This is a genomic window from Rhodopseudomonas infernalis (assembly GCF_022271405.1).
In the GTDB taxonomy this organism is placed as follows: Bacteria; Pseudomonadota; Alphaproteobacteria; order Rhizobiales; family Xanthobacteraceae; genus Rhodopseudomonas; species Rhodopseudomonas infernalis.
On the sequence record NZ_JAJNAL010000029.1, the window covers coordinates 1 to 56136 of the forward strand.

Here is a 56136-nt window from a genome sequence, read left to right on the forward strand (position 1 = left end):
GGGCGTGACGCTTGCTTCAAACAAAACGGCCGCGGATTGCTCCGCGGCCGTTCGGTTATCCGGGTAGTCCCGCGCGCGCGGCGCCGGACCGCTCGACATCAGGTCTTGCTGATGTCGACGTCCTTGGTCTCGGGCAGGAAGATCAGGCCGATCACAACGGTGATCGACGCGAAGATGATCGGGTACCAGAGGCCTGCGTAGATATCGCCGGTCGATGCCACGATCGCGAAGGCGGTCGCCGGCAACAGGCCGCCGAACCAGCCGTTGCCGATGTGGTAGGGCAGCGACATCGAGGTGTAGCGGATGCGGGTCGGGAACAGTTCGACCAGCATCGCCGCGATCGGCCCGTAGACCATCGTCACGAACAGCACCAGGATGAACAGCAGCCCGATCGTCGCCGCGGTGCGCGTCTGGAAGACGTCGAACGGATGCGCCATCTTGATGATCTCGGCGTTGCCGGCCTTCGGATAACCCGCCGCCTGAATCGCCGCCAGCACCGCCGGATTGGAGGTCTTGGCGTCGGTGTAGGGCACTTCGGTGCCGTTCACCGTCACCTTGACGCCGGAGCCGGCCGGAGCCTTCGAGGTCGTGTACTTGACCGACGATTGCGACAGATAAGCGCGCGCGGTGTCGCAAGGCGCGGTGAACACGCGGGTGCCGACCGGGTTGAACAAGTCGCCGCACAGCGCCGGATCCGACACCACCTCGACCTTGACGGTTTCGATAGCGCGTTCCAGCGCCGGGTTGGCGTTGGTGGTGATCGCCTTGAAGATCGGGAAGAACGACAGAGCGGCGATCGCGCAGCCGGTTAGGATGATCGGCTTGCGGCCGATCTTGTCCGACAGCCAGCCGAAGAAGATGAAGAAGAAGGTGCCGAGCAGCAGCGACCAGGCGATCAGCAGGTTCGATGTGTAACCGTCGACCTTCAGGATCGATTGCAGGAAGAACAGCGCGTAGAACTGGCCGGTGTACCAGACCACGCCCTGGCCCATCACGGCGCCGAGTAGCGCGATCAGCACGATCTTGGCGTTGCCCCAGTTGGCGAAGGCTTCGGTCAAGGGCGCCTTCGAGCTCTTGCCCTCGTCCTTCATCTTCTGGAACACAGGGGATTCGTTCAGCCGCAGCCGGATCCAGACCGAGACGCCGAGCAGCACGACCGAAACCAGGAACGGAATGCGCCAGCCCCAATCCGCGAACACGGGTTCGCCCAGCACCGTGCGGGTGACCAGGATCACGATCAGCGACAGGAACAGTCCGAGCGTGGCCGTGGTCTGGATGAACGACGTGTAGTAGCCGCGTTTGCCGGGCGGCGCGTGTTCGGCCACATAGGTGGCGGCGCCGCCGTACTCGCCGCCGAGCGCGAGACCCTGCAGCAGGCGCAGACAGATCAGGATGATCGGCGCCGCGATGCCGATGGTGGCGGCATTGGGCAGCAGGCCGACGATGAAGGTCGACAGGCCCATGATCAGGATGGTGACCAGGAAGGTGTATTTACGGCCGACGATGTCGCCGATTCGGCCGAACACGATGGCGCCGAACGGGCGGACCAGGAACCCGGCCGCGAAAGCCAGCAGGGCGAAAATGTCGCGTGTCGCAGGCGGATAAGCGCTGAAAAATTGCGCGCCAATAATGGCGGCGAGCGACCCGTAAAGATAAAAATCGTACCACTCGAAGACAGTACCAAGCGACGATGCGACAATGACGAAACGTTCGTCTTTTGTCATTCCGCCAGAACGCACCTGCGTCGCGGCATGAGTCGACATTACCGAAGTCCTCCCTCTGACAATGAAAAATGTTGTTGTTTCTTGCCGCACCGCAGCAGCGGGCACAGTACGCTAGGTGACAAGGTAACATCGTCGAGATTGTCAGGCATTACGACTTTCGATCGGTGTTCCGTCTCCGTTCTTGCGCTTGCTCAATGTTTTGCGTCGCAAGTGAGGGCAGGATGGTACGTAGAGGCAGCCGAACGCCTTGCCAGCCGCCGACCTTTAGGGCGACACTTCATCTGACCTGCGCGCGCGCGGGGCTGAAATGCGAAACTGTTGATTATCGCTTGCGCACAAGGGACATCATGAGCACGCTCGCCAGCACGCATTTGATCATTGCCGACGATCACCCGCTATTCCGCGACGCCCTGCGGCTCGCCGTCTCCAGCGTAGTTCCCGGCGCGAAGATTGGCGAAGTCGGTTCGTTCGAGGACCTCACCGCACTGCTCGAGCGCGATGGCGACGTCGATCTCGTGTTGCTCGATCTCAAGATGCCCGGCATCAGCGGGTTCTCTGGGCTGATCTATCTGCGCGCCCAATATCCGGCGATCCCGGTGGTCGTGGTGTCGGCCAGCGACGATGTCGAAACCATCCGCCGCTCGCTGGATTTCGGCGCCTCGGGCTTCGTGCCGAAGCGGTTCGGCGTCGAGAAGCTCGGCGACGCGATCCTGCGGGTGCTGGACGGCGACGTCTGGGTTCCGCCGGATGTCGATCTATCGGCCGCCGCCGACCCCGAGACCAGCAAGCTGCGCGACCGCCTGGTGACGCTGACGCCCCAGCAGGTCCGGGTGCTGATGATGCTGTCCGAGGGACTGCTCAACAAGCAGATCGCCTACGAACTCGGCGTCTCCGAAGCCACCATCAAGGCTCACGTTTCGGCGATCCTGCAAAAGCTCGGCGTCGAAAGCCGCACCCAGGCCGTCATCGCCGCCGCCAAGATCTCCGGCAACCAATGGCGCCACGACGAGCCGGTGGCTTGAGGGCCTGACCGGCTCCGGCCGATCAAGTTACGTCTCTGATTCTCGACTCGTCATGGCCGGGCTCGTCCCGGCCGTCCACGTCTTTGCAGCTTCAGAGCCGAAGATCGCGCGCCGGCGCCCTGGGCTGGATTGCTTCGTCGCTGCGCTCCTCGCACTGACGCGTATAGTTTCCGATCGGCGTTTCCCTATTCCGCCGCCGCTATCGTCTGCTGCGCGTGCCATTGGCTGAGCAGCGCGCGCAGCGAGGCCGCTTTCACCGGCTTGTTCAGCACCGCGATCTCCTCCTGCCGGGCGGCGGCGCGGACGCCGGGGCTGCGGTCGGCGGTGATCAGGATCGCCGGCATCTGTGCGCCGAAGCGGGCGCGGATATCGCGGATCGCCGCGATGCCGTTGCCGCGATCGAGGTGATAATCGACGAGCAGACCGGTGATGCGTCGGTCGGCTGCCTCGATCGCCTTGATGGCGGCATCCGGATCGGCGACCGCGATGACGCTGGCGTCCCAGGTGGTCAGCAGCGTCTTCATGCCGTCCAGGATGGCAGGATCGTTCTCGATGCAGACCACCAGGCTGCCGCTCATCGAGGCGCGCGACAATGGCGTGGCGCTGGTCACTGCCGTGGTGTGGTTGACCATCGCGGCGACCGGCACCGTGACCGAGAAGCACGAACCGCCGCCGCGATTGGCGTCGAGCGCAATGCCGTGATTCAGCACCCGTGCCAGCCGCTCGACGATCGATAGGCCGAGCCCGAGGCCGCGGGCGATCCGCGCGCCCTGTTCGAGCCGGTGAAATTCCTTGAAGATCTCGCCCCGCTTGAGGATCGGCACGCCGACGCCAGTGTCGTAGATGCCGATCCGGAGCGACTGTCCCTGCCGCCGGCAGCCCACCAGGACGCGGCCCTGCGGGGTGTATTTGATCGCGTTGGAGATCAGGTTCTGCATCAGCCGGCGCAGCATCAACCGATCCGACTGCACCGGCAGCGAGCACGGCACGAAGGTCAGTTGCAGCCCCTTGGCACGCGCCGCCGGGGCGAATTCGATCTCGAGCGAGCGCATCAGATCGCCGATGACGAAGCTCGACAGCGACGGCGTCATCGCGCCGGCGTCGAGCCGCGAGATGTCGAGCAGCGCGCCGATGATCTCCTCGATCGCCTCCAGCGATTCGTCGATGTTCTCCACCAGCCGCGAATCCTCGCCGCCGTTCTGACGCTCGACCAGGCTGGTGGCGTAGAGCCGTGCCGCGTTGAGCGGCTGCAGGATGTCGTGGCTCGCGGCGGCGAGGAACCGAGTCTTGGAGATGTTGGCTTCCTCGGCGGTGCTCTTGGCGAGGGCCAATTGCGAATTGAGCCGGGTCAGCTCCTCGGTGCGCTCGCGGACCCGGCGCTCGAGTGTGGCGTTGGCGCGCTCCAGCGCCTCGGCCGCCTCGAAGCTCGGCGTCACATCCGAGAAGGTGATCACCAATCCGCCGTCCGGCATGCGATTGGCGCGCACTTCGATCACCAGATGCCGGTCGTGCAGCCGCTCCAGGAACGGCTCGCCCTCGGTGGTGTAGGAGGCGAGCCGCATCTGGGTCTGCGCCTCGGCGTCGGCTCCCGCGCCGGCGGTGCTGGAGAGGAATTCGAGGATCTCGATCAGCGGCACGCCGATCTGCACGATATGGGGCGGCAGCCCGAGCAGTTCACCGAATTGCCGGTTGGAGCAGATCAGCTGCAGGCCGGGGTTGAACACCGCGATGCCTTGGCGAACGTGGTTCAGCGCCGTCTGCAGAATTTCGCGGTTGAAATGCAGCGCCGCATGGGAATCGTCCAGCAGTTTCAGCGCGGCTTCGGCCGATACCGTGCGCTTGCGCAGCAGCAGCGACAGCACCAGCCGCGACGACGCCGCGCCGATCGACGAGGCGATCAGGTGCTCGGCGTGTTTCAAGAGTTCGAAATCCGCCGGAGCGTTGGGGTCGAGCATCAGGCCGCGGCCGATCGCGAACGCCCGAAACGACTCCCGCGCGCGCTCCGGCCCAAGATACTGGCCCACCGCGCCGACGATATCCTGCACCGTGACGGTGGTGCGCCAGCGCCGGAAAGCCGGGGTCATGGGCGTCAGCGTGTCGGGTACGAACACTTCGGCCTGCAGCCGGTCGATCGACGACGGCTGGCTCAGCAGCGACAGCGCCACATAGGCCAGCAGATTGAGCGACAGGCTCCACACCACGCCGTGCACCAGCGGCGGCAGGTCGGCGCCGAACAGCGCCTGCGGGCGCAGCGCCTCGATGTCCCACGGCCCGTGCTGCAACAGCAGCAGCCCGGTGGTGCTGCTTTCCATGAAGCTCGGAATGAACAGGGTGTAGGCCCACACCACGAAGCCGATCACCATGCCGCCGATCGCGCCGCGCGCGGTGGCGCGCCGCCACACCAGGCCGCCGAAGAAGGCCGGCGCGAATTGCGCGATCGCCGCGAACGACAACAGTCCGATGGCGGCGAGCTGGGTATTGCCGAGCGCGCGGTAGTAAAAGTACGCGAGAATCAGGATGACGAAGATCGCGACGCGGCGCACCGTCAGCAGGAAGCTGCCGAAGCTGCGCTGGTCGTTGCGCGGCGCGCCGTGCCGCTTCAGGACCAGCGGCATCACCAGATCGTTCGACACCATTACGGCCAGCGCGACGCATTCGACGATGACCATCGCGGTCGCGGCCGACAGGCCGCCGATGAACACCCCGAGGCTGAGCAGCGGTGCGTTGGCGTCGATCGGCAGCGCCAGCACGAACATGTCGCTGTCGACCGCACCGAACGGAAACCGCACCAGGCCCGCCAGCGCGATCGGGATGACGAACAGATTGATCAGCACCAGATACAGCGGAAACAGCCAGCGTGCGCGGCTGACCTCGGCGTCGTTGGTGTTCTCGACCACGCCGACGTAAAACTGCCGGGGCAGCATCAGGAAGGCGCAGAACGACAGCACCGTCATGGTCACGAAGGTGGCGGGCGAGGGCGTGGATTCCAGTGCGCGCATCGCCTCCGGCATTTTCATCGCGCGCTCGATCAGCTCGGTCGGGCTGAACATCCAGAAGGTGACGAAGATGCCGGCGGCGAGGAACGCCACCAGCTTGACGATCGATTCGGTTGCGATCGCCAGCATCAGGCCGTGCTGATGCTCGGTGGCGCTGGCCCGCCGGGTGCCGAACAGCACCGCAAACAGCGCCATCGCCAGCGCCACGATCAGCGCAATGTCGCCGACGATCGGGATGTCGGCGATGTTGTGGTCGTCGCCCAGGATGGTCTGCAGCGACGACGCCACCGCCTTGAGCTGCAACGCGATGTAAGGCACCGACCCGATGATGGCGATCAGCGCCACGGTGGCGGCGACCCGCTGGCTCTTGCCGTAGCGCGCCGCGATGAAGTCGGCGATCGAGGTGATGTTCTGCGACTTCGCCAGCCGGATCACGCGCCGCAGCAATGGCGTCGCGACCGCGATCAGCAGGATCGGGCCGACATAGATCGCGAGGAAGTCGGCGCTGGTGCGGCTGGCGAAGCCGACCGAGCCGAAGAAGGTCCAGGACGTACAGTAGATCGCCAGCGACAGCGGATAGATCAGGCCGCCGGCGCGTTCGCGCTGCTGCTGCGACAGCCGGTCGCCGATGCTGGCGACGTAGAACAGGAACCCGATATAGGCGAGCGCCGCTGCGATCACGCCCCAATCGTGCAGCATCCGGTGGTGCTCCCTCGCATCAGGCGATTAGTCGGACGCTCCTCGCTGATCGGATACCGGTCTGCCGGGAGCGGTTAGCAGTGTACTCGAGCTTGGAGCTCGAATGAAACAGAACCTGCGAAACACCATATGAGCCGTCATGGCCGGGCTTGTCCCGGCTATCCACGCCTTTGCTACCGTCGGCTCAGTAAGGTGTGGATGCCCCGCACAAGGCCGGGCATGACGGGGAGGGGCGTACCTTTCAATCGTATGAGCCCGTGCTATTCGAAACCAGCGATCCATGTAGAAAGGGCGCCCGCGGCAGGTTTATCCCGTCGCGAGCGCCCCGTTGAATCTAGGCCGCGCAGTTACGCGAAAATTACTCCGCCGCGATCGCCTTGGCGCCGAGCGGCAGCCCGAGTTCTCCCCAGACCTGCACCAGCGCTTCGGCCAGCGCGTCGATCAGCTTGTCGTCGTGATACGGCGACGGCGTGATCCGCAGCCGCTCGAGGCCGCGCGCGACGGTCGGGTAGTTGATCGGCTGAATGTAGATGCCGTGCTGCTCGAGCAGCAGGTCGGACGCCTTCTTGCACTTCTCGGCGTCGCCGACGAACACCGGCACGATGTGAGTGTCGGTCGGCATCACCGGGATGCCGGCGTTGTTGAGCACGGCCTTGACGCGCGCGGCGCGGTCCTGGTGGCGCTCGCGCTCCCAGGTCGAGGCGCGCAGATGCTTGATCGCGGCGGTCGCAGCGGCGCAGATCGGCGGCGGCAGCGACGTGGTGAAGATGAAGCCCGGCGCATAGGAGCGCACCGCGTCGATCACGTCGGCCCGGCCGGTGATGTAACCGCCGAGGCAGCCGAACGCCTTGGCGAGCGTCGCCTCGATGATATCGATCCGCTCCATCACGCCGTCGCGCTCGGCGACGCCGGCACCGTGTGGGCCGTACATGCCGACTGCGTGAACTTCATCGCAGTAGGTCATCGCGTTGTACTTCTCGGCGAGATCGCAGATCTTCGCCAGCGGCGCGGTGTCGCCGTCCATCGAGTACAGGCTCTCGAACGCGATCAGCTTCGGTCGGTCGGGGCCGGCAGCGATCAGCAGTTCTTCGAGATGCGCGGTGTCGTTGTGGCGCCACACCACGCGCTCGCAGCCGGACTGACGGATGCCTTCGATCATCGAATTGTGGTTGAGGGCGTCGGACAGGATCAGGCAGTTGGGGATCAGCTTGCCGAGAGTCGACAGGCCGGTCTGGTTGGAGACGTAGCCCGAGGTGAACAGCAGCGCCGCTTCCTTGCCGTGCAGCGAGGCGATTTCCTGCTCGAGCTGGACCAGCGGATGATGCGTGCCGGCGATGTTGCGGGTGCCGCCGGCACCGGTGCCGATCCGGGTCGCGACTTCGACCATCGCGCCGATGACCTTGGGGTGCTGGCCCATGCCGAGGTAATCGTTCGAGCACCAGATCACGACATCGCGAGGTCCGGAATTGGAATGCCATACGGCCTGCGGGAACCGGCCTGCGATGCGTTCGAGATCGGCGAACACGCGGTAGCGACGCTCGTCATGCAGGCGGGTGAGAGCATCCTGAAAGAACTGATTGTACTGCATCGCGATGACCCAATTGGAACGGACAGAGGCTGACTACGAAGGCGGAGAGGCACCAAACAGCAGCGTCAAACATCGATACGCAGCTGCTTAATTAGAACCCTTCCATCCACGATGTCGAGGCGCAAGTGGACGATTTGTCTGCGCCTGCAGGCACCTATACTGCGCTTTACGCGGGTCAAAGGTTGATGAAGATCAATGAATTGCGGCCAGGTTCCGATTTGTCCGGGATCACTCGGACAAGTCGTCAGCTTGCGTTGAAGCGCAGCACGCCGTCGCTCTGCTGCACGACGCTGAGGCGTCCTTCAGACAGCATGTAGTTGACATGCGCAATCAGTTCGCCGGCGGCAAACCCGGTCTGATGCGGATCGAGCACGTGTTTGTGAAACACCACCGGCACCAGCTCGGCCGACGTTTTCGGCGTGTCGCGGCAGGCGTCCTCGATCACGTCGCAGCGGTCCTGATGATGGTCGGCGAGCTGCTTGATGCGGGTCTTGACGCCGTAGAACGGCAGCCCGTGGCCGGGAAGTACCAGCACGTCGTCCGGCAATGCGGCCGACAGCGCGGCGAGCGACTTCAAATAGGAGCCGAGCGCATTCTCGTCGGGCTCGTGCGCCCAGACGCTGACATTCGGCGAGATCTTGCTGAGCACCTGATCGGCGGACAGAAACAGCTTTTCGGCGGCGCAATACAACATCACCTGATCGGGCGAATGGCCGGCGCCGGTGAAGATTCGGAAGGTGCGCGGACCGATCTGAAGCTCGTCGCCCGCGCTGAGCCGGCGATAGGCGGCGGGTAGTGGCACCGTCTTCTTCAGATAGTCCTGGCCGCGGCCGAGCAACTGGGCGGTGATCGCCTCGTCCATGCCATGGCGCTGGAAGAACTCGCGCGAATTGACGAGGCGCTCTTCGGTGCGGCGGTTCTGATGATAGACGCCCTGCAGATATTCGATCTGCGACATATAGAATGGACAATGGAAGCGCTGCACGATCCATCCGGCCATGCCGACATGGTCCGGATGCGCATGGGTGACGATCACGCGGCTGATGGCAAAGCCCTTGAGCGCGCCGGCGAACAGCGTCTCCCACGCCTCGATGGTGGCGTCGTTGCCGAAGCCGGTGTCGACCATCGCCCAGCCGTCGCCGTCGGCGAGCAGATAGATGTTCACGTGATTGAGCCGGAACGGCAGCTTCAACCGCAGCCAGAGCACCCCGGGAGCGACCTCGACAACCTGGTCGGGGCCGGGATGGCTTTCGAGCGGAAAGCGCAAATCATGATGCGAATGGTCGAGGGCGTCGGTTTTCTTATGCATTTGGCGCAAGCTCCCACATCCGGCATAGCGGGACAAGACCGGCCGCACCAGCCGAAAAACCGCCGGAGCCGCCCGCGCCGGCCGCCTGCCGCCACATGAAAAAAGGCCGGCGGCCTCGCAGCCTCCGGCACATTATATATTCGTCTGGATGCGGGTCCGCGACGATCAGGCGGCGCGGATGCTCGCCAGGAAGGTGTCGATCTCGCCGCGCAGCATCTCGGCTTCGTCGCGCAGGGCGCCCGAAGCCGCCAGGACCTCGGAGGCGGCCGAGCCGGCCTGGCTCGAGGCGGCGCTGACGCCGACGATGTTGCCGGATACCTCGGTGGTGCCGCCGGCAGCCTGCTGAATGTTGCGGGCGATTTCCCGGGTTGCGGCACCTTGTTCCTCGACCGCCGCGGTGATGGCGGTGGTCACCTCGTTGATCGACGTGATGGTCTGGCCGATGTTGCGGATCGCCCCCACCGCCGAATTGGTAACGCCCTGCATGGCGGCGATCTGCGACCGGATCTCCTCGGTCGCCTTGGCGGTCTGGCTGGCCAGATTCTTGACCTCGGCGGCCACCACGGCGAAGCCGCGGCCGGCGTCGCCGGCGCGGGCCGCCTCAATGGTGGCGTTCAGGGCCAGCAGGTTGGTTTGCGAGGCGATGCTCTGGATCAGGTCGATCACCGCGCTGATTCGCTCGGCATTTTCGGCCAGGCCCTGCATTGTGGTGTCGGTCGCGCCGGCTTCCTGGACGGCGCGGTTGGCGATTTCGGCCGATGTCGTCACCTGACGGCTGATCTCGTTGATCGAGGACGACAACTGGTCGGTGCCGGACGCGACGGTCTGGACGTTGACGGAAGTCTCCTCGGCGGCCGAGGCTACGGCGGTTATCATCGCGCTGGAGCGCTCGGCCGTGGTCGCCATGCTCTGCGCGGTGTCCTGCATCGCATTGGTCGAGGCCTGCAGCCTGGCCATTGCGGCCCGCACTGTCGCCTCGAATTCGGCGATTCGCGTTTCAATTCGCGCGGTGCGCTCGGCCTTGGCGGCGCGGTCCTTGTCCTGCTCGTCACTCAGCGCCCGCGCCTTGATCATGTTGTCGCGGAACACTTCGAGCGATTCGGCCATCACGGCGATCTCGTCGCGGCGGCTGCCGCGATCGATCTCGGTATCCAGATTGCCGGCCGACAGCGACTGCATCGAGCGCTGCAGGCCGCCGATTCGGCGCAGAATGCTGCGGCCGACATAGAGCCAGACGAACAACGCCGAGCCGATCAGCGTCAGCGCGCCGAGGCCGATCATGATCTGGGTCGACAGCGCGATCTGATGCTGGGCTTCGGCCGCGGCCGCCGTCGTATCGTTGCGGACGCTGTCGACGAGCTGCTTGACGCTGATGCCGAGGCCGACATTGAGTTTTCGGGTTTCGTCGAGGATCAGGTCGCTATAGTCGTTGGCGTCGATTTCCTTCTGCCGCATCTTGAAGATGCTGGTCTTGCCGTCGCCGAGTGCGAGCAGCTTCTGGGCTGCCGCTTTGATGGCGGCGGTCGTTTCGCCGGCCGGAAGTGCCTCGAGATTGGCGATGACCTGCTGTCTGGCCTGCTTGAACGAGGTTTCCACCGGCTCGAGCGCATCGGCATCCCGCGCCGACAGCGCCGCCATCAGATTGGAAGCGGCGAGGTTGCTGAGCGCGATGACGTTGCCGAGCTGATCGATTCGGCGTCCGGCTTCGGTGGCGTCGTCCTGCGACAGGTTGGCCGACGACAGCACCGCATTCATCTGGGTCTGCGCGTTCAGCATCGCCGGATTGGCAACCGCGATGAACTCGTCATGCGACTGGCGCAGCGAATCGTAGACCTTGTTGTGAGCCTGGGCGAGATCGAGCCGCTCCTGCGCGGCCGCACCGAGGCTTCGGATGGTGTCGGAGATGTTGCGGAGCGTCTCCGACATCGCCGCGACCACGGTTTTGTCCGAGCCATAGCTGGTGAGGTCGGTGAGCTTGTCGCTGGCGGAGGCTTGCGCCTGCTGCATCTGCGCCGAGCGCTGTTTGAGCTGGTCGGACGTGGCCGACACCAGCAGCATCGGCGCCAGGCTGGCGAGACGCTCGCTTTCAGTCGCCAGTTGCAGGCTCGCGGTCAGTTTGGGGATGTCGCGGCTGCTCAGCTCGGTCATCTTGAGGCCGAGGCCCCGCAGGCTGACACCCGCGCCGACGCTGATCAGGATCGCCATGCCGGCGATCACCGCAAAGGCCGCGAACAGACTGCCGCGAAGCCCGAATTGCGGCCTGCGAACGCGCTGCCGCGCGCCCTTTCCCTGTCGTCCAAACATTCCCGCCCCCAACACGCTTTCACTCTGCATTGTCTTGGCCGTGACCAAGCAGAGTGCACTATTGGGCTCGGGGGGTTAACAATTGTGCGATTTTAGACGTGTCGTTTTGAACAGCCTTGCTGAAGATTTAAGCCCGCAGAGCAGTTGGCGCGGCGGGCGATCGAGCGGGCAAATCGATTGGTGCAGACAAACAAAAAGGGCCGGCGCGAGGCCGGCCCTTTTCTCCCCGAGGGGAAGATCTCGTGAGAGATCAGGAGCTTAGAGCTCAGTACTTGGCGACAACCGGGCCACCCCAGTTGAAGCGGTAGTTCAGGCCGGCCTTGACAACGTGCTCGTCGTTCTTGGCGGTGAAGCCCGGAGCGAGGGTGACGTTGCCGAAGTCGTAGTACTGATACTCGATCTTGCCCGACCAGTTCGGAGCGAACAGGTATTCGAGACCGCCACCAACGGTGTAACCGTCGGTCTTGCTGTCCACCGCGACGCCGACGCCATTGAAGGTCAGGCTCGAGGTGTAGTCGGCGTAGGCCCAACCGCCCTTAACGTAGAGCAGCGCCGGACCCCAGGTGTAGCCGAGACGGCCGGTGACCGAAGCCAGACCACGCTGGTTGTCGGCGAACACGAACACCGCACCCGGGGCACCGAAGGCGACCGACTGGTTGGTGCCGCTCAGCCAGGAGTACTGGCCTTCAACACCGAGCACCCAGTTCGGGGCGAACTGCCAGTCGTAACCAGCCTGCACACCGCCGAGGAACTTGCCGTCGTTGCTGGCGGTCACGCCAGTGCCGATCGAGTTGTCGCCCGAGAAGGCGCCGCCGATGTGACCACCGATGTAGAAACCGGTCCAGTTGTAGATCGGCATCGGGGGGGCGTAGGCCGGAGCCTTGGTGTAGGGACGCGCCGCGAGGTCGGCGGCGAGGGCCGGAGCCGCGCCGAGGGCGATCAGCGCGACAGTGCCGAGAAGGATTTTCTTCATTGTGGTTCTCCAGGAGTCTTCAACAGAGGCGACGTGATGTCGTCACCATCTGCCACAGGATTAGCGCGGTCCTGCGTAAAAAGCTGTCACCTGGAGGCAACACTGAGGTTGGAACTAAACGCATGAGTTTCAACAATTTTTCTTGCTTAATGGAACCTAAAAGAAACCTTAAATTGGCCTTAATCGGGTTCCTTTCGAAATTGCCTAGATCGTGTGCATTTCCAGCAATTTTGACCGACTTGCCTATGCCGAAAGCATAGGGAACTAATCCAATACCGTATTCAATATCGTCAAAGCGTCCAACGGTTGATGGCGAGGCTATTTTTGCTGTTATAGTGTAACAGAGGTCGCCCCGGTCTCTTCTTCAAGCGGTCAAGATGGACGCTTCCCACACCAGTTTTTCTCGTCCCGGTGAGGCCAGTTCGGTCCACCTCCCTCGGCCCGGCCATGTGCATGGCGTCGACTCGCCGCACCCGGTGCAGCCGCCGCCATGGTCGATCCTGCGTATGACTGTGGGCGCACGTGTGCTCGCGGCAGGGGCTATCAGTGTGGTTCTTTGGGCGATCGTCCTGCTGGCGATGAGGTGACCTGTGGCCGCGCAGCTTCGGTTTGATAATGTCACCTTGGGCTATGACCGCCATCCGGCCGTCCATCATCTGAGCGGGGATGTCGTGGCGGGCGCATTGCTAGCGGTGGTCGGCCCCAACGGCGCCGGCAAATCGACCTTGTTCAGAGGCATCGTCGGCATCCTCAAGCCGCTGTCCGGGGCGATCGACCGCGGCGGCCTCGATGTTCGCGACATCGCCTATCTGCCGCAAACCGCCGACATCGACCGCACCTTCCCGATCTCGGTGTTCGATTTCGTCGGCACCGGCCTGTGGCGGACCAGCGGCTCGTTCGGCGGCCTCGGCAAAGCGGCGCGGGCCAGGATCGTGCAGGCGCTGGGCGCCGTCGGCCTGTCCGGTTTCGAGAATCGCAACATCGGCACGCTGTCGGGCGGCCAGACCCAGCGGATGCTGTTCGCCCGGGTGCTGCTGCAGGATGCCCGTGTGATCGTGCTGGACGAGCCGTTCAACGCCGTCGACGCCCGCACCATCGACGATCTGGTGGCGCTGATCGGCCGCTGGCACGCCGAGGGCCGCACCGTGATCGCCGCTTTGCACGACATGGACCTGGTCCGCGCCAGTTTTCCCGAGGTGCTGCTGCTGGCCCGTACGGCTGTCGCCTGGGGCCCGACCGACGAGGTGCTGACCGCCGCCAACCAGGCCGAGGCGCGACGGATGTGCGAGGCGTTCGACGACGGCGCCGCCGCCTGCACGGCCGATGTGCCTCCGTCACGGGCCGCATAGTCCATGCTGATTTATCAGGCGTTGATTGAGCCGTTCACCGAATTCGAATTCATGCGCCGGGCGCTCGCCGGCGTGATCGCTCTGTCGCTCGGCGGCGCGCCGATCGGCGTGTTTCTGATGCTGCGGCGGATGAGTCTGGTCGGCGACGCGATGGCGCATGCGATCCTGCCCGGCGCCGCGATCGGCTTCCTGCTGTCGGGGCTGAATCTGTTCGCGATGACGTTCGGCGGACTGATCGCCGGCTTCGCGGTGGCAATCCTGGCCGGCGTGGTGTCGCGCGTCACCGAGCTGAAGGAGGACGCCTCGCTGGCGGCGTTCTATCTGGTGTCGCTGGCGCTCGGCGTCACGATCGTCTCCATGAAGGGCACCAATATCGACCTGCTGCACGTGCTGTTCGGCAACATCCTGGCGATGGACGACCGCACCCTGCTGGTGATCGCCTTCAATGCCACGCTGACGCTGCTGGTGCTCGCCGTGATCTATCGGCCGCTGGTGATCGAATGCGTCGATCCGCTGTTCCTGCGCACCGTGAGCCGCGCCGGTGCGCCGGCACATCTGGCCTTCATGGCGCTGGTGGTGATCAACCTCGTCAACGGCTTTCATGCGCTGGGCACGCTGCTCGCAGTCGGACTGATGATCCTGCCCGCCGGCATCGCCAAATTCTGGGCCCGCGACATCACCGGCATGATGATGGTGGCGGTCGGCAGCGCCATGCTGTCCGGCTATGCCGGGCTGGTGCTGTCTTTCGTCACCCGCGTGCCTTCTGGGCCTGCGATCATCCTGATCGCGGCGGTGCTGTATCTCGCCTCGCTGCTGTTCGGCCGGAACGGCGGCGTCGTGCACAAGCTGTTCACCGGCCGTCATCTCGAGGCGTGAGACCATGATCCGGATTGCTGTCATCGTTCTGTCGCTGCTGGCCGCTGCGCTGCCCGCGCGCGCCCAGGAGCGCATCGGCGTAGTCGCCAGCTTCTCGATCCTCGGCGACTTCGTCCGCAGCGTCGGCGGCGACCGTGTCGCGGTGACCACGCTGGTCGGGCCGACCGGCGACGTCCACGTCTACACGCCGTCCCCGCGCGACGCCAAACAGATCGCCGACGCCAGGCTGGTCGTCATCAACGGACTCGGGCTCGAAGGATGGCTGCCACGGCTGGTGCAGTCGTCGGGCGGCAAAGCCACGATCGTCACCTTGACCAAGGGCATCAAGACCCGCGATGCGGACAAGGACGGCGACGCCCACGGCCACGGCCACGGCCACAGCCACGGCGAGGACGAACACACCGACCCGCACGCCTGGCAGTCGGTGCCGAATGCCAAGATCTACGTGGCCAATATTCGCGACGCGCTGATCGCAGCCGATCCGGCCGGCGCCGCGACCTATCGGGCCAACGCCGAGGCCTATCTGGCCAAGCTCGATGCGCTCGACCGCGAGGTGCGCGAGCAGGTGGCGAAAATTCCGCCCGCCGGCCGCAAGGTGATCTCAACCCACGACGCGTTCGGCTACTTCGCCGACGCCTATGGGGTCAGTTTCATCGCGCCGCTGGGCGTCTCGACCGAGTCCGAAGTCAGCGCCCGCGACGTCGCCCGCATCATCAAGCAGATCCGCGCCGCCAAGATCCCCGCCGTGTTTCTGGAGAACATCAGCGACCCGCGGCTGATCCAGCGGATCGCCGCCGAGACCGGCGCCAAGATTGGCGGCACGCTGTATTCGGACAGCCTGACGGCCGAAAACGGCGACGCCCCCACTTACATTGACATGGTCAGGCACAATATAAGGACGCTGACGAGCGCGCTGGGCCATTAGCGGCACCTGCCGCGCCTATCCCGAGGAGCCCGCCGCCAGGCGGGCTTTCGACGGATCAACCACATTTCACCCGCATCCCCCGAGACACGCGGCGCGCGTGCTCCGCGGGATCGGGGTTTGTTCGGAGCACCTGCCTGATGACGACCGCCGCGACCTCGAAGATCCCCGTCACCGTGCTCACCGGCTATCTCGGCGCGGGCAAGACGACGCTGCTCAACCGCATCCTGTCGGAGAACCACGGCAAGAAGTACGCGGTGATCGTCAACGAGTTCGGCGAGATCGGCATCGACAACGACCTGATCATCGGCGCCGACGAGGAAGTGTTCGAGATGAACAACGGCTGCGTCTGCTGCACGGTGCGCGGCGACCTGGTCCGCATCCTCGGCGGCCTGATGAAGCGCAAGGGCAAGTTCGACGCGATCATCGTCGAGACCACCGGCCTCGCAGATCCGGCGCCGGTGGCGCAGACCTTCTTCGTCGATGAGGACGTGATGGCGAATTCGCGGCTCGATGCGGTGGTGACGGTCGCCGACGCCAAATGGCTGAGCGACCGCCTCAAGGACGCGCCGGAAGCCAAGAACCAGATCGCGTTCGCGGACGTCATCGTGCTCAACAAGACCGACCTCGTCACCCCGGCCGAGCTCGCCGAGGTCGAAGCCCGGATCCGCGCGATCAATCCCTACGCCAAGCTGCATCGCACCGAGCGCTGCCAGGTCGCGCTCGCCGACGTGCTGGAGCGCGGCGCGTTCGATCTCGATCGCATTCTCGAAATCGAGCCGGAATTCCTCGAAGCCGACGATCACGATCATCATGATCACGACCACGGCCACCACCACGACCATGGTCACGGCCTGAGGCACTATCACGACGAGGACATGCAATCGCTGTCGCTGAAGAGCGACAAGCCGCTCGATCCGTCGAAATTCATGCCCTGGCTGCAGCAGCTGGTGCAGACCGATGGCGGCAAGATCCTGCGCTCCAAGGGCATTCTGGCGTTCGCCGGCGACGACGACCGCTACGTATTCCAGGGCGTGCACATGATGCTGGAAGGCGATCACCAGCGGCCCTGGAAGGACGACGAGCCGCGGCAGAGCCGCGTCGTGTTCATCGGTCGCGAGTTGCCCGAGCAGGCGATCCGCGACGGCTTCGCCAAGTGCATCCTGCCATGAGCGCCTTCGACGCTGCGGGCGAGGCCGCTTCGATCGCCTCGGTCACCGATCGCGTCGTCGCGATCGCCACCGGCGGCGCCGTGACGGCGGTGCATTTCCTCGGCGACACCGCAGTGTTCGTCGGCGCCGAGGAGAACGCCGTGCTGGCGACGCTGGATGGCGAGAGCTCGACGGTGGCGCTGCACGGCGGCGCGGTCCTCAGCGCGGTGACCGATGGCAAGCGTCTGGTCACCGGCGGCGACGACGGCAAGGTGGTGCAGCTCGACGCGTCGGGCAAAACCGACGTGCTGGCGACCGACGCCAAGCGACGCTGGGTCGACAATGTCGCGCTGCATCCGGACGGCGCGGTGGCGTGGTCGGTCGGCAAGATCGCCTATGTGCGCGCGCCGAAGGCCGAGGAAAAATTCTTCGAGGTGCCGTCGACGGTCGGCGGCCTCGCCTTCGCGCCGAAGGGGATGCGGCTGGCGATCGCGCATTACAACGGCGTGACGCTGTGGTTTCCCAACATGGCGGCCAATGCCGAATTCCTCGAATGGGCTGGCTCGCATCTCGGCGTGATGTTCTCGCCGGACAACCGCTTCCTGGTCACCGCGATGCACGAGCCCGCGCTGCACGGCTGGCGGCTCGCCGATTCGCGGCACATGCGGATGACCGGCTATCCGGGCCGGGTGCGGTCGATGGGCTGGACGACGGGCGGCAAGGGCCTCGCGACGGCAGGCGCCGACGCGGTGATCATCTGGCCGTTCGCCAGCAAGGACGGGCCGATGGGCAAGGAGCCGGCGATGCTGGCGCCGCTGCAGGCCCGCGTCAGCATGGTGGCGTGTCATCCGAAGAACGACATTCTGGCCAGCGGCTACACCGACGGCACCGTGTTGATGGTGCGGCTGACCGATGGCGCCGAGATCCTCGTTCGCCGCAACGGCGCTGCGCCGATCTCGGCTTTGGCCTGGAACGCAAAGGGCACGCTGCTGGCTTTTGCCGACGAGGAGGGTGCAGCGGGATTGCTTCCGCTGTAAGAGAAAGCCGTTTCCGAGCCCGGCGGTTCTCATGCGCTTCCTTGCGACCTTCCAGACGACCGACTTCTTCGACACGCTGTTCAGCCTCGGCGTCGCCTTCGTGCTCGGCATGCTGATCGGTGCTGAGCGGCAGTACCGGACGCGCGCCGCGGGGCTGCGTACCAACGTGCTGGTGGCGGTCGGCGCCGCCGCCTTCGTCGATCTGGCGATGCATCTGGCCGGTGCCGACGGCGCGGTCCGGGTGATCGCCTATGTGGTGTCGGGCATCGGCTTTCTCGGCGCCGGCGTCATCATGAAAGAGGGCATGAACGTCCGCGGCCTCAACACCGCCGCGACGTTGTGGAGTTCGGCCGCTGTCGGTTGCTGCGCCGGCGCCGATCTCGCCGCGCAGGCGGTGGCGCTGACGGTGTTCGTGATCGCCGGCAACACTCTGCTGCGGCCGCTGGTGAATGCCATCAACCGTATCCCGTTCGATGAGCGTACCTCGGAGGCGACCTATTCGGTCCGGCTCACTGCCGGCAGCGCCGCAGCCGACAAGCTGCGCGACGAACTCGAGGAGCGGCTCGAACAGGCCGATTATCCGGTCGCGGAGGTCGAGGTCGAAGCCGTGGAGCATGGCGACGACAAGGTCGAGATCATCGCCACGCTGGTGTCCACCTCGGTCGAGCCCGACGAACTCGATGCCGTCGTGGCGGATCTCGAACGGCGCCCTGGGGTCGATCACGCTAGCTGGGAAACCAGCACCAAAGATTGATTCACTTTATCGATAAATCCGCAGCTTCGGTCGCGGGTGCGACGTTGGAACCCGGAACGATGGTCGGGCAGGCCTGTTGTCCCCCCGTGCAAGGGATGAGGACAATGACCGAGATCGCGAAACAAAACGGCTTCACGCGGGATCTGCTGCTGGCTGGCTTCCTGATCGTGGCCGGCGTCGGAGTTTCCGGCATTGCGCTGACCCAGGTCGACAGCAGCGGCCGAATGCAGTTTGCGCAGGCAACCCAGCCGACGCAGTCCACGCCCGGCGCCGAGAACAAGCCGACGTCGCCGCCGGCCGATGCCAACAAGTCCGATGCCCGGCCGCACGACATTCCGCCGCAGCCCGCTCGCCCGGACGCCGATGCGGTGCAGTCCGGCGCCAAGCCGGCCCTGCCGCCGGCCCCCGCCGAAAAAGTCGGCGACCCGATTCAACCGAAAGGCGGCTAATCACCGCCGCCAATAAACGAGCGACAATCACCTTCCCGGGCTCGCAATTTGCGGGCCCGTTTTTTTGCCGGTGGTGAGTTGTATGACGCAATCTCGCGCTCCGCGCACGGCGCACCTCTCCCGCCTGCGGGAGAGGTCGACGCGCGAAGCGCGGCGGGTGAGGGCACTCCTATCAACGAGTCGCTGAGTCAGTGCCCGCGTCGCCCTCACCCTAGCCCTCTCCCGCAAGCGGGAGAGGGAGCGCGTAGCGGTCGGGGAGGCGCCTCAGCGCACCAGCACGTTGCGGAACTGCCACGGATCGCTGGTGTCGATATCCTCCGGGAACAGGCCGGGGCGGTCGGTCAGCGGGGTCCAGTCGGTGTAGTAACCCTTCACCGGGCCGAGATACGGCTTCTGCACTTCGAGGCAGCGCTTGTAGTCCATCTCGTCGGCCTCGACGATGCCGGCTTCCGGATTTTCCAACGCCCAGACCATGCCGGCCAGCACCGCCGACGACACCTGCATGCCGGTGGCGTTCTGATACGGGCAGACGTCGCGGGTCTCTTCGATCGAGAGCTGAGAGCCGTACCAATAGGCGTTCTTGGCGTGGCCGTAGACCAGGACGCCGAGTTCGTCGATGCCGTCGGCGATCTCGTTCTCGTCCAGGATGTGCCACTTCGGCTGCATCTTGCCTTCCGCGCCGAACATTTCGTGCAGCGACAGCACGGCGTCATTGGCCGGGTGATAGGCGTAGTGGCAGGTCGGGCGATACACCACGTTCTGGCCGTCGCGCACCGTCAAATAGTCGGCGATCGAGATCGACTCGTTGTGGGTGACGAGGAAGCCGTATTGCGCGCCGGGCGTCGGGCACCACGAGCGAACGCGGGTGTTGGCGCCGGGCTGCAACAGATAGATCGCCGCGCCGCAGCCTTCGGTGTGGGTGCGGCCGTTGTCCGGCATCCAGGTCTCGTGCGTGCCCCAGCCGAGTTCGGCCGGCTGCAGGCCTTCGGAGACGAAGCCTTCGACCGACCAGGTGTTGACGAACACGTTCATCGGCTTCGGGTTCTTGGCGCGCTGGGTGTCGCGCTCGGCGATGTGGATACCCTTGACGCCGAGCTTGTGGGCGAGCTGCGCCCAGCCGTCGCGGCTCTTCGGCTCGTTGTATTCGGTGCCGGTGTCGCGCGCGATGTCGACCAGCGCCTGCTTGACGAACCACGACACCATGCCGGGGTTGGCGCCGCAGGTGGAGACCGCGGTGGTGCCGCCCGGCTGCTTCGCCTTGGCGGTGAGCAGCGTCTCGCGTAGCGCGTAGTTCGAACGCTTCTCCGGGCCGGCGCTCTTGTCGAAGTAGAAGCCGAGCCAGGGTTCGACGACGGTGTCGATATAGAGCGCGCCGATCTCACGGCACATCGTCATGATGTCGACCGAGCCGGTGTCGACCGAGAGGTTGACGCAGAAGCCCTGGCCGCCGCCTTCGGTGAGCAGCGGGATCAGCAACTCGCGGTAGTTGTCCTTGGTGACAGCCTGCTGGATGAAGCGCACGCCGTGCTTCTTGGCGAGTTCGCCGTCCTCGTGCGGATCGATGATCACGAACCGCTTCTTGTCATACTCGAAGTGCCGCTCGATCAGAGGCAGCGTGCCTTTGCCGATCGAGCCGAAGCCGATCATCACGATGGGGCCGGTGATGCGTGCGTGGACGGGATGTGCGGTCAAGATGGAAACTCCGGGAGTGACGAGGTCGTGCTGCCGCGAAGGACTACGGCAACTTCAGGCCCGCGGCAACGATGCTTTGCCGCGGGGATTTTCATAAAACGTCCACAAATGGGCTCAGTTGAGCGCCTCGCGGGGCGGATAGGCCCGCACGACGGTCAACGACCGCCAGCGTCCGCCGGGCGTCTGGAATTCGATCGTCTGGCCCACCGACAGGCCGATCAGCGCGGCGCCGATCGGCGTGAGGATCGAGATCTTGCCATCCTCCACATCGGCCGCCTCCGGATACACCAGTGTCACACAGCGTTCCTGATGACTGATGTCGTCGCGGAACGTGACTTCGGAGCCCATCACGATCAGCCCGGGCACGACCCGGGAATCCGCCAGGATCTCCGCGCGATCGATCTCGCGCGCCAGGAAGTCGGCGGTCTGCGGATACTTCTCTGATGCAGCCTCGGCGAGGTTGCGTAGTCGTTCGACGTCGCACATGCGAAGCGAAATCGGAGGTAATTCGGATTGCAAGGAGCTAACCATTTCGTTCACCATCATGCTGCCGTTGGACCGGTGCCGTTCGGATGATTGTCGTCGGGCCGCGCGGCGCGCGCGGAGCGCCGTTGGGTCAGCGAAATCACCCCGTCGGGCGGCTCGAGACTTTCCACCGTGACGACGTGCTGCACGCCGTCGATGCCGCTATAGGGCATGCGGTCGCCGGGCCGCAGGCCGACCAGCGCGGCACCGACCGGCGACAGCACCGACAGATGCAGAGCGCAGCGGCGCGGCTGTCCGGGCAGAACCAGGATGCGGCTTTCGAGCGGCTGATCGTCGTCGACCCGGAAGGTGACCCAATCGTCGAGACGGACCACCGGGATTGCCGGCACGTCGATCACCGTCGCCCGCTCCAGCTCGGAGAACAGGAAGCGGCCGACCGGATCACGGCTGAAGAGTGCCTGAACGGCGATCTGTCTCAGACGGCCGAAGTCTGTCGATGCGATGCTGACCGGGGGATTCATGCCAGGACCCTCACGCGCCCGCGATGCGGTGCGCGGCACGTACTGTGCGATGAGTTGTGATGATGGAATTAGGAGAGGATGGAGAACGGTACTCTACCCGGCACGGCGCAACGCGCGTCCGTCCGGGTCACCTTCCGGTCTGGAGGCGACCTGCGCGCAGCAGCAAGTAGATATGTCCGACGTTCAACATCATGGTCTCATCGTACGGCAGGCGCACACAAAGTCAACGCGTCGCCTGCGACATGTTGGCTCGATTACGAGCCAACATGCGGAGTAATAGCATCGAGTCTCAGGCGCTGCGGCGCTTGGCGGTGACTTCGATCTCGATCTTCATCTCGGGCTTGTACAGCCCGGCGACCGCCACGATCGTCGCCGCCGGACGGATCTCCGCCAGATTCTCGCCGCACACCGCGAACACAGCATCGGCGTCCTTCGGATCGGTGATGTAATAGGTGGCGCGCACGATGTCGTCCATCGCGAACCCTGCCTCCTTCAGCGCCGCACCGATGGTCTTGAAGCAGTTGCGGGTCTGCGACGTCACATCCTCGGGTAGCGTCATGGTGGTGTAATCGTAGCCGGTGGTGCCGGAGACGAAGACGAAATCGCCATCGACCACGGCGCGGCTGTAGCCCGCGGTCTTTTCGAACGGCGATCCGGTAGAAATCAGGCGACGCGACATCGAAGCATCCTGGAACAGAGAAAAGATCGGGAGCCAATGCCGCGTCCGGGTGGGTAAATCAAGGCTGGTGGATGACCTCTCCGGCCTGCGGGAGGTCGATCGCGCCGCCTCCTGGAGAGGGCGCTCCTCTTCGCGAGCGTCCGGATCGACACGTTCGGCTTTGACGCGCTGATGATCCTCGCCGCCGCTGCGGGCCTCACCGTCGAGTGGCGCTTGCCGAGGCTGGCGGCCGAGGCGAGGTGCGATAAGGCCTTGCCACAATCACATTAAACTTGGTGCGGCTTCCGTGCCGGAGCGAGCGGGAGGCGGACGGTGAAGGTTGTACCCTGGCCGAGCGTGGAGCGGACCTCGATCGATCCGCAATGCGCTTCGACGATCGAGCGGCAGATCGCGAGGCCGACGCCCATGCCGGCCTGTTTGGTCGTGAAGAACGGCTCGAAGATACGCGCCTGCACGGCGTCCGACATGCCACGGCCGCGATCTTCGACGGTGAGCCGTGCCCAGCCGTCCGGAGAGACAGCGCTCCGGATCACCAGGCGGCGCTCCGCCAAGACGGTCTCGGCCATGGCGTGGACCGCGTTGGTCATCAGATTGAGTACCACCTGCTGCAACTGGATGCGATCGGCGCGGACAGGGGCGGTCGCGCAAAGATGCGTAACGACCTGAATGCGATGACTGCAAAGATCGTCCGCGACCGACCGTAGCGCATCATGCACGATTTCATCCAACCGGACCGGGAGCAGCGTGGCGCGCTTGTGCTGGACCAAGCCGCGCAGCGACTGGATGATCGCGGCGGCCCGGCGCGCCGCTTCGCGGATGTTGAGCAGACCGGCTCGAGCCTCGCCGACATTCGGCTGGTCTCGTTCCAGCCAGCGCAGGCTGGCATCGGCGTGGGTCATGATCCCGGCCAGCGGCTGATTGATCTCGTGCACGACTGCGGCGGCGAAGCTACTGGCGTTCGAGGCCGGTAGGGTCGTCGCGGTCTGCGCGTCGACGGTCGAGGACAGGACACGGCGCTCGAGCAGGGCGGCCTTGCCGGTGGCGCCCCAAGCCCGATAGCAGGCCACCGCGGCGTGAAAGCAGCCCAGCGCCGGCGTCAGCAGCCCCGCCTCCATATAGGCATAGCCGGCGAGTTCGTGGGCGAGCGCGCGTTCGTGCGGCATGCCGGCCTGACCGGCGGCCTCAGCGGCGCGTTCGTACAAGCTCAGCGCGCGCGCCGTGTCGCCGAGCAGCCGGGCCGCCTCGGCCTCGAGCAACAGATGCTTGCTGCGGAAATTGGCTGGATCGAGCCTGGCCGAGGCCTCGAACCGATCCCGCGCCGACCGGATATGGGCCGCGCCCCGCGGCGGTAGCGAGCCGCGAGCGGTGGGCCGGGAATAAGCCAGCGCCAGGAAGTAGCAGAAATTCGCCCGGTCGAGATGGGACGCCGTAAGCTCGGCGAAATCACCGCTACGGTCGAGCTGGCGGGCGGCTTCGAGGTGGTCGGCGGCGCGGCCGTCCTGATCGAACAGGAACGCCGACATGCCCGCATAGTAATGCAGCCAGAACTGCGTTGCCGCCGAGGCTGTCGGATCGGCGAGCAGCGCGGTGGTCTGGTGGTCGCCGGACAGCAGAGCGTCGACCAACGCCAATTGAGCCGCCGAGATTCGCTCGCGGTCGCCAGGCGCGCCTGTGCTGGCTTTGCCTTGGCCTGCCGCCAGGGCGGCGCGGACATCCTGGAGCGGCCGACCGCTCATCAGCGGCGGTACGACCGATGGTTCGTCGCCCGGGGCCTGCAAGGCTGGGGCCGGGGCCGGGTTGGGGGACGCGGCCGCGCGCGCGGCGGCCAGCAGATCTTCGCACCAGCCGATCCGGCGCATCGCTTCGGCGCCCGCCCGCGGGTCGCGATAACGGCGCGGGATCGACAGCACCGGTGCTGCCTGGTCGGGGCGGGATCGGCTCTGTTCGGTGGCCAAGCGAATGCCTCACGCTGCCATTGAAGTCCTCATCGTGGATCGGCGGGCGGCCGCCGTCTTTGCCGAAACAGGCATCGTCTTGATCGAGATTGATATCCTTGATCCCGGTACCGCCTCGGCTAAGTTGTGGGATGGCCTTCGCTGCAGCGCGGCAGCCGGCACGGAGCGACGATATGACGGTCTTGCAGGACTTCGGGGATCGCAAGTTTCCCACCGCCGAGCTGCTGCTGACGTCCGCCGGCCGGGATTGGACCGGGGCTACGGCGCAGCTCCGCAACCACCCGGCCTGCGATGTGCCGGCCCCGACGCCCGATCAGATGGAAGTCACTCTGGCGATGTCGACGTCACCCGGACGGGTCGAACGCCGCGCCGCCGGGCAGTTTCAGGACACGGCGGTGCGGAGCGGGACGCTGTGGTTCTGCCCGATCGGCGTCCGCGAGGAATCGATCCGGATCACGTCGCCGCTCACGAACATTCTGCACGTGTTTCTCGAGCGGTCGCAGTTCGAAGGCTTCGCCGAACTCAGTTCACGGACGCCATCGCCCGCCAATGTCGCTTATCTGGCGAATGTCGACGACGAACTGGTTCGCCAGCTCTGCCTGCGGATCCACCGCGAGCTGAGCGAAGAGACCAGCGGCGGCAAGCTGCTGATCGAATGCCTGACGCAGACGCTGGTGGCGCATCTAATCAGTTCCTATTCGAGTGATACGAAGCCGGGCCTCGATCTGCAGCAAGCCGGCGTCAAACTCGATCAAGCGCGGCTGCGGCGCGTGCTCGACTACATCCATGACAATCTTGAGGCCGATCTGACGCTGGCGAAGCTGTCCGACGTCGCCTGCCTGAGTAAGCATCATTTCGCCCGGGCGTTCCGCGAAGCCACCGGCGCGCCGCCGCATCGCTTCATCAGCGCGCGCCGGCTCGATCATGCGGTCAGCCTGCTGAAGAGGAGCACCGAGATCAGCCTGGCGGAGATCGCCTTCGTGTGCCGGTTTTCATCGCAAGCCACCTTCACCCGCGCCTTCCGCCGCCAGGTCGGCGTTTCCCCCGGCGAATTCCGCCGCCGCTCGGGGAACTGACGGGGCGGCTGGCTCTGGAACGGCCGAATCCAGGCAGCCGAGCGGCAACCCCGCGCCTGTTCAAGTCTCTGAACTTGCTGGTTGAATGGTGCTGCCGGGGAGGATCGAACTCACGACCTCTCCCTTACCAAGGGAGTGCTCTACCACTGAGCTACGGCAGCATGGGCTGGCGCGGGAATCAGCCTCGAAGGCTTCCCGTGCGGCGGGGCGATCCTTGCCACAGGGCTTGGCCCGGCGCAAGCGGATCGCGCCCGGGGCAGGGGAAAAAACCCGGATCAGGCAAAAAGTCGGCCCGGCAGGCAATCCGTCAGGAATCACAACACGCCGAGGCCCGCGGAGGCTTCGGATTGTGCTGCCACGGGCGTCTGCAGATGTCGTCCCGAACGTCGATCCCAGGAGGTCGATCCCGAGACCTGGCTTCATCCGCCTTGAGGCGAATTAGACGTTGCCCGGGCTGGCTTTCAGCTTGAGCTCGAGCATCCTCGGCGCGACGCGGTTGCCGACGGCATCAGCGACCGCGGACAGCGACCTCAGCGGCCGCATCATCACTTCGAATTCTCGGATCCGGCCGTCGGCATCGAAACGCATCAGATTGATGCCGTTGAGCGGCAGCTTGCCGATTTCGGCGCTGAACTCGAGCGCGGCCTCGCACGGACCACCGGCCAAGATGCGCCGATAGCGGATGTTCTGCAGCACCTCGGCCACCGTGCGCAGCACCAGCAGGGTAGCCTCACGGCCGCGGATCGGCGATTGTACCGTTGGCGAAAAGAAGGTCACATCCTCGGTCAGCAGCGCCGTCAGCGCCGGGACGTCGGCGGCGGGAAGCGCCCGATGCCAGGCCGCGATGGTCTGTTGCGATGCGGCCGCCAACGCATAAGTGTCGTCGGACATTCGACTCTCCATCCGATCTGGACCCTCAATGCAGACCAAGCTTTGTGCCCTGACAACCGCGACCATCGCCGTAGGCGGGGACGTGTCATGACGACGGAGCCGCCGCCCTCCGCCAAGGATCCGACCGGTCGGCAGGCGCGACTTCGCGATGCGCTGCGCGATAATTTGAAACGGCGCAAATTGCAGGCCCGGGGCCGCGCCGGTCAGCCCCGGGGGCAGGGGGATGATGACAGCGAAAACGTTCAAGACAGCCGGCGCGCCGCCGCCGATGACCTGACCGAAAGAACTGCGCCGAACGTCGAAGGAGAGCGTCGATGAGCATCGATGAGACGGAGCGCGCGAGCGCAGCGGCCGCCGGCAAGCGCAACGATCGCTACGACCAGACCTTCCCGGTGCTGACGCCGGCCGAGATCGCGCGCATCCGCCGGTTCGGCGAGATCCGGCGCTATGCCGACCACGAACTGCTGTTCGAAACCGGCAAGCCGGGGCCGGGCATGTTCGTGGTGCTGGCCGGCAACGTCGCGGTGACCCAGCGCGACGGGCTCGGCCGCGTCACACCGGTCGCCGAGCAGGGCCCGGGGCAGTTTCTCGGCGAGATCAGCCAGCTGTCGGGCCGCGTCTCGCTGGTGGACGGCTGCGCCGAAGGCGAGGTCGAATGCCTGCTGGTGCCGCCGGAGCGGTTGCGCGCCCTGATGGTCGCCGAGGCCGATCTCGGCGAGCGGATCATGCGGGCGCTGATCTTGCGCCGGGTCAATCTGCTGCAGGGCGGCGTCGGCGGACCGGTGCTGATCGGTTCGTCAACGTCCTCGGATGTCGTGCGGCTGATGGGCTTCCTCACCCGTAACGGCCTGCCGCATCATCTGCTCGATCCCGCGCTCGATCGCGACGCCGGTGATCTCGTGGCGCGCTACTCGCCTTCGCCCGGCGATCTGCCGCTGGTGGTGACGCCGGACGGCACTGTGCTGCGCAACCCGCGCGAATCCGAACTCGCCCGCGCTGTCGGCATGATCGGCCAGATCGAGCCCGGCAAGGTCTATGACGTCGCCATCGTCGGGGCCGGCCCGGCCGGGCTGGCAACGGCGGTGTATGCGGCCTCCGAAGGCCTGTCGGTCGCGGTGTTCGATCAGCGCGCGTTCGGCGGACAGGCCGGCGCCAGCGCGCGGATCGAGAACTATCTGGGCTTTCCGACCGGCATCTCCGGCCACGCGCTGACGGCGCGGGCGTTCAACCAGGCGCAGAAATTCGGCGCCGATGTGATGATCCCGATCGAGGTCAAGGCGCTCGACTGCAGCCGCGACGACGGCACTTTCGCGCTCGACCTCGATGACGGTGAAGCGCTGCGCGCCCGCGCCATCGTGGTGGCCAGCGGCGCGCGCTATCGCCGGCCGGAGATCGCCAATCTGGCGGCGTTCGACGGCCGCGGCGTGTACTACTGGGCGTCGCCGATCGAAGCGCGGCTGTGCAAGGAGCAGGAGGTGATCCTGGTCGGCGGCGGCAACAGCGCCGGGCAGGCGGCGGTGTTTCTGTCGACGCACGCGGCGCGCGTCCACATGGTGATCCGCGGCGGCGGCCTCGCCGCCAGCATGTCGCGCTACCTGATCGAGCGGATTGAATCGACGCCGAATATCGAGCTGGTGTTCAACACCGAGGTGGTCGAGCTCGATGGCGCGCCGGACGCCGGGCTGGAACGCGTCACGCTGCGCAGCCGGCTTTCGGGCGAAACCTGGCCGATGCAGGTGCGCAACCTGTTCCTGTTCGTCGGCGCCGATCCGGCGACCGGCTGGCTCGACGGTTGCGGCGTCAATCTCGACCGCGGCGGCTTCGTCGTCACCGGCGTGCCGGTCGACGGCGCCAGCAACCAGCGGTCGACGCAGGCGCTGGAGACCTCGGTGCCGGGCGTGTTCGCGGTCGGCGACGTGCGCTCCGGATCGGTCAAGCGCGTCGGCGGCGCGATCGGCGAAGGCGCCCAGGTGGTCGCCGCGCTGCACGGCTATCTGGCTGATTCGCTGAGTTAGGTGACTTGTCTCAAAGGCCGCTGCCAGAAGTGACACAGCCCCCAAGTATGGCCTTGCTCCCCTCCCCACCTTGCGGGGAGGGGCAGGGGTGGAGGGCCCCAGGCACTGAATGTGCGTCGCCTTCACACAGGCACTGTTCCCGCGTCGCCCTCATCCCAGTCCTTTCCCGCAAGCGGGAGAGGGAGCGCGCGCTGCGGCTTGAGCTGGCGAGATGGGACGCAATCGCAGTCGCGGTGATGATCATCGCGGCGCTGCGCCGCTACCATCCGGCGCCGAGCTACGCGCGCGCCTAGCGTCCGCGGCTGCAAAGAAGAAGGCACCGGCAATGCCGAGGCCTTCTTGGCTCTCCGCGCTGGTAATTAGCGCGCCGGGCCGGTGAGGGTGCCATTGTTGTTGCCGCCCGGGCCGACATCGCCCTGGGTCGAAGACGGCATTGGGTGATTCTCACCGTTCATGCTGCCGGCCGCGCCCGTGGTGGTACCGAGGGCGGGTGCCATCGTGCCGCGCTGCATGCCGCCGTTTCCGACGTTCTGCGATCCCATCGCGTTGCCGCGGGTGTCGGTCTGGCCCTGCGCGGCCGCGGCGAGCAACGCGGCAGCGGCGGCGCCAGCGATCTTGGTCATGCGGGAGCTCATGGATCGTCCTGGATATATCGTTCCCGTTTCACGTGCTTTTGCACTGGCTGGAAAACCAGCACGCTGGCGCACCGTTCCGTGGAACGACAAATAGCCTGGCGGCGTCTTGCCGCGCCGCAGTTTGCATCGGAACCCGAAGCGCGTAGGAAGGGTTGAGCGGATCTGCGACAGGAACGACCGCCGCCACAACGGATTGTTTGGGCAATCACGATGGAGACACGCATGAAACAAGCTTTGAAGAATCTGCTCTCGCGCCGCGCATTGGCGGCCTTCGCGGCGGTGACGGCGGTCGCGGGTGTCAGTCTCGTCGGGGGCACGCCCGCGGAGGCGCGGGACTATCCGTATTGCCTGAACTCGCCGGGCTACGGCTATCCGGGCGATTGCAACTATGCGTCGTATCGGCAGTGCCGTGAGTCCGCTTCGGGCCGGCTCGCCGACTGTATCCTCAACCCGCGCGTAGCGTTCCGTGAGCCGCGCCATCGTGACTATCGCACTTACGGCGACACGCGCTGGTAAGGCGCTCGTCTGAAACTGCGAAACGCCCGATTCGTCGGGGTGCGCCGGCCAAAACCCCGGGCGCGCCCCGCAAGCCCATGAAATAGCCTCAGTTTCCACGCTTTTGCCACGGACGGCGGTTGTGCCGTATATGGTCACGGCTCAAAGGCGGGAATCGGCATGGATCGCATTCGGATTATCGGCGGCAACAAGCTGCACGGCACCATCCCGATTTCGGGCGCCAAGAACGCAGCTCTGCCGTTGATGATCGCTGCGCTGCTGAGCGATGAAACCCTGATTCTCGACAACGTTCCGCGGCTCGCCGATGTCGCCCAATTGCAGCGGATCCTCGGCAATCATGGCGTGGACATCATGGCGGCCGGCAAGCGGCCGGGTGATCACGAATATCAGGGCCAGACCCTGCACATCTCGGCCAAGAACATCATCGACACGACCGCGCCCTACGAGCTGGTGTCGAAGATGCGCGCCAGCTTCTGGGTGATTGCGCCGCTGCTGGCCCGGATGCACGAAGCCAAGGTGTCGCTGCCCGGCGGCTGTGCCATCGGCACCCGTCCGGTCGACCTGTTGATCATGGCACTGGAAAAGCTCGGTGCCGAGATTTCGATCGATGGCGGCTATGTGATCGCCAAGGCGCCCGGCGGGCTGAAGGGCGCCACCATCGAATTCCCCAAGGTCACGGTCAGCGGCACCCATGTGGCGCTGATGGCCGCGACGCTCGCCAAGGGCAGCACCATCATCTCCAACGCGGCCTGCGAGCCTGAGATCGCCGACGTCGCCGACTGCCTCAACAAGATGGGCGCCAAGATCACCGGCGCCGGCACGCCGCGGATTCTGATCGAAGGCGTCGGCACGCTGCACGGCGCCCGCCACACGGTGCTGCCGGACCGCATCGAGACCGGCACCTATGCGATGGCGGTGGCGATGACCGGCGGCGAGGTGCAGCTCTCGGGCGCGCGGCCCGAATTGCTGCAGGCCGCGCTCGATGTGCTGATCCAGGCCGGCGTCAGCATCACGCCCAACAACGACGGCATCAAGGTTGCGCGCAACGGCGCCGGCATCAGTCCGGTGACAGTGACGACCGCGCCGTTCCCGGGCTTTCCCACCGATCTGCAGGCGCAGCTGATGGCGCTGATGACGCGCGCCAAGGGCGCCTCGCACATCACCGAAACGATCTTCGAAAACCGCTTCATGCACGTGCAGGAGCTGGCGCGGTTCGGCGCCAAGATCTCGCTCGACGGCGAGACCGCGACGATCGACGGCGTCTCTCAGCTGCGCGGCGCGCCGGTGATGGCGACCGATCTGCGCGCCTCGGTGTCGCTGGTGATCGCGGCGCTCGCCGCCGACGGCGAGACCATGGTCAACCGGATCTATCATCTCGATCGCGGCTTCGAGCGGCTCGAAGAAAAGCTGTCGGCCTGCGGCGCCACCATCGAACGGATCAGCGGATAAATGCCGCGCGGGGGTTGCCTTGGGTGAGTTGAAACTGATCGCGCTCGACCCTGATGACCTCGCGGTGATCTCCGCCCATGTCCAGGATGCGAGAGTCGAAACCGCCGACATCGTCTGGCGTCAGGCCGAAAAACGCCTGGTGGTCGGTCTGCATCGGCTGGATTGGGAGCAGACCCTGTCCGGCGAGCCGGTGCCGGGCCGGCTGATCGCGGCGCTGCGGTTCGACCGGGTGCTCGCCTGCAAGTCCCGCAAGATCGACATCGAGGCGCCCGACGCCGCGCTGGAATTGATCGGGATCGAGTTCTATCCGGCGCCTGAGCCGCCGGGCGGTAGCGTGGTGCTGATGTTTTCCCGCGGCGGCATGCTGCGGCTGGATGTCGAGTGCCTGGAGTGTGCCCTGACCGATCTCGGCCCCGACCATCTCGGCACCGGGGACGCCCCGCGCGATGCGCCCGAGGATCTCGGCGGCCTCGGCTAGCCTCGCGGGACCGGGCGGCTTCGCCCGATCCGGCAACCGAAGCGAAAGCCTTCCGGCATAAGGGTTGACGGCGGTAAGTCGCCGCGCCATTGAGCATCATGCCCGCATGGGCCGACGCGCCTCCCGGAAGCTTGAAAATGCCCATTCGTCTCGATAGCGCCAGCACCGATTTTGCCTCGCAGTTCAAAGCCTTCCTCGCCATGAAGCGGGAGGTGGCGGCGGATATCGAGGCGGCGACGCGGACGATCGTCGACGATGTCGCGGCGCGCGGCGACGCGGCTCTGCTCGAAGCCACCGCGAAGTTCGACCGGCTGAGCCTGACCGCCGACGGCCTGCGCGTCACAGCGGCCGAGATCGAGGCCGCCGTGAAGGCGTGCGATCCGGCGACCATCGAGGCACTGAAATTCGCGCGCGACCGCATCGAGTTCTTTCACCGCCGGCAGCTGCCGAAGGACGACCGCTTCACCGACGCGCTCGGCGTCGAACTCGGTTGGCGCTGGAGCGCCGTCGAGGCGGTCGGGCTGTACGTGCCGGGCGGCACCGCGGCGTATCCATCCTCGGTGCTGATGAACGCCATCCCGGCCAAGGTGGCGGGCGTCGAACGCGTCGTGATGGTGGTGCCGTCGCCGGACGGCAAACTCAACCCGCTGGTGCTGGCGGCGGCCGCGCTCGGCGGCGTCACCGAGATCTACCGCGTCGGTGGCGCGCAGGCGGTAGCGGCGCTGGCCTACGGCACCGCGACGATCGCGCCGGTGTCCAAGATCGTCGGCCCGGGCAACGCCTATGTGGCGGCCGCCAAGCGGCTGGTGTTCGGCCGCGTCGGCATCGACATGATCGCCGGTCCGTCCGAAGTCGTCGTCGTCGCCGACGCCACCGGCAATCCGGACTGGATCGCCGCCGATCTGTTGGCGCAGGCCGAGCACGACGCCAATGCGCAGTCGATCCTGATCACTGACGATGCCGAGCTGGCCGCACAGGTCGAGCGCGCCGTCGAGGCGCAGCTCACCACGCTGCCGCGGGAAAAGATCGCGCGCGCGTCGTGGGACGCCTACGGCGCCATCATCAAGGTGGCCAAGCTCGACGACGCCGCGCCGCTGGCGGATGCGATCGCAGCCGAGCATCTCGAAATCATCACCGCCGATCCGGAAGCCTTCGCGGCAAGGATCCGCAATGCCGGCGCGATCTTCCTCGGCGCGCATACGCCGGAGGCGATCGGCGACTATGTGGGCGGCTCCAACCACGTGCTGCCGACCGCGCGTTCGGCGCGGTTCTCGTCCGGGCTCGGTGTGCTCGACTTCATGAAGCGCACCTCGATCCTGAAATGCGGGCCGGAGCAGCTCGCGGCGCTGGGGCCGGCGGCGATGACGCTCGGCAACGCCGAGGGGCTGGATGCGCATGCGCGCTCGGTGGGACTGCGTCTGAACCGGCGATGAGTACTTCGGAACCAGACGATTCCAACAATCGCATCGTCGCGGTCACGCTCGATGAGGAATCGATCGGGCGGTCCGGGCCGGACATCGAGCACGAGCGCGCCATCGCGATCTACGATCTGGTCGAGAAGAATCTGTTCGCGCCGGAGAACGGTGCCGAGGGCCCGTTCACGCTGCATATCGGCATCACTGGCTCGCGGCTGATGTTCGACATCCGCCGCGAGGACGGCACGCCGGTGATCACGCATCTGTTGTCGCTGTCGCCGTTCAGGCGCATCGTGAAGGACTACTTCATGATCTGCGACAGCTACTACCAGGCGATCCGCACCGCGACGCCCGACAAGATCGAAGCCATCGACATGGGCCGCCGCGGCATCCACGACGAGGGCTCGCACACCTTGCAGGAACGCCTCGCCGGCAAGGTCCGGATCGACTTCGAGACCGCGCGCCGGCTGTTTACGCTTATTTCGGTGCTGCACTGGAAGGGCTGACGCGCATGCGGCAGCCGCAAGCGGTGCTGTTCGCCTGCGGCATGAACAGCGTCCGTTCGCCGATGGCCGAAGGCCTGCTGCGCAGCATCGCGCCGCGCACGATGTACATCCGCTCGGTCGGGGTGAAGACGCAGGAGCTCGACCCGTTCGCCGTGGCGGCGATGGCCGAGCGTGGCCTCGATATCTCCCGGCACAAGCCGACGACATTCGAAGAACTCGACGATTACGAGGGCCTGAACTTCGACCTGATCGTGACGCTGTCGCCCGAGGCGCATCACAAGGCGCTGGAGCTGACCCGCACCCACGCCATCGACGTCGAATACTGGCCGACCTACGATCCCACCGGCGCCGAAGGCACCCGCGACCAACGCATCGCCGCCTATGGCGACGTCGCCGAGACGCTGATGCAGCGCATCTACAAGCGGTTCGGGCGTCACAGCGGGGGGAATGAGTAGTTACGCTACGTGTGAGCAGCTTGCCCCGAGCACAGCGTAACCTCTCCCCGCGCGCGGGGAGAGGTCGGATTGCGCAGCAATCCGGGCGAGGGGGCGTTTCCGCGCAGCCGAGAGCCCGCGACTCGCGGCCTGCCCCTCACCCCAACCCTCTCCCCGCAAGCGCGGGGCGAGGGAGCTCGCTGTGCGCGAGGCGACCGCACCGCCTGTTGCCGCCGCGTTTGGCTCCCGGCCGCGATCTGCTATCCCGTCCGTATCGTTCACGTCCGGGCCATCCGATGATCACCCGCCTTGCAGTCTCCGGCTATCGATCCTTGCGCGATGTGCGGCTCACGCTCGGGCCGCTCAATGTCGTCACCGGGGCGAATGGCGCGGGCAAGTCGAGTCTGTATCGGGCGCTGCGGCTGCTGGCGGAGATCGCGCAGGGGCGGGTGGTGCAGTCGCTGGCGGCGGAAGGCGGATTGCAGTCGACGCTGTGGGCGGGGCCCGAAACCGTGTCGCGGGCGATGAAGCGCGGGGCGCAGCCGGTGCAGGGCACGACGCGGAGTACGCGGGTCGGCCTCAAGCTCGGCTTTGCCGGGACCGACTACGGCTACGCGATCGACCTCGGCCTGCCGCTGCCGGACGCCACTTCGCTGTTCGGGCGCGATCCGGAAATCAAGGTCGAGAGCGTGTGGACCGGCGAATTGCTCGGCCGCGCCAACGCCTTCGCGGAGCGGCGCGGGCCGCTGGTGCGGGTGCGCGACGAGGGCGGGCAATGGCGCGAGGTGTATCGCCAGCTCGCCGCCTCCGACAGCATGATGACCCACGGCGCCGATCCGCGCGACGCGCTCGAACTGCTGCTGCTGCGCGACCGGATGCGGAGCTGGCGGTTCTACGACCAGCTGCGCACCGACCGCGACGCGCCGGCGCGGCGGCCGCAGATCGGCACCCATACGCCGGTGCTGGGCGGCGACGGCGCCGATCTGGCCGCCGCGATCCAGACCATCCTGGAGATCGGCGATCCGGATGCGCTGGCGGCGACGATCGACGACGCATTTCCGCGTGCCCGCCTGATCGTCTCCGAGCTCGACGGCTATTTCGAACTGGCGATGCAGCAGCACGGCCTGCTGCGGCCGCTCAAAGCGGCGGAGCTGTCCGACGGTACGCTGCGCTACCTGCTGCTGGTCGCGGCGCTGTGCTCGCCGCGGCCGCCGGAGCTGATGATCCTCAACGAGCCGGAGGCCAGCCTGCACCCGGACCTGCTGCGCCCGCTCGCCCGCCTGATCGCTGCGGCGGCGGAGCGGTCGCAGGTCGTGGTGGTCTCCCACGCCGAGGGCCTGGTGTCGGCGCTCGGCCGAGAGGCCGATTGCCGGCAGATCGTGCTCGAAAAGGAGCTGAGCGAGACGGTGGTGCGCGACGGCGACCTGCCGTCCTGGAACTGGCCGGCGCGCTGACGCGTCGGCTCTGCGGATCTGCGCCGCCGCCTGTTGTCCCGGCTTTCGCCTTCCGATAGGTTCCGGCTCCTTTCCCGCCACCCGCCCGAATCGAAGTTCCGCATGCTCGGCCGTCCCAAACTCGTTCTCGCGTCCGCTTCGCCGCGCCGGCTCGCTCTGCTCAACCAGTCCGGGATCGAGCCCGACGCGCTGCGGCCGGCCGATGTCGACGAAACGCCGACCAAAGGCGAGCTGCCGCGCGCCTGCGCCACGCGGCTCGCCCGCGCCAAGGCTGAGGCGGCGCTGAAGTCGGTGCAACTCGACGACGACCTGCGCGGCGCCTTCGTGCTGACCGCCGACACGGTGGTCGCCGTCGGCCGCCGCATCCTGCCCAAGGCCGAGCTGGTCGACGAGGCGTCGCAGTGCCTGCGGCTGCTCAGCGGCCGCAACCATCGGGTCTATTCGGCGATCTGCCTGGTGACGCCGAAGGGCGGCTTCCGGCAGCGGCTGGTCGAGAGCAAGGTCAGGTTCAAGCGGCTGTCCGAAGAGGATATCGACGGCTACGTCGCCTCCGGCGAATGGCGCGGCAAGGCCGGTGGCTATGCGGTGCAGGGCATCGCCGGCAGCTTCGTGGTCAAGATCGTCGGCTCCTACACCAACATCGTCGGCCTTCCGCTGTACGAAACACTGACGCTGCTCGGCGGCGAAGGCTTCCCGATCCGCCACGGTTGGCTCAATGCCTCCTGAGAAGCCCGCCGCAAAGGCCGCGCGGCCGGCCAAAGCCAAGGTCAAGGCCAAGAGCTGTCCGATCTGCCGCAAGCCGGCGATGCCCGAGTCGCACCCGTTCTGCAGCGAGCGCTGCCGCGACGTCGACCTCAACCGCTGGCTGTCCGGCTCCTACGCCATCCCGGCCGCCCCCGCGGACGACGACGAGGACTGAGCCGCCGGGCTTGGCTCCGGGGCCCGGCTGAGCCGCGGCGGGACCTTCGGCGGCGTCCATCCCGCCGGCCGGACAATCCCCGATTTTCCTGTCACCGGAGTGTTGCGGATGGGTGGACAGCGCCGATTTGGCTGACTATAACCCGGCGCTCCCCCGGCATTGCCCGGGCGGAACGCCCAGGTAGCTCAGTTGGTAGAGCATGCGACTGAAAATCGCAGTGTCGGTGGTTCGATCCCGCCCCTGGGCACCATCAGTTTTCGCCGCTGTTCCTGACAGCGCACTATAGCAGCTCAAAAATCTAAATCGCTCGACCAAAAGCAAAAGGCAAAGCCGAAGGCGCAGGTCGAATACTCGTGCGCCTATTGTCGGGGAGACGTAACTGTGCACGCCAGCGCAGATTGACCGGCACCGGAAGTGGCACGGACTGCGGACGCAGAACTGGAAGCTCGACATCGAATGGCGAGGAGAACAAAAAAGCGGCGGGCGCCTAATGGGTACCCGCCGTCTGACATTTGGTGATGGAAATTACGACTTGCGTTCGAGACCCATGATCTTCCAGCCGAGCGCGTCAATTGCGTTCAGGTGGTAGTCTAGGGTGTTCTTCTCCTTAGGAGTGGGCGCAACCGGAGGCGCATCGGCACCGTTCTGCGGCTTGGTCAGGCCCAGCTTCTTCGCGTGCTTGGCTTCAGCGTCCTCGACCGCGCGAACAACGCGATCAATGTGCTTGCTGTCCACGCGCGCGGGACGCTTCTCGTTCAGGATTTGGCTGACGAAGGGGCCGCTAAACCCGATCGCTTCGCCGATCTCCGCAAGCGTGAAAATGCCACGGAAGCGGGAGAGGCGGTCGCGCAGAGACTTGCTCAGCGGACCGTTTCGCCCGTCTTGGTAACGCTCGTCAAAACTCATTCTAGGTATCCTTTCGTGTTGAAAAACCGCACCGGCCGTCCGGGGATTGCCGATACATTAACCGATGTTGCCAACACGTCAACAACGATATTTGATATTGTTGGATGTGATTTTGATGGCATGCTATTTGCTGAACAGCCGCATCGCACTCAACTTCTGATTGCCGCAGCCCGCGCCGATCGTTGTCCAGGTTCTTGAAGCGCGATACTTCATCATCGTCGGCCTCGGTACGGATGCTCTGGATTTCAGAGCCGAGGTTAGCGGGTCTTACTTCGTCACATTCCGACACTTGCCACGCACCTGCTGCGGATCACCGAGAAATTCTAAACCGTTCAGCCTGCTCGCCCCATTGCTGCCCGGTCGGGCGGGCATGCGGATTGCTGGGTTTTGCAGATGATGCTTCGCGGTTAAGCAGGGTGGCTGCCTGGCCGCCGGCTTCCGCCGTAGCGTCTTGGGGCAAGTGTTTTCGTCGCCGCGCGGGCAGGGTTCTGGCGGGGCGCATCAGGATGAATCACGATCATGCATGAGGAATTCGAGGCCGATCTGCGCGGGTTGGCGGCGCGGGGGCGGCTGCGGGCGCTCAAGGAGCGCGCGGGGATCGACTTCACGTCGAACGATTATCTGGGTCTCGCCGAATCCGAGGAGCTGAACCGCGCCGCGGCCGAGGCGGTGGCGCGCGGCGTGCCGGTTGGCTCCGGCGGCTCGCGGCTGCTGCGCGGCAATCATCCGGAGCACGAGGCGCTGGAGACGGAAGCGGCAGCGTATTTCGGCGCCGAGACGGCGCTGTATTTCGGCGGCGGCTTCGTCGCCAATTACGCGATCTTCTCGGCGCTGCCGCAGCGCGGCGATCTCGTCGTCCATGACGAACTGATCCACGCCAGCGTGCACGAGGGGCTGCGCCGTGGCCGCGCCGAGTTCGTCGGCGTGCCGCACAACGACATCGACGCGTTCGAGAGCGCGATCGTGCGCTGGCGCACGGCTGGCGGCAAGGGGCGGCCGTGGCTGTCGGTCGAGAGCCTGTACAGCATGGACGGCGACAGCCCCGATCTCGATGGCTTGTTCGCGGTCGCCGATCGTCACGATGCGATGCTGGTGATCGACGAGGCGCACGCCACCGGCGTGCTCGGCCCGCAAGGCCGCGGCCTCGCGGCGCAGTTCGAGGGGCGGCAGAACGTTGTCACGCTGCACACCTGCGGCAAGGCGCTCGGCACCGTCGGCGGCTTCATCCTGGCGCCGCGCACGTTGCGCGATTTTCTCGTCAATCGTTCGCGGCCCTTCATCTTCGCCACCGCGCCGTCGCCGCTCACCGCGGCGATTACCCGCGCGGCGATCGAATTGTCGCGCACCAATCCGGAGCGGCGCGAGCGGCTGGCGCGGCTGGTCGCCTTCGCCGGGCGCGAACTGCGCCGGCGCTGCGGGCTGGAGGCGTCCGGCTCGCATATCGTGCCGGTGGTGATCGGCGCCGATCAGGCGGCGGTCGCGGTCGCGGCGTCGCTGCAGCGGCGCGGCTTCGATATCCGTGCGATCCGGCCGCCGACCGTGCCGGAAGGCACCGCGCGGCTGCGCATCGCGCTGACGGCGAATATCACCGAGGCGATCGTGGCCGATCTGTTTGCGGCGCTGGCCGAAGACATGCGGATGGCCGCATGAACGCTCGCATCATCGTCACCGGCACCGACACCGGCGTCGGCAAGACCGTGTTCGCCGCGTCGCTCGCCGGCGCGCTGGATGCCGACTATTGGAAGCCGGTGCAGGCCGGCCTCGACGACGGCACCGACCGCGACAGCGTGCTCCGGCTCTCCGGTTTGCCGGACACGCGGTTGCTGCCGGAAGCGTATCGGCTGAATACGCCGGCCTCGCCGCATCTCGCCGCCGAGCTCGACGGTGTCACCATCGATCCGGAGAAGCTCGTGCTGCCGCGGACCGAACGGCCGCTGGTGATCGAAGGCGCCGGCGGGCTGCTGGTGCCGCTGACCCGCACGCTGCTGACCATCGACGTGTTCGCGCGCTGGCAGGCGCCGGTGGTGCTGTGTGCCCGCACCACGCTCGGCACCATCAATCACACGCTGCTGTCGGTCGAGGCGCTGCGCGCGCGCGACATTCCGCTGCTCGGCATCGCTTTCATCGGCGACGAGAACGCCGACTCCGAGCGCGTCATCGTGGAGTTCAGCCGCGCGCGCCGGCTCGGCCGCCTGCCGCATCTGCCCGAACTCACCGCCGCGGCTCTGCGCGCGGCGTTCGCGGCGAACTTCAACACCGACGATTTTCTGAAAGCTCCGCGATGACTTCAACCTCTCCCGTCTGGCATCCGTTCACCCAGCACGCGGTGCAGCCCGAGGCGATCCCGATCGCGCGCGGCGAGGGCGCTTGGCTCGAGGGTGCCGATGGCCGGCGTATCTTCGATGCGATCTCGTCCTGGTGGGTGATCACCCACGGCCACCGGCATCCGCACATCGTGCAGGCCATCAAGGCGCAGGCGGACAAGCTCGACCAGGTGATCTTCGCCGGCTTCACCCACGAGCCGGCCGAGCAGCTCGCGCGGCGACTGGTTGCCATTACGCCGCCGGAGCTGGAGTACGTGTTCTTTTCCGACAGCGGCTCGACCTCGGTCGAGGTCGCGCTGAAGATGGCGCTCGGCTTCTGGCGGCATCGCGGGGAGAATCGCAGCCGCATCCTGGCGCTGCAGGACGCGTATCACGGCGACACCATCGGCGGCATGTCGGTCGGCGAGCGCGGCGTGTTCAACGCGCCATATGACCCGCTGCTGTTCGCGGTCGATCGCATCCCATTTCCCGAGCAGGGCGGCGAGCAGGTGACGTTCGACGCGCTCGATGCCGCCTGCGCGGAGGGCGGCGTCGCGGCGCTGATCGTCGAGCCGCTGATCCTGGGCGCCGGCGGCATGCTGATCTATCCGCCAGCGGTGCTGGCCGAGATGAAGCGGGTCTGCGAACGGCACAATGTCTTGTTCATCGCCGACGAGGTGATGACCGGCTGGGGCCGCACCGGCACGCGGTTCGCCTGCGAGCAGGCCGGCATCGCGCCGGACATCGCCTGCTACTCCAAGGGCCTCACCGGCGGCTCGCTGCCGCTCGCGGTGACGCTGTGTCGCGGCGATATTTTCGACGCGCACTATTCGCCCGATCGCACCCGCACCTTCTTCCACTCGAGCTCCTACACGGCGAACCCGATCGCCTGCGCGGCGGCGCTGGCCAATCTCGAAGTCTGGGACACCGAGCCGGTGATGCAGCGGATCGACGCGCTCGCTGCGCTGCAGTCCCGCAAGCTGGGTCGCTTCCGCGCCGATGCGCGCTTCGCCAACATCCGCCAGCTCGGCACCATCGCGGCGCTCGATGTCATGGCCGGCGACGCCGGCTACATGGCGAATATCGGACCTATGCTGTACGAGAGCTTTCGCGCACGAGACCTGCTTGTTCGGCCGCTCGGCAACACGATCTATCTGATGCCGCCTTATTGCAGCACGGAGGCGGACCTCGATCTGGTCTACGACGCGATCGACGAGATCGTGGCTGCGGCTCCGGTTGCCTAATTCTCTTTCGTCATGGCCGAGCTTGTTGCCCCGGCCATCCACGCCATGGTTCGTCGCGTGGTCCGAAAAGGCGTGGATGCCCGGGACGAGCCCGGTCATGACGGGTGGAGAGGCTGATCGATTAACTAACTCATCGGACCACGGCCGCTCACGTCTTCTCCAGATACGCCGCCAGCATTTTTCGCGCGTCGGCGCGGCGGGCGGCGCGCCAGTCGGCGGCGCTGAGGTCGGTTTCGAATTCTGCCGATAGCGTGGGAGCGTTGGCGAGGTGGAATTGGCTGAGCGCGGCGATCAGCACGTACAGCCGCAGCGGATCGAGGTCGGCGGCGAGTCGGCCTTCAGCGACGCCGCGGGCGAGCAGGCGCTTCGTCATCATCAGCACCGGCGACGACATCTCGCGGATCCGCGCCGATTTGCGGATGTGGCGCGCCTTCATCGTGTTCTCGCTGCGTAGCAGGCTCACCAGATGGCCGTTGCGCTCGAAATGGCCGTTCATGAAATCGAACAGCTTCAGCAGCCCTTCGAGCGGGTCGAGATGCATCACCTCGAGCGCCAGTTCTTCGGTGCGCAGGGCGCCCAGCGCGCTCTCCAGCGTCGCCACATAGAGCGCCGACTTGCTGCCGAACTGCTCGTAGATCATCCGCGGATTGGAGCCGGACTTCTTGACGATACGGGTGATACGCGCGCCGGCGTAGCCGTGGGTGGCGAACTCGGCGGTGGCGGCCTTCAGGATCTCCGCACGGTTCTGCTCGGCGGAGCGGCGCGCGCGGCGGCGCGGCTTGGTGCCGGCGTCGAGATCGGCAACAGAGTCTGTCATGTCGAAGTCCGGTTCGTCAGACGCGCGCTCAAGCGGCATGCCGCATCGAGCAGCGCGCGGTCCTGACCGGCGCCGCCGATGATGGAAAGGCCAATGGGGCAATCGTCGACACGCGCGACGGGAAGATTGATCTGCGGCAGGCCGGCGTGGCCGGCGATCGACGTCAGCGTCAGTGCGCGCCCGTAGAACGGGCCGATCTGCTCGCCGGCGCCGGGCAGGTCCTTGCGCAGCGCGATACACGGCGCGGTGGGAACCAGCCAGGCGACGCTGCCGCTGAGCTGCGCGCGCAGGCGGGCCCGAATCGCGTCGCGCGCCGGCTGCCAGCGCGCAACGTCGTCCGCGGTGATCTCCGCGGTGCTGGCAAAGCGCGGCGCGATCGCCTCGCCGAAGGCCGGCTTGGTCGCTCGGATCCACGGCCCAAGCTCGCGCCAGTTCTCCGTGCCTTGCAGGATGCGATAGCACTCGAACCAGTCGTCCGCGGCGCCGTCGAACACGGTGATTTCCTGGCTGACGCCGAGCGCCTCGCAAACCCCGCGCAGCGCCGCCGCCACCGGCTCGTCCGCGATGGCGAACGCATCGCGGACAATGATCAGCGTCTCGATCGGCGCGGGCGTGGCGGCCGGCAGCACCACGTCGCCGACCCTCGCCAACATCTCGGCATCGCGCGCGAACCAGCCGACGGTGTCGTAGCTCGGCGCGAACGGCAGCACGCCGTCGAGCGGGATGGCATCGTGGGTCGGACGCATGCCGTACAGCCCGCAGAAGCTCGCCGGCACGCGGACCGAGCCGCCGGTGTCGGTGCCGAGCGCGAAGTCGACGAGGCCGGCCGCGACCGCCGAGGCGGAGCCGGACGACGAACCGCCGGGGATCCGGTCGGGGCAGGCGGGATTGAGCGGCGTGCCGTAATGCGCGTTGACGCCTTCGAGGCTGAAGGCGAGCTCGTCGGTGATGGTCTTGCCGCGCAGGCTGGCGCCGGCCGCGAGCAGCCGCTCGACCACCGGCGCCGAACGCAGCGCGGGGCCGTGCGTGCGCATCCAGTCCGGATTGCCGCCGCCGGTGATCGTGCCGGCGACGTCGATCAGATCCTTGACGGCGAAGCTCAGTCCATCGAGCGGACCTTGCGCCGTCGCCGCGACCTGCAGCAGCGGACCGGGCACGAACGCGCCGACATCGTTAGAGTGCCTCATCACGCGTGGCTCGGCGTCGACGCTGATCATCATGCTGTTTTCTCCGTTGCGCGCGTCGCTGCGGACACGCGGTGCTCTCGGTGAGCCGACTACAAACTGGGCCGATCTGCATGATTGCAAGTTCGCTGCCAGCGGCGATTTGCGAGGATATTCAAGGCTGGCACCACAGCCGCATGAGCCGCCTGCACGCGGATTCGACAAACGCCGCAGCCGACGGCTTAAAAAGTAAGCATTTGTTTGTTTCAAGCTGCGTGCGTGATTGATTTATTAAGCAATATCAATCGACTGATGGATTGGCATACCGCTTGCTGCAGAGATCTCGTCAACGCATTTCCGCAGTCCAAGAGGGGTCTCATGAGGTCACGCCGTTTCGTTCTGCAAGCCGCGCTGCTCACCGGCACGCTGGCGCTCACCACCAGTCTCGCGCATGCCGAGCCGCTCAAGGTTGGCATCCTGATTCCGGGATCGAAGTCCGACAAGGGCTGGATGGAGTCGTCCTACGACGGCCTGATGGCCACCGAGAAGAAGTACGGCGACAAGATCAAGGTGCAGATGATCGAGAACATCAACTACGCCGATATGGATCAGGCGCTGACCAATCTAGCCAGCAAGAACACGCTGGTGATCGGCGTCGGCGGCCAGACCCAGGCGTCGGTGTACAAGATCGCCAAGCGCTTCCCCAAGGTTCACTTCTCGATCGTCGGCGGCAATGACGGCGAGAGCGCCCCGAATGTCGCCGGCTACGACGTCAAGCAGGCCGAGATCGCCTATGTGGCGGGCGCCGCCGCGGCGATGCTGTCGAAGAACGGCGCGATCAGCTATGTGGGCGGCCTCGAGATTCCCTCGATCGTCAACGCCGGCAAGGAATTCGGCAACGGCGCCAAGTCGATCAATCCGGCCATCAAATACACCGAGAACTACACCGGCGACTTCGACGACGTCGCCAAGGCCAAGGAAGCGACGCTGGCGGCGATCGCGCAGGGCGCCGACGTCCACTATCACATCCTCAATCTTGGCCTGCGCGGCATGGAGCAGGCCGCGAAGGAGAAGGGCACCCACATCATCGGCAGCTACACGGATCGCTGCGGCACCGATCCGTTGTACGTCGCCTATTCGATCACCGGCACCGGCTATCAGGTTCAGTATGCGATCGACGAAGCCGTCAAGGGCTCGTGGGCGCCGGGCTACAAGGAGTTCGGCCTGAAGATGGGCCCGGAAGCCTCCAACATGGTGATCTGCGGCGCCACGCCCGAGCAGAAGGCGAAACTCGATGCGATCATGAAGGATCTGCTCGCCGGCAAGATCAAGGTGCTGAAGGGCTAGCCATGATCAGCACCTCGCCCGCCGTGGAAGCCTCCGCTGCGCCGCTGCTCAGCCTCTCTGCTGTGACGAAGCGGTTCGGCAGCTTCACCGCATTGTCGGAGGTGACGCTCGACCTGCGGCCGGGCGAGGTGCATTGCATCCTGGGCGAAAACGGCGCCGGCAAATCGACGCTGTGCAACGTGATGTTCGGCGTGCACCGGCCGGACGGCGGCGCGATGAGCTATCGCGGCGCGCCGTATCAGCCGTCCGGGCCTGCCGACGCGCTGGCGCAGGGCATCGCCATGGTGCACCAGCATTTCAGCCTGGTCGGCGACATGAGCGTCGTCGACAACGTGCTGCTCGGCCGCGGCCGCGGCATTCTCAACCGCAAGGAATGCGCGCGCCAGCTCGCCAAGCTGGCGGATGATTACGGTCTGCCGCTCGATCCCACTGCGAAAATCGACGATCTGTCGGTCGGCGAGCGGCAGCGCGTCGAGATCGTCAAATGCCTGATCCGCGATCCGCAGTTGTTCGTGCTGGACGAGCCGACCGCCGTGCTGTTGCCGGACGAAATCGCGGCGCTGCTGCAAGTGTGCCGCCGCGTTGCCGAAAGCGGCCGCGCGGTGGTGCTGGTCACCCACAAGCTCGCCGAGATCAAGGAAGTCGCCGACCGCGTCACCGTGCTACGCGGCGGCCGCAACGTGGCGACGTCGGATGCGCCGGCCAGGGACATCGATAGGCTGGTGCGCGCGATGATCCATGGCGATGTCGCCGAGCTCGACGGCACCGCGGCCTCGACACTCGGGCTCGGCAAAGTCGAGCATGTCGGTCATCAGCCGCCGCCGCGCAGCAGGGTCGAGGCGCTGCAGATCGACGGCCTCACTGTGAAGGACCGTCAGGGCGTCACCCGGCTCGACAATTTCACCCTGACGGTCGATCGCGGCGAGATCGTCGGCGTCGCCGGCGTCGAGGGCAACGGCCAGAGCGAACTGGCCGCGGTGCTGGCCGGGATGATGACGCCGACCTCGGGCCGTTACTATCTGGGCGAGGCGGATCTCACCGGCCGCTCGCCCAAAGAGATCACGGCTGCCGGCGTCGGCATCGTGTCGGAGGATCGTCACGCCGTCGGCTGCGTGCTCGGCATGAGCCTCGCGGAGAACATCTACCTCAACCGCCTCGATGAGTTCACCCGCTTCGGCTTCCTCAACCGCACCGCTTTGCAGCGAGAGGCGACGACGCTGATGCAGCGCTTCGATGTCCGCGCCCGCGGACCCGGCGTACCGTTTTCAAGCCTCTCCGGCGGCAATCAGCAGAAGGCGGTGCTGGCGCGCGAGATCACGCTGCCGAACCTGTCGTGCCTGGTGGCGTCGCAGCCGACCCGCGGCCTCGACGTCGGCGCCGTCGCCGCGGTCTACACGCATATCCGCGAAGCCTGCGGCCGCGGCATTGCGGTGCTGCTGGTGTCGTCCGAACTCGACGAGCTGCTCAGCGTCGCCGATCGCATCGTGGTGCTGTATCGCGGCCGGATCATGGGATCGTGCGCCGCCGATCCGGCCCGCAAGGCGGAGATCGGCGCGATGATGGCGGGGCAGGCACAATGACGACGCTCGATCAGCAGAAGCCCGTCGCCGCCGCACCTCGCTTCAAGCTGCGTCCGTCGCTGTTAGTCCCGATCGCGGCTGTGGCTTTCGCGGCGGCTGTGGGGCTCGGGCTGATCGCGGCGATCGGCGTGTCGGTGCCGGACGCGATCGAAGCCTTCGTCGACGGCATCATCGGCTCGCCCTATGCGCTCGCCGCGTCGCTCAACCGCGCCTGCGTATTCGCGCTGGTCGGCTTCGGCTTCGTGCTCGCCAACCGGGCCAATCTGACCAATGTCGGCGGCGAGGGCCAGATCGCGGTCGGCGGCATTGCCGCCACCGCGACGGCGCTGTACGGCCATGTCGCCGATCTGCCGCTCGGCCTCGCCTTCATGCTGCCGATGCTGGCGGCGGTGATCGCAGGCTCCCTGTGGGGCGCGCTCGCCGCGCTGCTGAAGGTGAAGTCCGGCACCAACGAGGTGATCTCGACGCTGCTGCTGTCGTTCATCGGCGTCTGGCTGCTGTATTGGTGCGTCCAGTCGCCGGCGCTGCTGCGCAAGCCGATGACCAGTTCGGCGACGCTGCCGGAATCGCTGGAGATACCCGAGGCGACGCAACTGCCGCTGCTCACCGGCGACTACGCGTTTCCGGTTCATATCGGCCTGCCGCTGACGTTGTTGCTGGCGCTCGTGCTCGGCGTGCTGCTGGCCAAGACCATCTTCGGCGTGCGGCTGCGCGCGGTCGGGCTCAATCCGGTGGCGGCTCATCGCGCCGGCATCTCGTATGCGAAGACGGTGGTCTTCGCGCTGGCCGGGGCCGGTGCGCTCGGCGGGCTCGCCGGCGCGCTGATGCTGCTCGGCGAGCAGCACACGCTGAAGGACGGCTTCTCGTCGGGCTACGGCTTCGACGGTCTGGTGGCGGGGCTGCTGTCGCGGGGCTCGATCCCGGGCGTGATCGCGGCCTCGCTGCTGTTCGGCTTCCTGCGCTCCGGCGGCATCAACATGGAGATGGTCGCGGCGGTGCCGACCGCCTTGGTCGTGGTGATCCAGGGGCTGATCGTGATCACGCTCGCCGGCGCGACGCTGTTCATCGAAAAGGGAGAGCGGCGATGACCTGGGAACTGTTCGCCGTCTTCCTCGGCTCGTCGATCCGGCTGGCGACGCCGTTATTACTTGCGGGCATCGGCGAGATGGTCAGCGAGCGCGCCGGTGTGCTCAATATGAGCATCGAGGGCATGATGCTGATGTCGGCATTTGCGTCTGCAGTCGGTGCCTGGGCCACTGGCGATCCGCTGGTCGGCCTCATGATCGGCATCATCTCGGTGGTGCCGGTGGCGCTGCTGCAGGCCTTTCTCAGCAACACGCTGCGCGCCAACCAGATCGTCTCAGGCATCGGCATCAACATCCTGGTGCTGGGCGCCACGACGCTGGCCTATCGCGAGATTTTCGGCGCGCGATCGCGAGCGGAGATTCCCGGGCTCGCCAAGATCAAGCCGCCGCTGCTCGGCGATATCCCGATCATTGGACCAGCCGTGTTCGAACAGGTCTGGCTGCTCTATGCCGGCGTGGCGATCATCATCATCACGGCGCTCGTGCTGCGCTACACCTCGCTCGGCCTCGCCATCCACGCCGCCGGCGCCGAGCCGAAGGCTGTCGACAAGTCGGGGCTGTCGGTGACGCGGGTGCGCTATGGCGTCGTGGTGTTCGCAGGCTTCATGGCGTCGCTCGCGGGCGCCTTTCTGTCGATCGGCGACATCCACACCTTCACCGAGGGCATGACGCGCGGCGCCGGCTATCTGGCGATCGCCTCGGTGATTTTCGGCAAATGGCGAATCGGCGGCACCACGCTGGCGTGCCTGCTGTTCGGCGCGGCGACCGCGCTGCAGTTCCAACTGCCGGCACTCGGCGTCAACGTGCCGAACGCGCTGCTGATCATGCTGCCTTATCTGCTGGCGCTGCTCGCGGTCGGCGGGCTTGTCGGCCGGCAGATGGCGCCGGCGACGCTGGGCGAGCCGTATCGGCGCTGAACCGCGACCGACTCCGCCGGCGTCGTCCCGACCCTAATGCTGTTCCTGGACGACGTTGTCGCAGCCGGTGCAGCGAAAAACTAATCGTTGCGCCTGATTGGCCCGTCGCGGGAGACGGCCGAGCAACTTCATCTCGCCTGCACACAGATCGCATTTACGCGACGGTGTGTCGGAGGTCTGGGTCATGCGGGGACAGCTCTCGGGTTGTAAAGTTTACTTTACAGTGGCCCCGTTGTTTTGTCAGGCATCATTTGTAACCAAGGGTGCCCGCAAAGCAGACACAGGGGTTCGATGATACCGAAAGCTCTGATTTTCGACGTCGACGGCACGCTGGCAGAGACCGAAGAGCTGCATCGCCAGGCCTTCAACGAAACGTTCGCGGCCGAGGCGCTGCCTTGGCATTGGGACAAGGCCGCGTATCGCAGGCTGCTCGACGTGGCCGGCGGCAAGGAGCGCATCGCTCACTTTCTGGCCTCGAAGCCGGACGGTACCGAACGGGCGTCGGGTCGGATCGCGGAGCTGCATGCCGCCAAAACGCAGCGCTACACCGCGCTGGCAGCGGTCGGCGCGCCGCTGCGGCCGGGGGTGGCGCGGCTGATCATGGAGGCGCGGCAGGCCGGGGTGCGGCTGGCGATCGCCACCACCACCAGCCTGCCGAATGTCGAAGCGCTGCTCGGCGCAGCATTCGGCGCTGAGGCGATGAGCCTGTTCGACGTCGTCGGCGCCGGGGACGTCGTGCCGGCCAAGAAGCCCGCGCCGGACATCTACACCTATGTGCTGGAGCGGCTGGCGTTGCCGGCCGCGTCCTGCGTCGCCTTCGAGGACTCGACCAACGGGCTGAAGGCGGCGCGCGGCGCAGGCCTCGCCACCATCGTCACGCCGGGCATCTACACCGAGGGCGACGATTTCGGCGGCGCCCTCGCGGTCCTCAGCGATCTCGGGGAAGCCGATGCGCCTTTTCGGCATCTCGCCGGCGCCGGCGAAGGCGACTCGATGGTGACGCTCAACGCATTGAGCCGCTGGCTCGCGGCCGCCTGATCGCTGCGGCGCAGCTTCGGCGGCTCAGCGCGGCCGAACGATCTTGAACACGCCGGTGGCGACGATGACGCAGCGGCCGTCGACGCTGACTTCGGTCGACGTGAAGATCAGGCTGCGGGTGGAGCGGATCACGCGCGGCCGCGCGATCAGTAGGTCGCCGATCTCGCCCGCATCGATGAAATGCGTGTCGAGCTGCACCGTGGCGACATGCGGTGCGCCGGACTGTTCGCGCGCCGCCATGCCGGAGGCGCGGTCGGCTAGCGTCATCATCAGCCCGCCCTGCACCAGCCCGCGCCGGTTGCGATGCTTCGGCCCGGTCGCGATCGCGAATTCATGCTGACCCTCGACGACGCGATGCCACAGCGGTCCGACCAGATCGATGAAGCCGTCGTCGTGGACGATGCTCCAGCCGTCGGCTTTCAGGCTGCGTGCAGTCTCGGTCATGCGTTTCGTCCCCGTCGCTGCGGCATTGGCGCAGCGGTGGTTTCCTCGATCACGCCGCCAGTGTAGTCAAGTCGCATGAGCCATCTGCACAACGACGACCTGCGCAGCGAGATCGCGGCGCGCTGCCGCGATTTTCCGCGTCACGACGACGGGCTGGAGCCGCAAGGGCTGAAGCGCGCCGCGGTCGCGATCGCAGTCGTGGCGGGCGCCGACGGCGCCGCCTCGTTTCTGCTGACGTTCCGTGCCGCCAGCCTGCGCGCGCACAGCGCCCAATGGGCGCTGCCGGGCGGCCGCTGCGACGCCGGCGAGACCGCCCCGGAAACGGCGCTGCGCGAGCTGCACGAAGAGCTGGGGCTGAAACTCGATGCCGCCGACGTGCTCGGCATGCTCGACGACTACCCGACGCGCTCCGGCTATCTGATCACCCCGGTGGTGGCCTGGGCCGCATCCGCCGGGCCGCTCGCGCCCAACCCGGCCGAGGTCGCTTCGGTGCACCACATCGCGCTCGCCGATATCGCAAGGCCCGATGCGTTCGACTTCACCAGCATTCCAGAGAGTGATCGCCGCGTGGTCCGGTTCCGCCACGCCGGCGATTACATCCACGCGCCGACCGCCGCACTGATCTATCAGTTCCGCGAAGTGCTGGCCGGCCGCGTCACGCGCGTGGCGGAGCTGGAACAGCCGGTGTTCGCCTGGAAGTAGTGTGCGGGGTCGCACGCGACCTCGCCACGATTTGCCGCAGTCGGAACCGGGCCTGCGCAGCAATTCGTTCACCACTGGCTGCGATATCATTTGGCTATGCCGACTCGTCTGATTCGCTCCGTCAGCCTCGCGTCGCTGGCACTCGTTGGGCTGGCGTCCTCCAGCCTTGCCGAAACCCCGTTGCCATTCGCCGTCGCCAATGCGCGCGCGCAAATGGCGTCGCCTGAAGCGATTGCCGAATATCGCTACCGGCTGCAGCAATATCAGGCCGCCCGCGCCGAATTCGACCGCGACGCCGAGGCCTATTGGACCGCGGTCGCCGAGAAGCGCCGGATCCGCAACGCCAAGCGCCGCGCCGGGGATCCGCTCTCGGCGGACGATTACGTGCTGGTGCAGCCGCCGGCCTATACCGGGCCGAAGCGGCCGGTCGATCCCGAGCCGAAGCCGCAGCCGCCCGGCGAGCGCCGGTCGCTGCCGGTGGTGGCGGACTTCGTCAAGGCCGCGGGCGACTATTATCAGTTCACGCCGCAGCGGCCTGCGTCCGAGGTCGAATTCAAGCGCGCCTATGCCCGCGCCGCCCGCGCGATGGGGCTGACGCGCGAGCAGGCGGTGCGCGTCTATTCGTTCGAAACCGGCGGCAATGGCGATTACGACATGCAGTCCGGGCTGAGCAAATCCCGGCCCGGCTCGCGCGCGATCTCGACCGCGATCGGCTACAATCAGCTGCTCACCACCAACACGCTGGTGCTGCTCGCCGAGCAGGGCCAGCACATCCTCAAGGTGTTGAACGATCGGGCCGCGACGCTGTCGGGCCCGCAGCGCGCGGCACTGGAGCGCAAGATCGCGGTGGTCAAGCGCATGGTCGGGGTGGCGCGGTCGATCCCGGGTAATTGGAGCGAGCACGAAAAGCTCGGCCGGACGCCGCAGGGCTGGGGCGTGCACGCGCTGGTGCTCGACATCGACGTCGGCCCGCTGCTGCAGACCCACAAGCTGCTGACCTCGGTGAAGTTCGCGAGGCAGAAGGGCTACATGGAGCCGCTGACAGCCGCCGAACTCGAGATGATGAACCTGACCGGAGACGGCACCGGCTTCGACATGGTGACGATGCCGCAGGCGCTGCGCGAGATCGTGCCGACCTCGAACTTCTTCCAGCGCTCGGGCTACGAGCGTAACCCGGTTGCGATCCGTCACAACACCGTCGCGAAGCTGCTGGCGATCACGGACGAGCGGATGGACGTCAACAGCGCCAAACCCGGCGCGCGCGAACTCTACGCGGCGTTCTGAGATCGCGCCGGACTGAGTGATGGCCGGTTTGCCCCGGCTATCGACGTCTTCGGTGCGGGTTGATCAGCAAGACGCGGCTGCCCGGCGCGAGGCCGGGCATTGCGTCAGCGGTTCGAGCCGAATTTGAAGGTGCCGTTTTCCTCGACGAACGGTCCGGCCCGCATATAGAGCTGGCCGTTGGCGCCGACGAAGAACAGCGTCTCCTTCGGCACCCGCTTGGCGCCCTTGAATAGATCCTTGGCGTTGCTGGTGCCCATTTTGTAGGACAGCATCTTGCCGTCCCTGGTGTAGCCGTAGCCCGTGTCGGGCGACAGCACCCACGCCGCGGCCCCCTCGGTCTGCGCCATCGCCGGCGCGGCAAGCGTGGCGACGACGGCCGCGGTCAGCAGCGTCTTCAAACAGGGGGCGATCATAGCTGCGGTCTCCTTCGACCTCGATGCGAGCGGCGCGCGGGCGTCCTGCGTCGCAGGTTTTGAACAAATCACGAACGGCGTTTCGACGTCAAGCAGAGCCGCTTCCGCCATGTCGGCATCGATTGCGATTTTGCCAGTGCGCCTTGGTGTGTCTTCCGCGTGGGCCGATTCCGGACTAGAGCAATCCTGAAACAACTCGGCACCAGATTCGGGACTTCATTCTGGCGCATGTTTTCGGCGGAGTGTCATCACTTCGCGAAAACTGCAGCGGCGGCGGTAATCAACAAGTCGGGAGGCAGACGATGCGCGCGAATTCGTGGCAGGCTTGGACCAGGGGCGCGGCGTTGTCGGCCGTGATGGCGCTGACGCTGCCGGAAGCCGGTCATGCCGATGACTTCCAGCTCAGCAACAACCAGCGCATCTCCTGCAGCCGCGGCCTCAGCCCTGGCAAGCTCACCACCGCGACCTGCCGGTCCTACGCCTATCTGTTCAACACCAAGACGTCCGACTATTTCCGCTGCTCGGTCAGCCTGGCGATGACCCGCGACAACAAGGAAGTCATCAACGTGCAGACCGACGGCGGTTGCACCAAGCGGGAGCGGATCTTCGAGACCGACGGCAACTACACGTTCGACGCTGCCGAGACCGAGCCGCCGAACACTAACTCGTTCTTCGGCCCGGGCGGCTATGCGGTGTGGGCGAGCGACACCACCAGCCGCAAGCTGCGCGGTTGCATCATCATCGCGTCGGGGCTCGGCAACGACGTCTCGAAGTGTATCGACATGACGTTCGACTGACCGCGGCGCGCTCTCCTGCGCCGCTTGGAGCGGTTCTGCATCTCATGGAAACAGCGCTGTCATCCTGAGGCGCCCGCTGTGCCGCGGCGCGGCGGGCCTCAGGATGACGACTCCGCACTCGAGGAGGCGGCACTCGAGGAGACAGCGTGGCTTCAATCAAGCGATGAAACGCTTTAGTCCAGCGTTCCGAGCGGCTTGGTGGCCGCGGCGCGGGCGAATTTTTTCAGTCCCATCGGCTTGCCGAACAAATAGCCCTGCACAAGGTCGAAGCCGAGCTCATGCGCCGCGATGTAGTCGGAGCGGCTCTCGATTCCGGTCGCGGTGCAGCGTGCGCCATAGTCGACGGCGAGGTCGACGATCCGCTTGCACACCGAGCGCTTCAGCCGGTCGTCCGCGCAGCCCGTGACGAAGGCGCGGTCGACCTTCAGTTCGACGAACGGAAACGCGTCGCGCGATATCAGATGGGGCCAGTCGGCACCGACCTTGTCGACCGCGATCGCGACATTGTGCAGCCGCAGGTTCTGGGCCGTCTCGATCATCGCATCGAGATGCTGCGCCACTTCCGTGGCGTCGACCTCGACGATCAGCCCGCCGAACGCCGGATGCCGCGGCATCCAGGCGCAGAGATCCTCGACCGCCTGCGCGTCGAGCAGGAATTTTGCAGGCAGGTTGATCGACAGATCGACCGGACCATGATGGTCCAGCAGATAGCGCCAATCCGCCACGGCGCGAGCGACCACGAACTCGGACAGCGCGCGAAAATTCGGATCGTTGTGGTCCGGCAGGAACGCCGCCGGCACGACGACGCCCCAGCTCGGGTGCCGCATCCGCACCAGCGCCTCGGCGCCGCACGGCGTCAGCGACCGGGCGTCGAGCTTGCGTTGGTACCAAAGCTCGAGCCAGCCGGTCTTCAGCGCTTCTGCCACATCGACTTCGGGCTGCGGCGCCGGCTGCTGCGGCAGCAGCGGTGCGATGCACTCGCGCAGCATGCGGGCGCTGAACGGCGTCGACAGCGGCGGCAGCATGGTCAGACCGCGCTCCAGGCCATGGTGCAGAATGGCGCGCTGCGCGATGGTCTCGCGCGCCGAAATCAGCATGACGCTTCCGCGAAAGCCGGCATTGCAAGCGACGTCGATGATCCTCGCTGCCTCGACGCCGTCGACCGATGAGCCGATCACCAGCAGGTCCGGCTGCTGATCGGCGATCCGCGTCGGCAATTCCTCGGCGTTGCCGCACTCACCGGTGACGAAGCGCAGCTCTTCCAGCGTGTCGGCCAGAAACGCCCGCAGATGCGGCTTGCCGTCGACGATACACGCGCGCGGCGACACCTTGCGGCGTCCGAACGCAGCATTGACCGCATGTTCCTGTATATCGATGGTGGTGATCGTCATCGCCGTCGTCCCCCCGTTACCCACGCGGTTTTACGGGACGGAACGAGCTGGAATTATGGTTTTGCTCCTTAACCCACATGTACAGAGAGGTAGGGTTAAACGGGCGAATGCTATTTAAATTGCAATGACCGGGAACACATTGAATGTGGGGTAGGTCCCGGACAGGGCCTTACATCATCCGCTGCATCGAAGTTCTCTTTAGTACACACACGGAGACTGGCGCTCGCGGCAACACAAGCATCGCGAGCGCCTATTGAGGCGCGATGAGTTGTCGGCTGCGCTTATTGCGGCTCGATCTTGGCGAACTTCGCCACCTTGCCCCATTTGTCGATCTCGGCCTGCACGAAGCGCTGCATGTCGCCGGGCGAGCCGCCGACCGGATCGGCGCCGAGCTTGCGCAGCCGCGCGGTGCCTTCTTCGGTCTTGATGTATTTCTCGACGCTGGCGTTGAGCTTGGCGATGATGTCCGGCGAGGTCTTGGCCGGTGCGCCGATCGTGAACCACGCCGCGGCGTCGTAGCCGGGCACGCCGGCTTCGGCGATGGTCGGCAGATCCGGCAGCAGCGGCCAGCGCGCCGCGGTCGACACCGCGATCGCCCGGATCGAGCCGGCATCGGCGTGCGGCTGCGACGCCGGCAGATTGTCGATGGTGAGATGAACGCGGCCCGCCATCAGGTCGGTCAGCATCGGCGCCGAGCCCTTGTACGGCACGTGCGTCATCTGCACGTCGGCCATCGACTTGAACAATTCGGTCGAGACATGCGCGGTCGAGCCGAGCCCCGGCGTGCCGTAGAACAGCTCGCCTGGCTTCGACTTTGCGTAGGCGATCAGTTCGGCGACGCTCTTCACCGGCAGCGAATTGGTGACCGAGAACAAATTCGGCACCTTGGCGATGATGATCACCGGCGCGATGTCCTTGACCTGGTCATAGGCCAGCGTCTTGAACACGAACTGATTGATCGCGTGCGTGCCGGGCGTGCCGACGATGAAGGTGTAGCCGTCGGGCTCCGACTTGGCGACGAACTCGGCCGCGATGTTGCCGCCGGCGCCGGCCTTGTTTTCGACGATGAATTGCTGGCCGTATTCTTCCGACATCTTCTGCGCCACCAGCCGGGCCAGAATATCGGTGGTGCCGCCGGCCGCGAACGGCACGACGAATTTCACCGGCCGGCCCGGCCACGTATCAGCACGCACCACGCTTGGTAGAAGCGGCAGCGTGCCCAGAGCGGCGGCACCGCGCAGCAGGCTGCGGCGGCTGGGACGGAACGGCGGGCGAGTCGAAGACGACATGCAGATTTCCCTCAGATGCGAGCAGCGAACGACAGAGACAGCCCGCGGCGGAGCGCGGGCTGGCGGTGAGTGTCTGAACGGCGATTGCAACATCATGGTCGCGGCTCGCCGGCTCCCGGCAAACAGGAGCGGCAAGCGACGGCGTGGCGCGCTGTGCGGCGGCCATCATGGACGTTCTCCCGGTCAGACCGGCCTCTTGGTGGGCCGGTGCGGACCGCAGACTACGCGGTCGCGCGCAATGTGACCAGCCTGCTCGGCGTGCGGGAGCCGAGAAGCCTCGGGGCGACTATCGGCTGATCAGTCCGGGACGTCCGGCTTCCACCACCAGGGTCTGCGCGGTGCGGACCGGCTGCCCCGGCGTCGCGGTGCTGTCGACGGTGCGGAAATCGGCCTGCCATTGCGCTGGCGTGACGGTGTGACGGGTATAGCCGCGCTTGTCGCTGAAGAACTTCACATGCGGGTTGTTGCGCAGCATCGTGGCGCGGTCGGCGTCCGTGGCCGGGCCGTCGCCGAACGACGAGATCGAGGTCGACAGGAACTCCACGCCGAAGCACGGCGAGGCCGGGTCGCGCCAGTCGCGGCGCAACTCCATCGCGAGCGCCCGGTGCAGGTCGCCGGTCAGCACCACCGGGTTGGCGATCCCGGCCGCCTCCAGCATCGCGGTCACGCGCGCGCGTCCGGCCGTGGCGCCGTTCCAGGTATCGAGATCGATGATCGGCGCTGCGGTCTCCTTGACGAACGGAAAGCCCCGCCAGTCGAACTGCGCGAACATCACCTGCTGGGCCAGGACCTGCCATGTCGCCTTGCCCTGCTTCAGCCGCTCGGCGAGCCATTGCTCCTGCGCGGAGCCCAGCATGGTGCGGCTCTCGTCATCGGCCTCGGCGCAGCCGGCCAGGAAGCCGTCGCCGCAGGGCTGGCGCGAGCGATATTGCCGCGTATCCAGCACCGCGACATCGAGCAGCGAACCGAAGCGGAAGCCCCGATAGGCGCGGACATCCGGCCCGCGCGGAAGCTGCGCGCGCCGCACCGGCATGTGTTCGTACCAGGCTTGCAGCGCCATCGCCCGGCGAAACAGGAAGGCGTCCGCGGGCGTGCGCTTGGGGTCGCTGTCGGCGGCCCAGTTGTTGGCGAACTCGTGGTCG

General features: G+C 66.3%; 52 protein-coding genes and 2 tRNA genes (1 of these 54 only partly in view). 32 read left to right on the forward strand and 22 right to left on the reverse strand.

What is annotated here, in order from left to right; translation table 11 throughout:
- Positions 1-98 precede the first annotated feature (98 nt).
- A complete protein-coding gene (locus tag LPW26_RS18000; protein WP_238736911.1) occupies positions 99-1763 on the reverse strand; it encodes an MFS transporter in 1665 nt (554 codons plus the stop codon).
- Between the two features lie 308 nt (positions 1764-2071).
- Here LPW26_RS18000 and LPW26_RS18005 point away from each other — a divergent pair, with 308 nt between their 5' ends.
- The gene (locus LPW26_RS18005; RefSeq protein WP_238736912.1) at positions 2072-2746 is read left to right on the forward strand and encodes a response regulator transcription factor; all 675 of its coding nucleotides are present in this window, start codon (positions 2072-2074) and stop codon (positions 2744-2746) included.
- Between the two features lie 185 nt (positions 2747-2931).
- Here LPW26_RS18005 and LPW26_RS18010 read toward each other — a convergent pair whose 3' ends face one another.
- The 5 genes from LPW26_RS18010 to LPW26_RS18030 form a co-directional block, all read right to left on the reverse strand.
- Positions 2932-6441 (reverse strand): PAS domain-containing hybrid sensor histidine kinase/response regulator, encoded by a 3510-nt coding sequence (locus LPW26_RS18010; RefSeq protein WP_238736913.1) that lies wholly within the window; start codon positions 6439-6441, stop codon positions 2932-2934.
- A 358-nt stretch (positions 6442-6799) separates the two neighbouring features.
- A complete protein-coding gene (hemA, locus tag LPW26_RS18015; protein WP_238736914.1) occupies positions 6800-8029 on the reverse strand; it encodes a 5-aminolevulinate synthase in 1230 nt (409 codons plus the stop codon).
- A 244-nt stretch (positions 8030-8273) separates the two neighbouring features.
- Positions 8274-9338: an MBL fold metallo-hydrolase gene (locus LPW26_RS18020; RefSeq protein WP_238736915.1), complete on the reverse strand. Its 1065-nt coding sequence runs from the start codon at positions 9336-9338 to the stop codon at positions 8274-8276.
- Between the two features lie 165 nt (positions 9339-9503).
- On the reverse strand, positions 9504-11642 hold the full coding sequence (locus LPW26_RS18025) for a methyl-accepting chemotaxis protein (protein WP_238736916.1): 2139 nt from the start codon (positions 11640-11642) through the stop codon (positions 9504-9506).
- 265 nt (positions 11643-11907) lie between these two features.
- Positions 11908-12615: an outer membrane protein gene (locus LPW26_RS18030; RefSeq protein WP_238736917.1), complete on the reverse strand. Its 708-nt coding sequence runs from the start codon at positions 12613-12615 to the stop codon at positions 11908-11910.
- Between the two features lie 590 nt (positions 12616-13205).
- Between LPW26_RS18030 and LPW26_RS18035 the strand changes: the two genes are divergently transcribed.
- From LPW26_RS18035 to LPW26_RS18065, 7 genes are all read left to right on the forward strand, one after another.
- Positions 13206-13964, forward strand: coding sequence for a metal ABC transporter ATP-binding protein (locus LPW26_RS18035; protein ID WP_238736918.1), 759 nt, complete (start codon positions 13206-13208; stop codon positions 13962-13964).
- Between the two features lie 3 nt (positions 13965-13967).
- The gene (locus LPW26_RS18040) at positions 13968-14840 is read left to right on the forward strand and encodes a metal ABC transporter permease (RefSeq protein ID WP_406677833.1); all 873 of its coding nucleotides are present in this window, start codon (positions 13968-13970) and stop codon (positions 14838-14840) included.
- Between the two features lie 4 nt (positions 14841-14844).
- Positions 14845-15765 (forward strand): metal ABC transporter substrate-binding protein, encoded by a 921-nt coding sequence (locus tag LPW26_RS18045; RefSeq protein WP_238736919.1) that lies wholly within the window; start codon positions 14845-14847, stop codon positions 15763-15765.
- Positions 15766-15902: 137 nt separating this feature from the next.
- Complete coding sequence (locus LPW26_RS18050; protein ID WP_238736920.1) at positions 15903-16934, forward strand: CobW family GTP-binding protein; 1032 nt, start codon at positions 15903-15905, stop codon at positions 16932-16934.
- Positions 16931-17950 carry a WD40 repeat domain-containing protein gene (locus LPW26_RS18055; RefSeq protein ID WP_238736921.1) on the forward strand — a complete coding sequence of 340 codons (1020 nt, stop codon included), beginning with the start codon at positions 16931-16933 and terminating at the stop codon, positions 17948-17950. The genes LPW26_RS18050 and LPW26_RS18055 overlap by 4 nt, the downstream gene beginning before the upstream one ends.
- A 31-nt stretch (positions 17951-17981) precedes the next feature.
- Complete coding sequence (locus LPW26_RS18060; RefSeq protein WP_238736922.1) at positions 17982-18704, forward strand: MgtC/SapB family protein; 723 nt, start codon at positions 17982-17984, stop codon at positions 18702-18704.
- 104 nt (positions 18705-18808) lie between these two features.
- A complete protein-coding gene (locus tag LPW26_RS18065; RefSeq protein WP_238736923.1) occupies positions 18809-19153 on the forward strand; it encodes a hypothetical protein in 345 nt (114 codons plus the stop codon).
- A gap of 264 nt (positions 19154-19417) precedes the next feature.
- On the opposite strand, the gene LPW26_RS18070 is transcribed toward LPW26_RS18065, so the two are convergent.
- From LPW26_RS18070 to LPW26_RS18090, 5 genes are all read right to left on the reverse strand, one after another.
- Positions 19418-20800 (reverse strand): homospermidine synthase, encoded by a 1383-nt coding sequence (locus tag LPW26_RS18070; RefSeq protein WP_238736975.1) that lies wholly within the window; start codon positions 20798-20800, stop codon positions 19418-19420.
- 159 nt (positions 20801-20959) lie between these two features.
- Positions 20960-21376 (reverse strand): nucleoside diphosphate kinase regulator, encoded by a 417-nt coding sequence (gene rnk / locus LPW26_RS18075; protein ID WP_238736924.1) that lies wholly within the window; start codon positions 21374-21376, stop codon positions 20960-20962.
- 11 nt (positions 21377-21387) lie between these two features.
- The gene (locus LPW26_RS18080) at positions 21388-21852 is read right to left on the reverse strand and encodes a GreA/GreB family elongation factor (RefSeq protein WP_238736925.1); all 465 of its coding nucleotides are present in this window, start codon (positions 21850-21852) and stop codon (positions 21388-21390) included.
- A gap of 289 nt (positions 21853-22141) precedes the next feature.
- Positions 22142-22531: a RidA family protein gene (locus LPW26_RS18085; protein ID WP_238736926.1), complete on the reverse strand. Its 390-nt coding sequence runs from the start codon at positions 22529-22531 to the stop codon at positions 22142-22144.
- Positions 22532-22797: 266 nt separating this feature from the next.
- The gene (locus tag LPW26_RS18090) at positions 22798-24486 is read right to left on the reverse strand and encodes a sensor histidine kinase (protein ID WP_238736927.1); all 1689 of its coding nucleotides are present in this window, start codon (positions 24484-24486) and stop codon (positions 22798-22800) included.
- A 173-nt stretch (positions 24487-24659) separates the two neighbouring features.
- On the opposite strand from LPW26_RS18090, the gene LPW26_RS18095 reads away from it, so the two are divergent.
- Positions 24660-25562 carry a helix-turn-helix domain-containing protein gene (locus LPW26_RS18095; RefSeq protein ID WP_238736928.1) on the forward strand — a complete coding sequence of 301 codons (903 nt, stop codon included), beginning with the start codon at positions 24660-24662 and terminating at the stop codon, positions 25560-25562.
- Positions 25563-25648: 86 nt separating this feature from the next.
- Here the strand turns inward: LPW26_RS18095 and LPW26_RS18100 are convergent.
- Positions 25649-25723, reverse strand: a tRNA-Thr gene (locus LPW26_RS18100).
- Positions 25724-26000: 277 nt separating this feature from the next.
- A complete protein-coding gene (locus LPW26_RS18105) occupies positions 26001-26699 on the reverse strand; it encodes a nuclear transport factor 2 family protein (protein ID WP_238736929.1) in 699 nt (232 codons plus the stop codon).
- Positions 26700-26767: 68 nt separating this feature from the next.
- On the opposite strand from LPW26_RS18105, the gene LPW26_RS18110 reads away from it, so the two are divergent.
- Positions 26768-28468, forward strand: coding sequence for an FAD-dependent oxidoreductase (locus LPW26_RS18110; protein ID WP_238736930.1), 1701 nt, complete (start codon positions 26768-26770; stop codon positions 28466-28468).
- Between the two features lie 359 nt (positions 28469-28827).
- On the opposite strand, the gene LPW26_RS18115 is transcribed toward LPW26_RS18110, so the two are convergent.
- Complete coding sequence (locus LPW26_RS18115) at positions 28828-29103, reverse strand: hypothetical protein (RefSeq protein WP_238736931.1); 276 nt, start codon at positions 29101-29103, stop codon at positions 28828-28830.
- Between the two features lie 222 nt (positions 29104-29325).
- On the opposite strand from LPW26_RS18115, the gene LPW26_RS18120 reads away from it, so the two are divergent.
- The 10 genes from LPW26_RS18120 (at position 29326) to LPW26_RS18165 (ending at position 36524) form a co-directional block, all read left to right on the forward strand.
- Complete coding sequence (locus LPW26_RS18120) at positions 29326-29619, forward strand: DUF3551 domain-containing protein (RefSeq protein WP_238736932.1); 294 nt, start codon at positions 29326-29328, stop codon at positions 29617-29619.
- 159 nt (positions 29620-29778) lie between these two features.
- The gene (gene murA / locus LPW26_RS18125; RefSeq protein WP_238736933.1) at positions 29779-31068 is read left to right on the forward strand and encodes a UDP-N-acetylglucosamine 1-carboxyvinyltransferase; all 1290 of its coding nucleotides are present in this window, start codon (positions 29779-29781) and stop codon (positions 31066-31068) included.
- A 19-nt stretch (positions 31069-31087) separates the two neighbouring features.
- On the forward strand, positions 31088-31546 hold the full coding sequence (locus LPW26_RS18130) for a DUF2948 family protein (protein WP_238736934.1): 459 nt from the start codon (positions 31088-31090) through the stop codon (positions 31544-31546).
- 137 nt (positions 31547-31683) lie between these two features.
- Positions 31684-32979: a histidinol dehydrogenase gene (gene hisD, locus LPW26_RS18135; RefSeq protein ID WP_238736935.1), complete on the forward strand. Its 1296-nt coding sequence runs from the start codon at positions 31684-31686 to the stop codon at positions 32977-32979.
- Positions 32976-33467, forward strand: coding sequence for a UPF0262 family protein (locus LPW26_RS18140; RefSeq protein WP_238736936.1), 492 nt, complete (start codon positions 32976-32978; stop codon positions 33465-33467). The genes hisD and LPW26_RS18140 overlap by 4 nt, the downstream gene beginning before the upstream one ends.
- A 5-nt stretch (positions 33468-33472) precedes the next feature.
- Positions 33473-33922: an arsenate-mycothiol transferase ArsC gene (locus LPW26_RS18145; protein WP_238736937.1), complete on the forward strand. Its 450-nt coding sequence runs from the start codon at positions 33473-33475 to the stop codon at positions 33920-33922.
- Between the two features lie 275 nt (positions 33923-34197).
- Positions 34198-35355 (forward strand): AAA family ATPase, encoded by a 1158-nt coding sequence (locus LPW26_RS18150; RefSeq protein ID WP_238736938.1) that lies wholly within the window; start codon positions 34198-34200, stop codon positions 35353-35355.
- Between the two features lie 102 nt (positions 35356-35457).
- A complete protein-coding gene (locus tag LPW26_RS18155) occupies positions 35458-36081 on the forward strand; it encodes a Maf-like protein (protein WP_238736939.1) in 624 nt (207 codons plus the stop codon).
- The gene (gene yacG / locus LPW26_RS18160) at positions 36071-36274 is read left to right on the forward strand and encodes a DNA gyrase inhibitor YacG (RefSeq protein ID WP_238736940.1); all 204 of its coding nucleotides are present in this window, start codon (positions 36071-36073) and stop codon (positions 36272-36274) included. Before LPW26_RS18155 ends, yacG begins: the two co-directional genes overlap by 11 nt.
- Positions 36275-36448: 174 nt before the next feature.
- A tRNA-Phe gene (locus LPW26_RS18165) sits at positions 36449-36524 on the forward strand.
- 275 nt (positions 36525-36799) lie between these two features.
- Here the strand turns inward: LPW26_RS18165 and LPW26_RS18170 are convergent.
- On the reverse strand, positions 36800-37180 hold the full coding sequence (locus tag LPW26_RS18170) for a hypothetical protein (protein ID WP_238736941.1): 381 nt from the start codon (positions 37178-37180) through the stop codon (positions 36800-36802).
- A 15-nt stretch (positions 37181-37195) separates the two neighbouring features.
- Between LPW26_RS18170 and LPW26_RS18175 the strand changes: the two genes are divergently transcribed.
- From LPW26_RS18175 to LPW26_RS18190, 4 genes are all read left to right on the forward strand, one after another.
- Positions 37196-37378: a hypothetical protein gene (locus LPW26_RS18175; RefSeq protein WP_238736942.1), complete on the forward strand. Its 183-nt coding sequence runs from the start codon at positions 37196-37198 to the stop codon at positions 37376-37378.
- Positions 37379-37699: 321 nt separating this feature from the next.
- A complete protein-coding gene (locus LPW26_RS18180) occupies positions 37700-38830 on the forward strand; it encodes an 8-amino-7-oxononanoate synthase (RefSeq protein ID WP_238736943.1) in 1131 nt (376 codons plus the stop codon).
- Positions 38827-39465 (forward strand): dethiobiotin synthase, encoded by a 639-nt coding sequence (bioD, locus tag LPW26_RS18185; protein ID WP_238736944.1) that lies wholly within the window; start codon positions 38827-38829, stop codon positions 39463-39465. Before LPW26_RS18180 ends, bioD begins: the two co-directional genes overlap by 4 nt.
- Positions 39462-40727, forward strand: coding sequence for an adenosylmethionine--8-amino-7-oxononanoate transaminase (locus LPW26_RS18190; RefSeq protein WP_238736945.1), 1266 nt, complete (start codon positions 39462-39464; stop codon positions 40725-40727). Before bioD ends, LPW26_RS18190 begins: the two co-directional genes overlap by 4 nt.
- 148 nt (positions 40728-40875) lie before the next feature.
- On the opposite strand, the gene LPW26_RS18195 is transcribed toward LPW26_RS18190, so the two are convergent.
- A complete protein-coding gene (locus LPW26_RS18195; RefSeq protein ID WP_238736946.1) occupies positions 40876-41544 on the reverse strand; it encodes a TetR/AcrR family transcriptional regulator in 669 nt (222 codons plus the stop codon).
- Positions 41541-42764 carry an amidase gene (locus tag LPW26_RS18200; protein WP_238736947.1) on the reverse strand — a complete coding sequence of 408 codons (1224 nt, stop codon included), beginning with the start codon at positions 42762-42764 and terminating at the stop codon, positions 41541-41543. Before LPW26_RS18200 ends, LPW26_RS18195 begins: the two co-directional genes overlap by 4 nt.
- A gap of 321 nt (positions 42765-43085) precedes the next feature.
- Here LPW26_RS18200 and LPW26_RS18205 point away from each other — a divergent pair, with 321 nt between their 5' ends.
- From LPW26_RS18205 to LPW26_RS18225, 5 genes are all read left to right on the forward strand, one after another.
- Positions 43086-44054 (forward strand): BMP family protein, encoded by a 969-nt coding sequence (locus tag LPW26_RS18205; RefSeq protein ID WP_238736948.1) that lies wholly within the window; start codon positions 43086-43088, stop codon positions 44052-44054.
- Between the two features lie 2 nt (positions 44055-44056).
- A complete protein-coding gene (locus tag LPW26_RS18210; RefSeq protein WP_238736949.1) occupies positions 44057-45634 on the forward strand; it encodes an ABC transporter ATP-binding protein in 1578 nt (525 codons plus the stop codon).
- Positions 45631-46722, forward strand: a complete 1092-nt coding sequence (locus LPW26_RS18215) for an ABC transporter permease (protein ID WP_238736950.1) — start codon at positions 45631-45633, stop codon at positions 46720-46722. Before LPW26_RS18210 ends, LPW26_RS18215 begins: the two co-directional genes overlap by 4 nt.
- Positions 46719-47636, forward strand: coding sequence for an ABC transporter permease (locus tag LPW26_RS18220; protein WP_238736951.1), 918 nt, complete (start codon positions 46719-46721; stop codon positions 47634-47636). The genes LPW26_RS18215 and LPW26_RS18220 overlap by 4 nt, the downstream gene beginning before the upstream one ends.
- Before the next feature lie 291 nt (positions 47637-47927).
- Positions 47928-48674, forward strand: a complete 747-nt coding sequence (locus LPW26_RS18225; protein WP_238736952.1) for an HAD-IA family hydrolase — start codon at positions 47928-47930, stop codon at positions 48672-48674.
- A 24-nt stretch (positions 48675-48698) separates the two neighbouring features.
- Here LPW26_RS18225 and LPW26_RS18230 read toward each other — a convergent pair whose 3' ends face one another.
- Positions 48699-49118, reverse strand: a complete 420-nt coding sequence (locus LPW26_RS18230; protein ID WP_238736953.1) for a PaaI family thioesterase — start codon at positions 49116-49118, stop codon at positions 48699-48701.
- Positions 49119-49193: 75 nt separating this feature from the next.
- Here LPW26_RS18230 and LPW26_RS18235 point away from each other — a divergent pair, with 75 nt between their 5' ends.
- A complete protein-coding gene (locus LPW26_RS18235) occupies positions 49194-49820 on the forward strand; it encodes an NUDIX hydrolase (protein WP_238736954.1) in 627 nt (208 codons plus the stop codon).
- Positions 49821-49916: 96 nt separating this feature from the next.
- A complete protein-coding gene (locus LPW26_RS18240) occupies positions 49917-51104 on the forward strand; it encodes a hypothetical protein (protein ID WP_238736955.1) in 1188 nt (395 codons plus the stop codon).
- 104 nt (positions 51105-51208) lie between these two features.
- On the opposite strand, the gene LPW26_RS18245 is transcribed toward LPW26_RS18240, so the two are convergent.
- Positions 51209-51517, reverse strand: a complete 309-nt coding sequence (locus LPW26_RS18245) for a hypothetical protein (RefSeq protein WP_238736956.1) — start codon at positions 51515-51517, stop codon at positions 51209-51211.
- A 356-nt stretch (positions 51518-51873) separates the two neighbouring features.
- On the opposite strand from LPW26_RS18245, the gene LPW26_RS18250 reads away from it, so the two are divergent.
- Positions 51874-52314 carry a hypothetical protein gene (locus LPW26_RS18250; protein WP_238736976.1) on the forward strand — a complete coding sequence of 147 codons (441 nt, stop codon included), beginning with the start codon at positions 51874-51876 and terminating at the stop codon, positions 52312-52314.
- A 173-nt stretch (positions 52315-52487) separates the two neighbouring features.
- Here LPW26_RS18250 and LPW26_RS18255 read toward each other — a convergent pair whose 3' ends face one another.
- The 3 genes from LPW26_RS18255 to LPW26_RS18265 all read right to left on the reverse strand — a co-directional run.
- Positions 52488-53705 (reverse strand): EAL domain-containing response regulator, encoded by a 1218-nt coding sequence (locus LPW26_RS18255; protein WP_238736957.1) that lies wholly within the window; start codon positions 53703-53705, stop codon positions 52488-52490.
- Positions 53706-53986: 281 nt separating this feature from the next.
- Positions 53987-54994: a Bug family tripartite tricarboxylate transporter substrate binding protein gene (locus LPW26_RS18260; RefSeq protein WP_238736958.1), complete on the reverse strand. Its 1008-nt coding sequence runs from the start codon at positions 54992-54994 to the stop codon at positions 53987-53989.
- Positions 54995-55280: 286 nt separating this feature from the next.
- On the reverse strand, positions 55281-56136 hold the 3' portion of the coding sequence (locus LPW26_RS18265) for an alkaline phosphatase D family protein (protein WP_238736959.1). 752 nt of this gene lie beyond the right edge of the window; only the last 856 of its 1608 coding nucleotides appear in the window; the start codon falls outside the window, past its right edge — the gene reads right to left on this strand; the stop codon is at positions 55281-55283.

What these genes read in the sequence shown, in the direction of transcription:
- LPW26_RS18235 (WP_238736954.1), top strand. Translation starts at nt 49,194, where the DNA reads ATGAGCCATCTGCACAACGACGACCTGCGCAGCGAGATCGCGGCGCGC.
- LPW26_RS18195 (WP_238736946.1), bottom strand. Translation starts at nt 41,544, where the DNA reads ATGACAGACTCTGTTGCCGATCTCGACGCCGGCACCAAGCCGCGCCGC.
- LPW26_RS18085 (WP_238736926.1), bottom strand. Translation starts at nt 22,531, where the DNA reads ATGTCGCGTCGCCTGATTTCTACCGGATCGCCGTTCGAAAAGACCGCG.
- LPW26_RS18230 (WP_238736953.1), bottom strand. Translation starts at nt 49,118, where the DNA reads ATGACCGAGACTGCACGCAGCCTGAAAGCCGACGGCTGGAGCATCGTC.
- LPW26_RS18095 (WP_238736928.1), top strand. Translation starts at nt 24,660, where the DNA reads ATGACGGTCTTGCAGGACTTCGGGGATCGCAAGTTTCCCACCGCCGAG.
- LPW26_RS18040 (WP_406677833.1), top strand. Translation starts at nt 13,968, where the DNA reads ATGCTGATTTATCAGGCGTTGATTGAGCCGTTCACCGAATTCGAATTC.
- LPW26_RS18240 (WP_238736955.1), top strand. Translation starts at nt 49,917, where the DNA reads ATGCCGACTCGTCTGATTCGCTCCGTCAGCCTCGCGTCGCTGGCACTC.
- LPW26_RS18050 (WP_238736920.1), top strand. Translation starts at nt 15,903, where the DNA reads ATGACGACCGCCGCGACCTCGAAGATCCCCGTCACCGTGCTCACCGGC.
- LPW26_RS18020 (WP_238736915.1), bottom strand. Translation starts at nt 9,338, where the DNA reads ATGCATAAGAAAACCGACGCCCTCGACCATTCGCATCATGATTTGCGC.
- LPW26_RS18225 (WP_238736952.1), top strand. Translation starts at nt 47,928, where the DNA reads ATGATACCGAAAGCTCTGATTTTCGACGTCGACGGCACGCTGGCAGAG.
- LPW26_RS18205 (WP_238736948.1), top strand. Translation starts at nt 43,086, where the DNA reads ATGAGGTCACGCCGTTTCGTTCTGCAAGCCGCGCTGCTCACCGGCACG.
- LPW26_RS18255 (WP_238736957.1), bottom strand. Translation starts at nt 53,705, where the DNA reads ATGACGATCACCACCATCGATATACAGGAACATGCGGTCAATGCTGCG.
- LPW26_RS18045 (WP_238736919.1), top strand. Translation starts at nt 14,845, where the DNA reads ATGATCCGGATTGCTGTCATCGTTCTGTCGCTGCTGGCCGCTGCGCTG.
- LPW26_RS18220 (WP_238736951.1), top strand. Translation starts at nt 46,719, where the DNA reads ATGACCTGGGAACTGTTCGCCGTCTTCCTCGGCTCGTCGATCCGGCTG.
- LPW26_RS18070 (WP_238736975.1), bottom strand. Translation starts at nt 20,800, where the DNA reads ATGATCGGCTTCGGCTCGATCGGCAAAGGCACGCTGCCTCTGATCGAG.
- hisD (WP_238736935.1), top strand. Translation starts at nt 31,684, where the DNA reads ATGCCCATTCGTCTCGATAGCGCCAGCACCGATTTTGCCTCGCAGTTC.
- LPW26_RS18215 (WP_238736950.1), top strand. Translation starts at nt 45,631, where the DNA reads ATGACGACGCTCGATCAGCAGAAGCCCGTCGCCGCCGCACCTCGCTTC.
- yacG (WP_238736940.1), top strand. Translation starts at nt 36,071, where the DNA reads ATGCCTCCTGAGAAGCCCGCCGCAAAGGCCGCGCGGCCGGCCAAAGCC.
- LPW26_RS18210 (WP_238736949.1), top strand. Translation starts at nt 44,057, where the DNA reads ATGATCAGCACCTCGCCCGCCGTGGAAGCCTCCGCTGCGCCGCTGCTC.
- LPW26_RS18145 (WP_238736937.1), top strand. Translation starts at nt 33,473, where the DNA reads ATGCGGCAGCCGCAAGCGGTGCTGTTCGCCTGCGGCATGAACAGCGTC.
- rnk (WP_238736924.1), bottom strand. Translation starts at nt 21,376, where the DNA reads ATGGTTAGCTCCTTGCAATCCGAATTACCTCCGATTTCGCTTCGCATG.
- LPW26_RS18060 (WP_238736922.1), top strand. Translation starts at nt 17,982, where the DNA reads ATGCGCTTCCTTGCGACCTTCCAGACGACCGACTTCTTCGACACGCTG.
- LPW26_RS18250 (WP_238736976.1), top strand. Translation starts at nt 51,874, where the DNA reads ATGGCGCTGACGCTGCCGGAAGCCGGTCATGCCGATGACTTCCAGCTC.
- bioD (WP_238736944.1), top strand. Translation starts at nt 38,827, where the DNA reads ATGAACGCTCGCATCATCGTCACCGGCACCGACACCGGCGTCGGCAAG.
- LPW26_RS18260 (WP_238736958.1), bottom strand. Translation starts at nt 54,994, where the DNA reads ATGTCGTCTTCGACTCGCCCGCCGTTCCGTCCCAGCCGCCGCAGCCTG.
- LPW26_RS18000 (WP_238736911.1), bottom strand. Translation starts at nt 1,763, where the DNA reads ATGTCGACTCATGCCGCGACGCAGGTGCGTTCTGGCGGAATGACAAAA.
- LPW26_RS18150 (WP_238736938.1), top strand. Translation starts at nt 34,198, where the DNA reads ATGATCACCCGCCTTGCAGTCTCCGGCTATCGATCCTTGCGCGATGTG.
- LPW26_RS18155 (WP_238736939.1), top strand. Translation starts at nt 35,458, where the DNA reads ATGCTCGGCCGTCCCAAACTCGTTCTCGCGTCCGCTTCGCCGCGCCGG.
- LPW26_RS18025 (WP_238736916.1), bottom strand. Translation starts at nt 11,642, where the DNA reads ATGTTTGGACGACAGGGAAAGGGCGCGCGGCAGCGCGTTCGCAGGCCG.
- LPW26_RS18120 (WP_238736932.1), top strand. Translation starts at nt 29,326, where the DNA reads ATGAAACAAGCTTTGAAGAATCTGCTCTCGCGCCGCGCATTGGCGGCC.
- LPW26_RS18010 (WP_238736913.1), bottom strand. Translation starts at nt 6,441, where the DNA reads ATGCTGCACGATTGGGGCGTGATCGCAGCGGCGCTCGCCTATATCGGG.
- hemA (WP_238736914.1), bottom strand. Translation starts at nt 8,029, where the DNA reads ATGCAGTACAATCAGTTCTTTCAGGATGCTCTCACCCGCCTGCATGAC.
- LPW26_RS18110 (WP_238736930.1), top strand. Translation starts at nt 26,768, where the DNA reads ATGAGCATCGATGAGACGGAGCGCGCGAGCGCAGCGGCCGCCGGCAAG.
- LPW26_RS18030 (WP_238736917.1), bottom strand. Translation starts at nt 12,615, where the DNA reads ATGAAGAAAATCCTTCTCGGCACTGTCGCGCTGATCGCCCTCGGCGCG.
- LPW26_RS18065 (WP_238736923.1), top strand. Translation starts at nt 18,809, where the DNA reads ATGACCGAGATCGCGAAACAAAACGGCTTCACGCGGGATCTGCTGCTG.
- murA (WP_238736933.1), top strand. Translation starts at nt 29,779, where the DNA reads ATGGATCGCATTCGGATTATCGGCGGCAACAAGCTGCACGGCACCATC.
- LPW26_RS18005 (WP_238736912.1), top strand. Translation starts at nt 2,072, where the DNA reads ATGAGCACGCTCGCCAGCACGCATTTGATCATTGCCGACGATCACCCG.
- LPW26_RS18200 (WP_238736947.1), bottom strand. Translation starts at nt 42,764, where the DNA reads ATGATGATCAGCGTCGACGCCGAGCCACGCGTGATGAGGCACTCTAAC.
- LPW26_RS18180 (WP_238736943.1), top strand. Translation starts at nt 37,700, where the DNA reads ATGCATGAGGAATTCGAGGCCGATCTGCGCGGGTTGGCGGCGCGGGGG.
- LPW26_RS18115 (WP_238736931.1), bottom strand. Translation starts at nt 29,103, where the DNA reads ATGAGCTCCCGCATGACCAAGATCGCTGGCGCCGCCGCTGCCGCGTTG.
- LPW26_RS18245 (WP_238736956.1), bottom strand. Translation starts at nt 51,517, where the DNA reads ATGATCGCCCCCTGTTTGAAGACGCTGCTGACCGCGGCCGTCGTCGCC.
- LPW26_RS18190 (WP_238736945.1), top strand. Translation starts at nt 39,462, where the DNA reads ATGACTTCAACCTCTCCCGTCTGGCATCCGTTCACCCAGCACGCGGTG.
- LPW26_RS18140 (WP_238736936.1), top strand. Translation starts at nt 32,976, where the DNA reads ATGAGTACTTCGGAACCAGACGATTCCAACAATCGCATCGTCGCGGTC.
- LPW26_RS18170 (WP_238736941.1), bottom strand. Translation starts at nt 37,180, where the DNA reads ATGAGTTTTGACGAGCGTTACCAAGACGGGCGAAACGGTCCGCTGAGC.
- LPW26_RS18080 (WP_238736925.1), bottom strand. Translation starts at nt 21,852, where the DNA reads ATGAATCCCCCGGTCAGCATCGCATCGACAGACTTCGGCCGTCTGAGA.
- LPW26_RS18055 (WP_238736921.1), top strand. Translation starts at nt 16,931, where the DNA reads ATGAGCGCCTTCGACGCTGCGGGCGAGGCCGCTTCGATCGCCTCGGTC.